The sequence below is a fragment of the Nonomuraea monospora genome (genome assembly GCF_039531895.1).
Classification (GTDB): Bacteria; Actinomycetota; Actinomycetes; order Streptosporangiales; family Streptosporangiaceae; genus Nonomuraea; species Nonomuraea monospora.
Genome location: NZ_BAAAQX010000064.1, coordinates 1 through 42581, shown reverse-complemented (window position 1 = coordinate 42581; position 42581 = coordinate 1). Strand labels below are relative to the sequence as shown.

Sequence of the window (42581 nt, the reverse complement as noted above, 5' to 3'; positions counted from 1 at the left end):
CGGTGCCGGAGTCGGGCTCGTACAGGCCGGACAGGATTTTCGCCAGAGTGGTCTTGCCGGAGCCGTTCTCGCCGACGAAGGCGATCACCTCGCCCTGTTTGATCTCGATCGACACCTCGCGCAGGGCCGGATCGGAGGCGCCGGGGTAGGTGAAGGTGAGATCGTCGGCGGTGATGCGCTCGAAGGCGCCGGGCAGCTCGGCGTGGCGGGGAGCGGGGATGCGGCTCTCCGCGTCGGCGCAGAAGTCGAGGAAGTCCGTGAAGTACAGGCCCTCCTCGTAGAGGCGGTTGGTGGCGAACATGAGCTGGCCGAGTGACGACTGCGCCGAGCGGATGGCCAGCACGGCGGTGCCCGCCACCGCCAGGGCGATGGCGCCCACGGCCAGCAGGACGCCGAGCGCCGCGTAGACCAGGGCGGCGCCGAGGCCGCCGAGGGCCTCGCCCGCCAGGCGGGCCAGGGTCTGGCGGCGGGCCAGGCGCAGCATCACGTCCTGCTCGGCCCGCGCCACCGCGTCGTACATGCGCAGCAGGAAGCCGCGCATCGTGAACGCGCGCACCTCGGCGGCCGGCTCGCGCTCCGCCAGGAGCTGGGCGATGATCCACTTGCGGCGGTTGGCCGGGATGAGGGAGTACATGGTCGCGTACTGCATGCGGGCGCTGCGGACCGCGGCCCACGCGTCCGGCACCACCGCCAGCAGGAGGAGCGGCAGCAGGACCGGATGCAGCACCACCAGCACGCCCGCCACGGCGGCGATGCCGACGGCGGCCGTGACCACGTCGATGGTGCAGGTGACCACCGAGTCGGCCATGGCCACCCCGCGCAGCCTCGCGCGTTGCAGCGCGTCGTGGAACTCCGGGTCGTCGTAGGCCACCAGGCTCACCCGGCTGGTCAGGCCGTACAGACGCTCCTCCGTCAGCCGGGTGACCTGCGGGTCGAGGCGCGCCTGCGCCCAGCCCGCGCCGGCCTGCATGGTGGTGCGCAGGACGGCGGCCCCGGCGACGACGGCCAGGCTCGGCAGGGCGGCCATCACCCGGTCGGGGGTGGGGCCCTCGCTGAACAGCGCGGTCAGGACGCCGGTGGTGGCCAGCAGGCCGAACGCGGTGAAAGCGCCGCCGAGCAGGTTGAGCGCGATCGTGGCCAGGGTGTCGCGGGGGCTGGCCCGCCAGGCCATCCGCAGGGCCTGGCCGACGAGCGACGGCAGCTTCCTGGCGATGGTCAGGAAGCCGACCTCCGCCATCTTGTCGGTGTGGGCGTACCACTCGGAGAAGGAGATCTCGCCGAGCTCCAGCGGCTCATCGGCCATGCTGTGAGTGTGCCCACGCGGGCCGGCACTTCTCCACCGAATAACTCTGGGCGCGAAGCGTAGTTAGTGGCACACTCACGGTGATGCAGCGATTCGCGGGCCCCAGCAACCTCCCGGCCGAGTCCAACACGTTCGTGGGCCGGGAGGCCGACGTCGACGAGCTCGTCCACCTGATGCGCGTCTCGCGCGTCGTGACGCTGTGCGGGGCGGGCGGCATCGGCAAGACCCGGCTGGCGCTGCGGCTGGCCTCCAGGCTGGCCATGGTGAACACCGGGGGCGTGTGCGTGTGCGAGCTGGCCGACCTGGAGAAGGGGCAGCTCAGGGGGCAGGTCGCCGCCGCGCTGCGGATCTCGGGCGACCTGGTGGAGACGGTCGGCGACCGGCGCGTGCTGCTGCTGCTCGACAACTGCGAGCCCGTCATCGGCGAGTGCGCCGAGCTCTGCCGCGACCTGCTGCGCTCCTGCCCCGGCGTGACGGTGCTGGCCACCAGCCGGGAGCCGCTGCGGGTGCCGGGCGAGACGGTGTGGCGGGTGCCGCCGCTGTCGGTGAGCGACCCGGGCAACGGTGCGGAGAGCGAGGCGGTGCGGCTGTTCGTGGCCAGGGCCACCGCGGCGCGGCCCGGCTTCGAGCTGACCGGCGAGACGCGCCCGCTGGTCGCGGAGCTGTGCCAGGCGCTCGACGGGCTGCCGCTGGCGATCGAGCTGGCCGCCGCGATGGTGCGGGTGCTGTCGGTGGGGCAGCTCGTGGAGCGGCTGGACGACCGGTTCAGGCTGCTGGCGGGCGGCGCCCGTACGGCTCCCGCCCGGCATCGCACGCTCCGGGCGGCGGTCGACTGGAGCTACCGGCTGCTCAGCCCGCAGGAGCGGCTGCTGCTGCGCCGTACGGCCGCCTTCCGCTCCGCCTGGACGCTCGACCTGGCCGAATGGGTCTGCTCGGGCCCCGGGCTCGCGGAGGAGGAGGTGCTGCCCCGGCTCTGCGACCTGGTCGACAAGTCGCTGGTCGTGCTCGACGGCGAGGTGGCCGGGCACGCGCGGTACCGGCTGCTGGAGACCGTCCGCGAGTACGCGCTGGAGCAGCTCGCCGAGTCGGGCGAGGAGGCCGAGCTGCGCCGCCGCCACCTGACGGCGCTGGCCAGGCTGGCGACCAGGTTCAAGGAGTCGCTGGCGCCAGGGGTGCGCACGTCGTGGCCGGTGGTCCAGCGCTACGTCAACCTCTTCGACGGGCTCAAGGCCGAGGTGAACTCCGCCTGCGACTGGTCGATCGCCATCGGCATGCCCGAGACCGCGCTCACCCTGCTGACCGACATCCGCTTCCTGCTGATCGGCAGCGGGCGCAAGCTCGACTCGACCGAGCGGCTCGACCGGCTGCTCGCCCTCGACGCGCCCCAGGTGCCGCGCGGGCTGCGCGGGCGGGCCACGATCGTCCGCGGCGAGCTGGCGCTGGCCGCCGGCGACTTCGAGCCGGCCCTGCGGCACGTCAGGGCAGGGCTGGAGCTGTGCGCCGCCGCCAAGGACGTCTACGGCGAGGCTCTCGGCACGATCGCGCTGGCCCAGCTCACCGGCGAGCAGGCGGCGATCGACCGGGCGCTCGACACGGCCAGGCAGTCCGGCGACCTGGTCATGGAGTCGCTGGCCCAGGCCACCAGGGCGCGCTACGGCCTGCACCAGGGCCGCCTGAAGGAGGCGCGGCGCGCCTACCAGGAGGTTCTGGCGATCAGCGAGGAGCTCGACAACCACTACGGCCAGACGTTCGGCCACATCGGCCTGGCCCAGGTGGCCAGGAAGACCGGCGACCCCGCCGCCGCCAAGCGGCACTACGAGTCGGGGCTGCGCCTGCTGCGGCACGTGGACGCCAGGCAGCAGATCGTGAGCTGCCTGGCCGGCCTCGGCAGGGTGGCGCTCGACGAGGGCGACCTGACGCAGGCCAGGGCCAGGCTCACCGAGGCGCTGGTGCTCAGCCGCGACGCCGGCCTGCGGGCCGGGATCGCGCGGCGGCTGGAGGCGTGGGCCGCGCTGGTCACCGCCGAGGGCGACCACCGGCGCGCGGTCCTGATGGTGGCGGCGGCGGTGACGCTGGGCGGCCGGCAACCTGACGCCCGCACCGAGGACGTGCTGCGCCCGGCCCGCGAGAGCCTCGGCGAGGCCGTCGTCGGCGTGTTGTGGGCCGAGGGCACGGGGCTCACCGCCGACCAGGCGGTGGCCTGCGCGCTGGAGGGCGACCTGCCGGAGCCGCCGGCCGTGCCGCTCGTGCCGGTCCGCCAGGACAGCAAGCTCACGCCCAGGGAGCAGGAGATCGCCGAGCTGGTCGCCAGGGGGCTGAGCAACCGCGGCATCGCCGACGAGCTGGTCATCAGCCCGGCGACCGTCGCCCGGCACGTGGCCAACATCCTGTCGAAGCTGGGCTTCGCCACGCGTACACAGATCGCCGCTTGGGTGGTCGGCAGCCGCTGAGCCGTCTACACATCGCGCGTACATCGTCGAATGGCCATGTCAGCGCATGTGCGGGAACCCTCTGCACGCCTACCGTTCGTTACGTGATCGACCGCACCGCGCGTACCTCGCCCCTCGCGACGGGGGGCCGCGGCCGATCGATCGGGGACGTCACGCGTCCGTACGGAGCCGGACCTTCTCGGAGGGGTGGGGGTCCGGCTCCGGGGCGCGTGACAGCGGGCTCGAGTCGCGCAGGGCTCGGGCCCGCCCAACCCTCCTGCGGGAATGCACAGCCGCCTACATACATCGGTGGATGCTCGGGCCGCCGCGGCGGTCGTACGTTGACGGGCATGAGACCCACCGCCTCGACCACCGGCACCGTGATTCATGAAGTGTTCCGCCGGGCCTACGAGCGCGGCGACCGTCCCGCCCTCATCGATCTGCGCGGTGGCCTGGTCTACGGCTACCGCAGGCTGGTGACCGAGGTGACCAGGGCGGCCTCCGGGCTGGTGCGCAGGGGCGCCCGGCGTGACCAGGTGGTGGGGGTGCACGTGTCCACGGCGGGCGCGCAGACGCTGGCGGTCCACACGGTGGTGGCCGCCGGCGGGGTGGCGGCGCCGATCGATCCCGCGCTGGGCGCGCACGAGATGGCGGCGTGGCTGCGCGAGTGCGACGCCCGCGTCCTGATCACCACGCCCGATTTGGCGGAGACGGCGATCGTGGCGGCCGAGGAGTCGCGGGTGCGGCAGGTCGTGTCGCTGGGCCCGGCGCTGGACGCGCTCGACTTCCGCTGCCTGCTCACGCTGGAGCCCACCGCGCTGCCCGCGCTCGACGCCAAGCGGCAGCTCGCCGTGCTGCTGGCCGACGGCGCCCGCCTGTCGCACGCCGGACTGCTGGCCAGGATGGCGGAGCTCGACCTGCGGGTCCGGCTGGCGGAGACCGACGTGGTGCTGACGACGTGGCTGCCCGACGGCGGCTGCGGCCTGCTGGCCCTGGTGGGGCTCGGCGTGTCGAAGGGCGCGCTGGTGGTGGCCGCCGACGGCGGCGACCTGGACGGCACCGGCCACGACTTCGGCGTGACGGTCGTGACGGGCCCTGACGGCAGGCTGGAGCGGGTCGGCTGACAGCCGAGTATGCGGAGCTGTTACCGCCCATCCCTTGACGGAGCGCGGCCCGAAGTGGGTTGATAGCCGTTGTTGACAACGTTGTCAAATCACCGCGACTTCGGGGGACTTCGAAGGGATGGTGTGGGATGCGACGGTGGTTAGCGGCCGTATCGATCACGATGGCAAGCGTGCTCGGTCTGGCGGCCTGCGGAGGCGGCGGTGGCGGGACTGCCACCGGCAGCCAGGCGCCCGCGGCGAGCAGCGGCGGGAAGCAGCAGGTTGAGGTCTTCTCCTGGTGGACGGGTCCGGGTGAGGCCGACGGCCTGAAGGCGATGAGAAAGATCTTCGAAGAGCAGAACCCGAACTACACCTTCTTCGACGCGGCGGTGGCCGGCGGCTCAGGCGACAAGGCCAAGGCGCTGCTGCAGTCGAAACTCCAGGCGAACACCCCGCCCGACACCTTCCAGGGCCACGCGGGCGCCGAGCTGCAGGGCTACATCAAGGCCGGCAACCTGGAGGACCTGACCGCCCTCTACGACGAGCTGAAGCTCAAGGACGTCTTCCCGGCCCAGCTCGTCGAGCAGATCAGCGTCGAAGGCAAGATCTACTCCGTGCCGGTGAACATCCACCGCTCCAACGTGCTGTGGTTCAACCCCGCCGTGCTCAAGGAGGCCGGGGTCGCCGCCGCGCCGAAGACGATCGAGGAGTTCCTCGCGGCGCTGGAGAAGGTCAAGGCCAAGGGCAAGATCCCGCTGTCCATCGGGTCGGAGTGGACGGTCACCCACCTCATGGAGAGCGTGCTGCTCGGCACGCTCGGCGCCGACGCCTACAACGCCCTGTTCAAGCCGGGCGCCGACTGGAACAGCGCGCAGGTGGGCGCGGCGCTGACCAACTTCGCCAAGATCATGGAGTACGCGGGCGACCCGCAGGACGACTGGCAGCCCGCGGCCAAGCAGGTGGCCGACGGCCAGGCGGCGTTCAACGTCATGGGCGACTGGGCGTACGGCTACTTCCACAACCCGCCGGAGGGCGGCCTGGGCAAGAAGTCGAAGACGGACTTCGACTGGGCGCCCGCGCCCGGCACCGAGGGCACCTACCTGTGGCTGTCCGACAGCTTCACCCTGCCCAAGGGCGCCAAGAACCGTGACGGCGCGCTGGCCTGGCTGAAGGTCGCGGCCAGCAAGGAGGGCCAGGACGCCTTCAACCCGATGAAGGGCTCCATCCCCGCCCGCAAGGACGCCGACCAGTCGCTCTACACCGACTACCTGGCCGACGCGCTGAAGGACTGGTCGGGCGACAAGCTCGCCGGGTCCATCCAGCACGGCGTGGCGGTGAACCAGCCGTGGCTGGCCGCGATCAACGAGGCGGTCGGGCTCTACATCGGCAGCAAGGACGTCAAGGCGCTGCAGCAGGGGCTGGCCGACGCGGCCACGGCCAACGCCCAGTAATCCATCAGACGGGGGGCGGCCGCGGCCGTCCCCCGGGAGGGAAAGCTTGTGAGGCGGGCACGTACGTGGCTGCCCGGACTGCTCCTCGTCACGCCGTCGATCATCCTGATCGGCGTCTTCGTGTACGGCATGCTCGGCTGGAACTTCCGGGTCGCCATGACCGACCAGCACGACGCGGTGTCCGAGGGACGGTTCGTGGGGCTGCAGAACTTCATCGACATCTGGGACCTGCCGCGATGGCACCTCTCGGTGAGCCACGCGATCATGTTCACGCTCGTGTTCGTGCTGGGCGCCGCGGCGCTGGGCTGGCTCCTGGCGTTCCTGATGGAGAAGGGGATCAGGGGCGAGGGCACGTTCCGGGCGATCTACCTGTTCCCGATGGCCATCTCGTTCGTGGCGACCGGCATCGTGTGGCGGTGGCTGATGAACTCGGGCACGGGGGAGCGGGCGGTCGGGCTGAACCGGCTCTTCGACTGGATCGGGCTGCCACAGTGGCAGTGGTTCCGTGACCAGGACTGGGGCATGGCGGCGATGGCGCTCCCGGCCATCTGGCAGATGTCCGGATATGTCATGGCACTCTTCCTGGCGGGCTTCCGCGGGGTGCCCGAGGAACTGCGGGAGGCCGCCCGGGTCGACGGCTGCACCGAATGGGGCGTCTACCGGCACGTGGTGCTGCCGCTGCTGCGGCCGGTCACGCTGTCCGCGCTGATCATCCTGGGGCACATCTCGCTCAAGGTGTTCGACCTGATCGTGGCGGTGTCCGGCAAGCAGATCATCACCGACGTGCCGGCGGTGTTCATGTGGGTGGCGGTGTTCGACTCCAACGACCCGGCCAAGGGGGCCACGATCGCGTCGTACATCGTGCTCAGCGTGGCGATCTTCGTGGTTCCGTACCTGATCTGGTCGGTGCGTAAGGAGAGGCGCTCATGACGGCGGTCGCCGGGCGCAGGGCGACGGTCTCCGGATGGGCCAGGCTCGGGCTGCTCGTGCTGTTCGTGGTGGTCTTCCTGATCCCCATCTACGTCCTGCTCGTCACCAGCTTCAAACCGCTCACCGAGGCCGACCCGAGCCAGGCCTGGAACCTCCCGCGGACGTGGACCACCGAGGCGTGGCAGGTGGCGTGGGAGAAGCTCGCCCCCGGCCTGTGGAACAGCGTGCTGCTCGCCGTCCCCGGGTCGCTGCTGTCGTGCGCGCTGGGCTCCATGAACGGGTACGTGCTGTCCAAGTGGCGCTTCCCCGGGGCCGACGTGCTGTTCACGCTGTTCCTGTTCGGGATGTTCATCCCGTACCAGGGGGTGATGATCCCGCTGGTCCAGCTCCTCGTGTCGGTCGACCGGTTCGCCGGGCTGCAGGGGGTGTTCTACGGCGGCATCCCCGGGCTGGTGCTCGCGCACGTGGTGTACGGCATCCCGATCTGCACGCTGATCTTCCGCAACTACTACGTGACGATCCCCGACGAGCTGATCGAGGCGTCACGGGTGGACGGGGCCGGGATGTTGCGGGCGTACTGGTCGGTGGTGCTGCCCGTGTCGGGGCCCGCCATCGCCGTGGTGATCATCTGGCAGTTCACCTCGCTCTGGAACGACTTCCTGTTCGCCGTCTTCCTCACCGGGCCGACGAGCTGGCCCACGACCGTGATGCTGAACAACATCGCGGGCGCGCAGGCCACCCCGTACAGCCAGCAGATGGCGGCGGCCATCCTGGCGTCCGTCCCGACGATGGTGATCTACGTCCTGCTGGGGCGGTTCTTCATGCGCGGGCTGATGGCGGGGGCGCTCAAGGGGTAACGCTCAGGGGGCGCGCTCGCTCAAGGGGCCGCGCCGGCGAGGGCGCGCTCAAGGGGTCGCCACGTGTGCCAGGGGCTCGCCGCGCACGTAGCGGGCCACGTCGGCGGCCACGATCGTGGCCGCCTTCATCGCCGTCTCCTTGCTCGCGCCCGCCAGGTGCGGGGTCATCACCAGGTTCGGCGTCGTGAGCAGCCGGGAGCCCGGCGGGATGGGCTCCTCGGGGAAGACGTCCATCGCGGCGCCGAACAACTGGCCCGAGTCGAGCGCGTCGCACACGGCGTCGTAGTCGAGCAGCGCGCCCCTGGCACAGTTGACCAGCACGGAACCCCTCGGCATGGCGGCGATCTCGGCCGCGCCGATCAGCCCGGCGGTCTCCGCCGTGGCGCGGGCGTGCAGGGAGACGAACAGCGAACGTTCGAGCAGCTCGGGCAGCTCGACCTTGTTGGGCACGTCCACGTACGGGTCGTGCACCAGCACCTCAGCCCCGAACCCTGCCACCATGCGAGCCACCCGCCGCCCGATCGCGCCGTAACCGATCAGACCGACCGTGTTGCCCTCCAGCTCGGGGCCCACGCTGTCGTAGGTGTAGTAGTCGCCGCGCCACACGCCCGCCGCCAGATCGGCGTGCGTCTGCGGGATCCTGCGGGTGGCCGCCAGCAGCATCGCGAGCGTGTGCTCGGCGGTCGCCACCGCGTTACGGCCCGGCGCGAACGTCACCGCCACCCCGGCCCGCGCGGCGGCCTCCAGGTTGGCGTTGACGGGGCCGCCCCTGCTCACGCAGAACAGCCGCAGATCCGGCGAGGCGTCCAGGACGCGCTTGGTCAGCGGCGCCATCTGCGTCACGCACACCTCCACCCCGCGCAACGCCTCGATCAGCTCCTCCTCCACGTCAGAGGCCTCATCCACCTCGCCCACCCGGCCGAACGGCACCACCGGCCACGGCAACGTCAGCTCGCGGATGTCCACCTCTCCCGGGACCGCGTGCCGGATCGCGTCGATGAGCAGGCGGTTCTGGACGAAATGGTCACCGGCGGCAAGGACTCGGATGGTCAACGAACGGCTCCAATCGGGGAGTTGTACTGCAGCAGCGCCACCTGGCCGTCGCGCACGCGCAGCTCGGTCAGCGCACAGTTGTCCAGGCGCGGGAACAGCCGCCGGTACTCGCCCAGCGGCACCCCGATCAGGCGGCACAGGGCCAGCCTGATCGCGGTCGTGTGCGCCACCACCAGCACCCGGCCGCCGGGGCTGTGCGCGGCCGCGATGTCCCGCAGCGCGGCGACGAAACGCTCGGCCGCCTCGTGCGGGTTCTCGCCGCCTGGCAGGGGGTTGGCGGCGGGGTCTTCTTCGAACGCGGCTCGGGCCTCGGGGAAGAGGGCCTTCATCTCGGCCGAGGTGAGACCGTCGCCCTGGCCGAAGTCCAGCTCCCGCAACCGCTCATCAACCCGCACCACCAACCCCGACCCAGCCGCACCTGCCTCGGCACCGGTGGCATCGGCCGCGTCGGGCGCGCCCGCCATCGCACCGGCGGCACCAGCGGCGCCGGCGGGGCGAGTGGCGTTGGTGGCGTCGGTCGTGCTCGCCTCCGCGCCACGCGAGCCGGGCTCGGCGGTGGCGCTCGGGCCGGGGTGGGGGGTGATGTTGGTGGCGGCGGTTTCGGCGGTGGTGCGGGCGCGGGTGAGTGGGGAGGACCAGACCGCCTCCAGGCCGGCCTGGGCCGCCCAGGCGGCGAGCTGGGCCGCCTGGGCGTGGCCGCGAGGGGTCAGCTCGACGTCGGTGAGCCCCGCGTAGCGGTTCTCGGCGTGCCAGACGGTCTCGCCGTGGCGGACGAGCACGAGGTCGGTCATCGGTCGGTGGTCCTCTCGCGGGCGTGTGCGGCGGCCGTCGCGTCGAGCCAGCCGCGCCGTTCCAGCTCGGCCACGAACCGCAGGTACGGCTCGCGCAGGCGGCCCCCCGACGGCTCGACGACGGCCCTGGTCCTGATCATGCTGGCCGGGTCGCCGCCCGCCAGGACGGCCATGCCCAGCGCGGGTTCGGCGTTCTCGCGCAGCGTCACCGGGCGTTCCAGGACGTCGGCCCTGAGTTGCGTCCAGTAGGCGCTCTTCGTTGCGCCGCCGGTGAGCACGATCTCGCCGTCCACGGGGGCGCCGAGGAGGTCGAGGTAGTCGAAGCAGAGGCGTTCGACGAAGGCCGCGCCGAGCAGGATGGCGGCGTACCGTTCGACGTCGTCGGCGGGTCGGCCGAGGGTGAAGGTCTCGGCGTCGGGGGCGGCGAAGGGAAAGCGTTCGCCGCGCGACACGAGCGGGTAGGTGACGGCGGGCGACAGGCCGCGGGTCGCCGCCTCGGCGCTCAGCCCGTCGGGGCTGCGGGTGGCAGCCGCGTCGAGGTGGCGGGCGGCTGCCCCGGCGGTGAGCGCGTTGAGGCCGCGGGTGGCCGCTTCGGCGCTGAGGGCGTTGAGGTCGCGGCCCGGGAGGTCGCGGGTGAGTGCGCCCGCGCCCGTGCTGGAGGCGCCGCCCGGCAGCCAGGAGCCGTCCGGGGCGCGGTGCGAGTACACCACGCCCAACGGGTCGTGGATCAGCTCCTTCGTCACGCCCTTGAGCACCAGCGTGGTGCCCAGCACCGAGTTCCAGCTTCCGGGCCGGAGGGCGCCGGCCCCGAGCTGGGCCGCGCAGCCGTCCGTGGTGCCGGCGATCACCGGGGTGCCGGCCGGGAGGCCGGTCTCCTCGGCCGCCGCCGCGCACACGGCGCCGAGGCGGGTGCCCGGCCGTACGACGTCGGGCAGGATCTCGCGGGGCACGCGCAGGGTGTCGAAGACGTCCAGCGGCCAGCGTTCCTCGATGAGGTCCACGCCGGTCTTGAGCGCGTTGCTCAGGTCGGTGGCCACGGCGTGCCCGGTGAGGCGACGGTTGACGAAGTCGTTCTGGTGGGTGAGCCGCACGCCGGCGGGGGCGTCGCGGAGCAGCCAGAGCAGCTTGGGCAGGGCCCAGTTGGGCTGCATGCGCCGGTAGCCGAGCCGGTCCCAGACCTGGCCGCCCGCCTCGTTGGCGAGGGTGGCGTCGGCGCGGCGGTCGTCGTACATGAGGGCGGGCGTGACGGGGCGGCCTGAGGCGTCCGTGAGCAGGATCGTTCCAGACGTCGCGGCCACCGCGACGCCCTCGACGGGCGCGCGGACGGCGCTCATTGCCTCGCGGGTGGCGGCGGCGAGCCCGCGCCACCACTGCTCGGGGTCCTGCTCGTGCCGGGGCCCGTCGCGGTGGCTGGTCAGCGGGCGGCTGCCGGTGCCGAGCACCCGGCCGTCGCCCGCGACGGCCATCGCGCGCACGCTCTGGGTGCCGAGGTCGATGCCGATCCACACGCTCATGAACGGCTCCGCAGTTCGCCCAGCAGCGGCCAGCTCCGCGCGGTGTCGCCGCGCAGCGCGAGGAAGTCGGCGAAGAGCCGGTCGTAGAGGTCGCGGCGGCCGGGGTCTGGTTCGACGGCGTCGCGCAGCCGTACGTGCTCGCCCGCGGCGGCGGCCACGGACGGCGCGGCACCGGTGGCTGCCAGGCCCACCAGGTACGCGCCCCGCGCCCCCACCTCGGCGTCGGCCGAGCGCCGCACCGGCAGCCCGGTGACGTCGGCGATCAGCCCGAGCCAGGTGGCGTTGGCCGAGCCGCCTCCGCAGACGCGCAGCTCGGTCGGGGTGGCGCCGGTGGCGGCGAGGCAGTCGCGGATGACCATGGTGAGCCCTTCGAGCGCGGCCCTGGCCACGTCGGAGCGGTCGTGCTCGAACGACATGCCCAGCAGCGCCCCTCTGGCCAGCGGGTCGGAGAACGGGGCCCGCTCGCCGGCGGGCGACAGGTACGGCAGGAACGTCAGCCCGCCCGCCCCCGGCCGGCTCTGCATCGCCAGCTCGCCCAGCTCGGCGGGCTGCGACAGCCCGAGCAGCCGGCACGTCCACTGCACGACCTCGGTCCCGGCGAACGTCGGGAACGCCCGCAGGTAGCCGCCGGGCAGCGCGATCGTGATGCCGATCGGCTCGCCCTCCAGGTCGGGGGAGCCGACGACGACCTCGGTGCAGAGCGTCGTGCCGAGGATGCCGCACGCCTGCCCCGGCGTCACGGCTCCGGCGCCCAGCGCGGTCGAGGCGATGTCGTACGGGGCCATCACGACGGGCGTGCCGGCGGGCAGCCCGAGCGCGGCGGCGGCGCCGGCGGTCAGCCCGGCGACGGGGCAGGGGCGGATCTGGGGGAGCAGCCGCTCGGCCCAGCCCAGCCCGAACAGGGCGAGCAGCTCGGGTGAGTACGCCCGCTCGCGCAGGTCCATGAACGGCGCGGACGCGTCGGACTCGTCGGCCACCAGCTCGCCGGTCATCCGGGAGAAGATCCACCCGCCGCAGGTCAGCATGGTGCTCGACCGGGTCAGCCGCCCGGGGTCTTGCTCGCGCAGCCAGGTGAGCACGGCGTGCGGCAGCCCGGACGCGGCGGAGGAGCCGTTGGTCCTGAACGCCTCGGCGGCCAGCCCGTCGCGGGTCCACCGGTCCACGATCGAGGCGGCCCTGGCGTCGTTCCAGAGGATGGCGGGGCCGGTGGGCTCGCCGTCGGCGTCCACCAGCCAGCAGCCGTCGCCCTGGGCGGTGATCGCCACGAAGTCGGCCCCGCCGACCTGGCCGGCGACCTCGCGCACGGTGGCCGCGACGGCGTCCCAGACGGCGTGCATGTCCTGCTCGGCGTGGCCGGGCGCGGGCCTGGACACGACGGTCTCGCGCCGCGACACGGCCGCTTCGGCGCCGGAGGAGTCGTACCCGACGGCCTTGATGACCGTGGTGCCCGCGTCCACGCAGATGATCGCCATCAGGCCCTGCCGTGGGAGGTCCTGGACCGGCGCGATACGGAGTCGACGATGACGGCGAGCAGCAGCACCGCCCCGGTGACCACGAACCGGATCGAGGAGTCGAGGTTGAGCAGGGTCAGCCCGCTGGAGATGGACTGGATGACGATGATGCCGAGCAGCGCGCCGAACGCGGTGCCGCGCCCGCCGAACAGGCTCGTGCCGCCGATGACGGCCGCCGCGATGGCGTTGAGGTTGACGTCGCCCGAGCCGCTGCTCTGGTTGGCCGCCGCGAGCCTGGCCGCGGCCAGGATGCCGCCGACCGCGGCGAACGTCGAGCAGAGCACGAACACAGAGGTGTAGATCGCCCTGACGTTGATGCCCGCCCGGCGCGCGGCCTCCACGTTGCCGCCCACGGCGTAGACGGCGCGGCCCCACTTCGTCCGCGACAGCAGGTAGTGCATGATCAGCACCAGCGCCACGAAGAAGACGAACATCCAGCCCACGCCGCGCGTCTGCCCGAGGTACCAGACCACGAACGCGAGCACCGCCAGCAGCGCCACGCTCCTGACGGCCAGCGTGGAGACGCTCCTGGCCGACAGCCCGGCCCTGCGCCGCTCCTGGGCGTGCAGGTAGCCGCTGGCGAACAGCCAGACGGCCGCGATCACCGCGAACGTGTACGACAGCCAGGCCGGTACGAAGTCGAGCTGGGCGAAGTTCACCAGCCCCGAGTCGAACGGCAGGTTGATCGAGCCCTTGGTACCCAGCACGTAGAGCTGGAGCCCGAGGAAGGCCAGCAGCCCGGCCAGCGTGATCACGAAGCTCGGCACGCCGAACCGGTTGAAGAGCTGCCCGTACAGCCAGCCGATGACCGCGCCCATGAGCACCGCCGCTGCGATGGCGAGCCAGACCGGCAGCCCCTGGCCGACGAACAGCACCGCCAGCACCGCCCCCGACAGGCCGCTGACGGAGCCGACGGACAGGTCGATCTGGCCGACCAGCAGCACGCACACGATGCCGAGCGCGATCACGCCGACGGCGGCGGACTCCAGGGTGAGGTTCACCAGGTTCGCGCTGGACAGGAAGATCGGGTTCAGGATCTGGAACACCGACCAGATGACGATGAGCCCCACCACGACCGGGATGACGCCCAGGTCGCCGCCGCGGGCCCGCTCGACCACGTCGGCCAGCGCGCCGCGCAGCCCTTCCCGGTTGCGGAGCCGCTCGTCCTGGCGGTCCGTGGCCATGGTCGTCACGACTGCTGTCCCCTCTGAGCTCGCCGGGACACCACGTTGTCGGTGGCGCCCGTGATGGCGGCGATGATGTCCTCGGCGGAGACGCTGTCCACCTCGAACACCCCGTTGTTGCGGCCGAGCCGCAGCACCGCGACGGTGTCGGCGACGGCCTTCACGTCCGCCATGTTGTGGCTGATCATGATGACGCCCAGGCCGTTCTCGCGCAGCCGCTCGACCAGGTTGAGCACCTCGGCCGTCTGGGCCACGCCGAGTGCGGCGGTGGGCTCGTCCAGGATGATGACCTTCGGGTCGCCGAGCAGCGACCTGGCGATGGCCACCGTCTGCCGCTGGCCGCCCGACAGCGCCGCGACCGGCACCCGCACGCTCGGGATCTTGGCGGAGAGCTGGCGGAGCAGCTCCCACGAGCGGGTCTCCATGGCCACGTCGTTCAGGCGCAGCGGGCGGATCTCCTGGCCGAGGAAGAGGTTCTGGATCACGTTGAGGTTCTCGCAGAGCGCCAGGTCCTGGAAGACGGTGGCGATGCCGAGCCGGTGGGCGGCGGCCGGGGTGGGGATGTCCACCTCGCGGCCCTCGAACGTGATCGTGCCGCCGTCCGGCGGATGCACCCCGGAGAGGATCTTGACCAGCGTCGACTTGCCCGCGCCGTTGTCGCCCACGACGGCGACGACCTGGCCGGCCGCGACGTCGAGCTCGATGTCGGTGAGCGCGGCCACGGCGCCGAAGGTCTTGCTGATCCCGCGCAGGGACAGAACGCTCATCACTGGATCCCGAGGTCCGCGCAGCCCTTGGCGTACTCGCCTGTGCAGACGTCGGCGGCCTTCATGATCCCGCTGTCGAACAGCACTTCCTTGATGTTCTCCTTGGTCACGACCGTGGGCACGAACAGCTCGGACGGCGTCTCGTAGAGGGTCGTCTTGCCCGCCGGCTTCTTGCCCTGGATGAACTCCCAGGCGGCGTTCGCCGACGCCTCCGCCACGATCTTGATGGGCTTGGAGATGGTGTTGTACTGGTCGCCCGCGATGATGCGCTGGGCGGCGGCCACCTCGGCGTCGTTGCCGGTGACCGGCGGCACCTTCACGCCCGCGGCCTTGAACGCGGCGATCGAGCCGCCGCCGGTGCCGTCGTTGGCGGCGACCACGCCGACGATCTGGTCCTTGAACTGGGTGATCTGGCCGCTGACCCACGTCTGCGCCTTCTCCGGCTGCCAGTCGGGGGTGTCGTACTCGGCCAGCAGCTTGAAGCCGCTCGGGTCGACCGCGCTGTGGATGCCCTTCTTGATGAGCTGCGCGGCGGCGTCCGTGGGCGAGCCGTTGACCTGGAGGATGCCGCCCTCGGCCTTCTCGGCCTTGAGGTGGTCGACCAGCGACTGCGCGATCATGGAGCCGATCTTCTCGTTGTCGAACGAGATGTAGTAGTCGGCCGGCGTGGCCGGGATCGGCCGGTCGTAGGCGATGATCGGGACCTGCTGCGACTGCGCGGACTTGACGATGGTGGCCGCCGCGGCGGAGTCGACCGGGTCGATCACGATGGCCTTGACGCCCTGCGCGAGCGCGGAGTTGGCCTGTTGCTGCTGCTTGGCGGCGTCGGAGTCGGCGTTCTGGTAGATGACCTCACAGGTCGGGCAGAGCTGCTTCATCTTGGCCTCGAACAGCGGCTTGTCCTGCAGCTCGTACCTGGTCGAGGCCAGGTCGGGCATGAGGAAGGCAACCTTGCCGCCCTCGCCGCCGGTGCCCCCGGTCGCGCCTGCGCCGGCGTCCGAGCCTGAGCCGCAGGCCGCCAGCATCGAGCCTGCGAGCACTGCCACTGCGGCGAACGCGGAGGTCCGCATCTGAGCTCTGTTCACGGGTTGTTTCCTCACTTACGCCGGGTTGAACGCACCTGCCCCCGACACAGGGAACGCCTTCACTGCGGCGCACACCCTGTGGTGCGGCTCACGTTAGCGCGCGGTCAGAAACTTTGTCCAGCAAAAGTGTTCAGAGCTGGTGAGCGGCTGCCAGGAGACCCTCCGCCGTCGGCGTGTCCGTGACGAGCTGGTTGAAGTAGCCGCCCTTGGCCCCGGCCACGATCGAGAGCACCTTCTCCGCGCCGACCGCGACGGCGATCGTGTGCGGGATGCGGCGCAGTTCCTCAGGCTTGGCGGCCACCAGGCGCTCGCTGCCCGGGTACGTGACGGGCGCGCCGTCGCGGTCGTAGGTCCGCATGCACACGTCACCCACCGCCTGGCGCAGGCCCTCGGCGTCGCGGGGCATCAGCGAGGGCACCATCTGCCTGGTCAGCGGGGGTGAGCCGACGCCGACGACGGCGCACTTGGCGTGCGCCCACAGGTCCATCACGCGGCGCACGGACGGCTCGTGCTGCAACGAGTAGAACAGCTCGGGGCCCGGCAGCGCGGGCGCGTAGAGGTAGGCGGGCACGCCGCCGACGCGCTCGGCCAGGATGCGGGTGGTCTCGTTGGTCTGGAACCAGGGCTGCGGCTCCTCCTGGCCGCCCACCGCCGGGGCGATCGTGACGCCCGGGTAGTGGCCGAGGCCCTCGCGGGCGCACTCGTACACCGTGGTGCCCGAGGAGACCAGCACCACGTCACCCGACTCCAGGCCGACGGCGGCCAGCGCGCGGGTCACCCCGGGGGCCAGCCACGGGCCCAGCGCGGGGCCGCTGACCTTGGGCACCAGGTGCACCCGATCGAGGCCGAGCGCCTGCGCCACCTCGGCGGCCAGCGGGCCGTCGCCGAGCGCGGCGGGGCGGTGCACCTTGATCTCGACGATGCCCTGCTTGCGGGCCTCGGTGAGCAGCCGGCTCACGGTCGCCCTGCTGACGCCCAGACGTTTGGCGATGTCGCCCTGGGTGGCGTCCTCCAGGTAGTACTGCTGGGCCGCCGCGTACATCAGCTCGTGGGGGAATCTGGCCTGAGCCTCGGGGACGGCGTCGGCGGCATTCATGCGCGCGCTCCATGGGGATCCGTGAACAGATTTGCAGAACTGATGCGCAACCACTATAGCTTTGTGCTTACCGGAGCACAGGCTAGCCGTTGACCAACGCATCACCGAGAGGGGTGCGCGCGTACAGCACGCTGCGGCCCGTGCGGGTGCCCGCGATCAGGCCCGTCCTGCGCAGCGCGGCGATGTGCCCGCCCGCGGTGCCCACGCTCTGCCCGAGCAGGGCGGCGAGCTGGGTGGTGCTGGCGGGCTCGGACAACTCGGCCAGGATGCGGGCCCGGCTGCGCCCGATCAGCGAGGCCAGGTCCCGCGGCGGCGGGGCGGGCGCGGCCGCGATGCCCCTGGCCGGATAGACCATCGCGTACGGCCAGTCGTCCTCCAGATAGGTGCCGATCGTCTCCATGAACGCCGAGGGCACGAAGAGCAGCCCCTTGCCGCCGAGCCGGTGGTCCCCCGACGAGGTCATCTCGATCTCGATCCGGCCGCCGGCCCGCCAGTGCACCTTCGGGCTGAGGTCCTCCAGCGCCGCCTGCCAGCCGTACGCGGCCAGCCGCCCGGCCCGGTAAGCCACGTCCCGCTGCAGGACCGCACGCAAGCGCGGCCAGTCGTGCGCGAGGATCTCCGTCCACAGCGCCTCGTACGCGTCCGCGAACCGCGTCACCACCCCCGGCGCCAGCAGCAGCTCCCTGACCCAGCGCGTCACCGGGGGTCGCTTGGCCAGCACCCGCTCGATCTCCGCCCGCGCCTGCGCCGGCGGGGTCGCCCGCATGGCCGCCAGCTCCGCCTCGAACGGCACGTCCACCGCGGTCGGCGGGGGCGCGATGAAGTCCACGTTCGCGTCGCCCCTGTTGCCGCTGACCGCGCCGGCGGCCCGCAGCACGGGGTGCCGCCGCATCAGCTCCCTGTGGGTCTCGCGCCATCGGGCCACCCACGGGCCGTGGGCGCCCGCCCGGTAGCGGCCCGCCAGCACCCACTGCGCGTGCATGGTCTCGATCAAGGGGGAGATCGCGAACCTGCTCGCCATCAGATCCTGCGGCACGACTTCGATCGTCACCAGCACCTTTCGGTTATATCCGAAGAAGTCGCTCCGGCGGGAGGGGTGGCCCGAGCATCGGGGACGTGAAGGGTGCGACGTTCGGCGAGGTGTTCGCCGTCAAGGAGTTCCGCGTTCTGTTCGCCGGCTTCGTGCTGCTGATCGTCGGCGACTCGATCAAGATGCTGGCGCTGTCGGTGCTGGTCTTCGAGCGGACCGGGTCGCCAGGGCTGTCCGCCGCGGCGTACATGGCCGGGTGGCTGCCGTTCATCGTGGGCGGGCTGTTCCTGCTCTCCCTGGCCGACCGGGTGCCCGCGCGGGCGCTCATGGTGGCGGGCGAGTTGATCAGGGCGCTCACCTGCGCGCTGCTCGCCTGGGCCGGGATGCCCGTGTGGGCGATGCTGGCGCTCGTCATCGGCACGGGGCTGCTCTCGCCGGTGTTCTTCGCGGCGCGCGCCGCCATGCTGCCCGAGGTGCTGCCGGGGGACGCGTTCGTGCTGGGACGGTCGGTGCTCAACGTCGCCTCGGCCGGCGGGCAGATACTCGGGCTGGCGGTCGGCGGCGCGTTCCTGGCCTTCGCCGGGCCGTCCGGGGCCCTCGGGGTGACGGCCGGGCTGTCCGTGCTGGGAGCCGTGGTGCTGCGGGCCGGGCTGCCCTTCACCCAGGCCCGGGGTGCGGGGCAGCGGGGCGCGGTGCGGCAGACCCTGCGGGTCAACCGGCGGCTGCTGGCCGATGGGCGGGTGCGCGGGCTGCTGCTGGCCGGGTGGCTGCCGCCCGTCTGCCTGGCGGGGGCCGAGGCGATGGTGGTGCCCTACCTCGGCGGGCAGGGGCAGGCGGGAGTCGTGCTCGCGGCGGCGGCCGGGGGAATGGCGGTGGGGGAGTTCGCGGTCGGGCGGTTCGTGACGCCCGGCGGGCGGGAACGGCTGTCGTTGCCGCTGGCCGTGTTGCTGGGGGTGCCGTGGCTGGGGTTCGCCCTCGCTCCCGGGGTGGGGTGGGCGGCGGTGCTCGCGGCGCTGGCCACGGCGGGGCTGGCTTACCAGCTCGGGTTGCAGCGGCGGTTCGTGGACGTGGTGCCGGAGGAGGTGCGGGGGCAGGCGTTCGGGTTGCAGTCGGCCGGGCTCATGACGGGGCAGGCGGCGGGGGCGGCGCTGGTCGGGGGGCTGGGGGAAGTGGTCGGGCCGGGGGAGGCGATCGCCGTGTCGGGGGCGATGGGGGTTGTGGTGGCGGTCGCGCTGGCTCGCGTGCTGCGGCCCGCGCGCGTGATCTCTACCTCTGGTCTTCCGGGGCGAGTTCGCCCGAGCCGCGCGGAATGAGCCGTACGGGCAGTTCGATGTGCTCGGACGGGCCGCCGTCACCGCGCAGGCGGCGGAACAGCAGCTCGGCCGAGACCCGCCCCATCCACGACGGATCCTGCGCCACCACGCTCACCCCCGGCCGCAGCAGGTCGGCGAGCTCGAAGTCGTCGAACCCGACCAGCGCCACCCGCCGCCCCTCCAGCGCCCGCAGGGTGGTGACGGTGTGCCGCCCGTTCCCGGTGAACAGCGCCGTCGGCGGATCGTCCAGCGCGAACATCCGCGCCAGCTCCTCACGCGCGGCGTCGAGCCCAGGCGGCCGCATCGACACCAGCCGCCCGTCGAAGAGCCCGCCCAGCTCCTCCCGGTAGCCGCGCAGCCGCTGGGCGGCCGTGAAGATGGCCGGGTCGTCGCCGAGCATGGCGATCCGGCGGTGGCCGTGCGTCATGAGGTGCCGGACCGCCTGCCTGGCCCCGCCCACGTTGTCGGTGAGCACGGTGTCCGCGTCGATGCCCGCGCCGGGCGGCCGGTCGGCGAACACCGCCGGGGTGCCCGCCTCCAGCTCGGGCCGCAGGTACGTGTGGTCGTCGCCCGCCGGAACCAGGATGAGCCCGTCCACGCGCCGCGCGCAGAACGTCTCGACCAGCTCCCGCTCCCTGCCCGGCTCCTCCCCGGACGAGCCGCTGAGCAGCAGGCAGCCGTGGTCGATGACGACGTCCTCGACGGCCCGGCTCAGGCCCGAGTAGAACGGGTCGGCGACGTCCTCGATCACCAGCCCGATCGTGGCGGTCCTGCCTCTGCGCAGCACCCGGGCGCTCTCGTTGCGGCTGTATCCCAGCCGGTCGATGGCCGCGCGCACCCGCTCGGCGGTGGCGGGGTGCACGCCGGGCTCGCCGTTCACGACGCGCGAGACGGTCTTGAGCGCCACGCCCGCCGCCGAGGCGACGTCCTTCATCGTCGGTCTCACGCCTGGATCATTTCTCATGCGGGAGGGGCAGACAACGTTGTCAAGGGCCTGTGCGAGAGTGGTCCCCTATGTCGTTGAGATCCGCATTGCTCGTGGCAGGGTTCGCCCTGGCCGCGCTCAACCTGCGCCCGGCCATCGCGGGTGTCTCCCCCCTCCTCGACGAGATCATGAACGACGTCGGCCTCACCCCGGCGGGCGGCGGCGCGATCACCACGGTCATGGTGGTCTGCCTCGGCGTGTTCGGGCCGGTCACGCCGCTGCTCGCGCGCCGCATCGGGCTCGACCGCACGCTGCTGCTGGGCCTGCTGGTGATCGCCGCGGGCGTCGTGCTGCGCGGCCTGGACGGCGCGCCCGTCCTCTACCTCGGCTCGGCCCTGGCCGCCACCGCCATCGCCGTCATGAACGTCTCCATGCCGGGCGTCGTCAAGCAGCACTTCCCGACCAGGGTCAACCTCATGACCGGCGTCTACGTCTCCTGCGTGGTGGCCGGCGCGGCGGGCGCGTCCGCACTGGTGATCCCGATCGAGCAGGCCACCGGCTACGGCTGGCGCGGCGTCTCGGCGCTGCTCGCCGTGCCTGCCCTGCTGGCGGCGCTGCTCTGGCTTCCGCAGGCGCTGCGCAAGCAGGTGCGCGCCCAGAACGGGCCCCGCCCCTTCGGCGCGGTGCTGCGCAGCCGCGTCACCTGGTACATCACCGCGCTCATGGGCCTGCAGTCGCTGACCTTCTACGTCATGCTGGCCTGGCTGCCCACGATCTTCCTGGAGGCGGGCCTCGCCGCCGACCAGGCCGGCTACCTGCTCAGCCTGACGAACGCGGTCCAGGTCGCCACCTCGCTGGCCGTCCCCGTCCTGGCCGGCCGGCGCGCCTCCCAGGTCCCGTACGTGGTGGGGGCCGGCGTGCTGACCGTGCTCGGCTACCTGGGCATGCTGCTGGCCCCGACCACCGTGCCGTGGGTGTGGATGATCGTGCTCGGCATCGGCCAGGGCGCCTCGTTCGCGCTCGCGCTGCTCATCATCGCGCTGCGCCCGTCCGGGCCCGCCGAGGTGACGGCGCTGTCAGCCGTGGCGCAGTCCGTCGGGTACGTGATCGCGGCGCTGGGGCCGCTGCTGTTCGGCTTCCTGCGGCAGGCCTCGGGCGGGTGGACGGTGCCGCTGGTCGCCGGGCTGGGGGTGTGCGCGGTGCAGATCGTGGCCGGATGGTTCGCCGGGCGCCCTGCTACGTTGGGAAAGGCCCAGATTTAGATCTCCGGGGGTTCGACGCGTGCTGATCGAGACGCTCCGGCGGCTGGCCGGGGAGCGCGATGGGGTGCTGGGGGTGGAGCCCGGCCTCGTCATCGAGCCCGACGAGAGCTGGATGCCGGTGAGCGAGCTGGTGCGGGAGCCGTACACGCTGCTCACGCATCTCGTGGACGAGACGGCCGCCCGCTGGGGCGCGCCGTTCCACGTCGGCGCGGCGCTGTTCTGGAAGACGTACGGCTACTGGCACACGCTGCCCATGGCGCTCGGGTGGGCGCTGGATGGGCGGGTGCCGGTCATGCGGGCGGCGGAGACGTACTTCAAGGTGTCGGGTGCAGGGGTGACGATCGCGGCGACGCGCGTGAGCTGGGGGTCCGGCGCCGGGGTGATCGGCGCGGCGCTGGAGGAGTCGCAGCGGCCGATGGTCGAGGTGCTCAGCCGGATGGCCAAGGTGGGGGAGCGCACGCTGTGGGGCTCCACCGCCGAGGCCGTCGCCCACCCGCTGACCTCCATCGTGCGGGGCGACTACCTGAGGTTGCTGAAGGAGATCGGGCCGCCGCTCGACGGGCTCGTGGAGCCCGCCGGCGACGGCTACTTCCGCAGGACGTGCTGCTTGTGGATCGCGCTGCCCGACGTGGAGCCCTGCGGGAGCTGCTGTGTGCTGAGGCCGCGCGACCGGAGCAGACTCAGGTCGCGCGGCCAGGGCTGACGGCGTGCTCAGGCCAGGTGCTCAGGCCACGCGTTCGGGCCGCGTGCTCGGGTCAGGTGCTCAGGCGACGTGCTCGGCCACGCGCTCGGGGCTGGGCGCCGCTGTGGTGGCGGCGGGCTCGGGCGCGAGCGGCTCGGGGCCGGCGGCCGGGTCGTCCATCGGACGCAGCTCGTCGGCGTAGCTCACCGAGACGCGGCGCATGACGCCCGTGCCGTCGATCGAGTACTGGCCCAGCCGCCACAGCGGCGGCGAGTACGCGTGGATCGACACGCTCTCGTCCACCGCCCCGGTGAGCCGGTGGATGTGGTCGGGCCCGAACGAGAACGACTGGCCCGCAGGAACCACCGTCTCCAGGTGCTCGCCGCCGATGCGCGGGTTGCACTCCTTCAGCGCGCCCTGCACGACGTGCACGGCACCCGAGGAGGTGTCGTGGTCGTGCCAGCCCGTGTCGTCCTCGGGGCGCCAGCACAGCAGCCACACGTCCACGTACGCGTCGCGGTAGAGCGAGGCGTAGTGACGGCCGCCGTCGGCCGGGAAGTCCACCTGCTCGCGCCACTCCTGCGGGCTGGCGGCCAGCTCGTTCACCAGATCGCGCAGCTCGCGCCGGTCGAGGACACGCTCCGGGAGCCCTGCACAGGTGCCCCCGTCCTGGATCTGCTCTGTGTTCACGTACGAGACTCCTTTCCGCTGATGAGGCGACGGGGGTTGACGACCTTGATGGCGTGGTCCGCGGCCGCGCCGAGGCCGGGTTCCGGTGCTTTGGCGTAGGGGGCGTCGGAGCCGTTGACCACGACGTCGATGCCCAGCTCGCGGACGATCGCGTCGATCGCGCGCGGGCCGTACGAAGAGGTCTCCACGAAGAAGTTCGGGTCGACCAGGCCGCGCCCGCCGCCGCCCCTGGCGATCAGGCGTTCCGAGTGCAGCGGGGCGAGCCCCGCGAGCAGCGCGAAGCAGACGCGCAGGCGCGGGTGCCTGGGGCGGACGACGGCGTGGAAGTAGTGCCAGGACGCGTGCATCTGCTGCACGTACGGCACCAGCGCCGGCCACCACGGCGGCGTGGCGGCGCCGTGGGCGGTGCGCGGGAACGGCGGCGTGCCGATCGCGGGACCGGCCGGGCCCGGGTGCACAAACAGCGGCAGGTTCCGCTCGGTCAGCACGTCCAGCAGCTCGTCGTCCGGCGCGGCGGTGGCCGGGATCTGCAGGCCGACGAGGCCGCGGTCGAGGTCCTCGGCGAGCCGGTCGGGGTCGGGCTCGCTGTGGCAGGTCGCCGCCCACGCCGCGTACGGTGCGCCCAGCGCGAGCGCGCCCTCGTGGTAGGCGTCGATCAGCGGCCAGGACTCCTCGGGCGGCAGGAACTCGATGCCGAGCGGGCTCGACAGCGAGACCAGGGCCAGCTCCAGGCCGGTGGTGTCGCGCTTGTCGTGGTCGGCGGGGTTCACTTCGTACGGCGGCTCGCCGTCAAGGACCAGCGTCCACCCGTCGAGGTACGGAGGGGTGCTGCGAGCGCGCAGGGCATCGACGAACGTGCTCGTCCACAGGTGCTGGTGCACGTCGATGCTCACGGGCGGTCGCCTCCTTCCGCTATTTCCTACTCACAATACATGTAAACGCTCTGCGCTGTGACATCTTCGCCTTGAACCGTTTCAGTGATACGGTTCAGTGAACCGCTTCACATCCGCCTTGTCAACGGTGGTACAGCTCACACGAGGCCGCCACGAACTGCGGCGAGCGCTGCTCGACGCGCCCCCACCTGGGGACACGGGTCGGCAAATCTGACAATTCACTGACAGGGAATCTGCTTCTGTCGGCCTCACGCAATAGGCTGGCGTAATGCCTCGCAAGAGAGCGACGATCCGTGAGGTGGCCCAGGCCACAGGCCTGTCACCGGCGGCCGTCTCCTACGCGCTACGCGGCCTGCAGGTGTCGGAGGAGACCATGGAGCGGGTGCGCGCCGCCGCGGCCGAGCTCGGCTACGAGGCCGATCCCATCGCCAGAGCCCTGGCCAGCGGGCGCACCGGGATGATCGGCCTGCTGTGCGGCTCGCTGGAGGACCTCTGGCAGCAGTCCCTGGCGGTCGGCATCAGCAGAGGGCTGCGGGAGAAAGACCGCTACGCCCTCATCCTCGACGCATTCGGCGACCCGGCCAGAGAGCGGGCCCTGGCCCAGCAGCTCCGCGACCAGCGCGTCGACGGCATGATCGTGCAGCCGATCGACCCGGCCGCCGCGTTCTGGCCCGAGCTGTGCGAGTCGTTGCCGGTCGTCGCGATCGGCGACTCCATCTCCGGCACGGCCGGCGAGGTCGTCTTCGACAACCGCAGCGGGGTGACGCTCGCCCTGGAGCACCTGCGCGCCCTCGGCCACCGCCGCGTCGCCGTGCTCACCTCCACCCAGGCCAGCACCCCCGACCGGCCCGCCGACGTGCACGTCACGGCCGAGGCCGACCGGCTGGGGCTGGACATCGAGGTCGCCACCGCGCCCCACGGGCTGGCCGGCGCCACCGCCGCCGCCCACGAGCTGCTCAGCGGCGACAAACCGAGCGCCGTGTTCTGCTTCGCCGACTCGATCGCCTACGGCGTGTACGCGGCGGCCCAGGAGCTGGGGCTGTCGATCCCCGGCGACGTGTCCGTCATGGGCTACGACGACCATCCGATGTCGGGGCTGCTGTCACCAGGGCTCACCACCGTCGACTGGGACATCGCGGGCATCATCCGGGCCGCGGTGCGGCTCATCTCGGCGGCGGCCGACGGCGGCGCCAGGCGGCGGCGCGTCATGCAGAAGCCCACGCTCAGGGAGCGCGGGTCCGTCGCCCGGGTGCCCTGAAACGTTCCCGCCCGCAGACGGCCCGGAGAGGCTCGCGCCCCCAGACAGTCCGGAGACGCTCCCGCCCGCAGACGGCCCGGAGACGCTTGCGCCCGCTGACAGTCCGGAGACGCTCCCGCCCGCTGACAGTACGTGGCGGGAGTGCTCCAGATCCTCCGTGAGCGGGCGGTCAGGGGCGGGGGAGCCCAGGGCGCGGGCGGCGGCGGTGCGCTCGCACGCCAGCACGAGCTCCAGCGGCTCCACGCAACGCAGCGTGTGGCGGGCGGCCTGGGTGGCGAACCCCGCGTGGTCCTCCACGCCGCGCGAGATCACCGCCGTGCCCGTCGTCGCCGGGTTCGCCAGGTGGCGCAGGTCGGCCAGGGCGTCCTGGGCCACGTACTCGAGGATCAGCGCACCGGACGCGCCGGCGCGGTCGGCCAGGAACGGCAGGCGGCCCGTGTAGGACGGGTCCATCAGCGTCGCCAGGCGGGCCGTGCTGAGCTGGGCCGTCTGCACCAGCGCGGCCCGCAGCGCGTCCAGCGCCAGGGCCACGGGGGCCGAGTGGAAGTTGCCGTTGTGCCAGGCCAGGGAGGCGGCGAAGAGCGGGTTCTCGGTGGCGGCGTTGAGGTCGGTCTCGATCGTGGTGACGGCCCGGTCGAGCGCGTCCAGGGCGGCGCCGTGCACCTGGGCGAAGGCGCGGAAGCCGTACGGGTCCTGGATGCGGGGGGTGGGGTCGTGGGCCAGCAGGCCGCGCAGCCTGGCGGCCACGGCGGCCTGGCCCGGGTGCGGGCGGGCCTCCTGCACCACGGCGGCCAGTGGCTCGGGGGAGGCGTCCACGGCGGTGAACGACATCATCGCGACGTCCACGGTCGCGTCGAGAAGGATGCGCAGGCGGTGGCAGGCGATGGCGGCGTCGGCCAGGGTGGCGGCGCCCGAGCTGATGAACGGCAGGGCGTCGGCTGAGGTGAGGTTGTGGCGGGGACCACCGTCCATCTTGTCGTGGTTCCAGGGGATTTCGCCGAGGAGACAGAGGGCGGTGGTGGCGAGGGCCGTGAGGTCGCCGGTGCCGATCGCGCCGTACGTGTGCAGCGGCGGCGTCCAGCCCTCGTCGATCGCCTGCGCCAGCGCGAGGCAGACGGCCGGGTCCACGCCGGAGCCGCCCGCGAGGAGCTGGTTGAGCCTGACCACCAGCATGGCCCTGGCCCGCGCCGGCGGGAGGGGCGGGCCCGCGGCGATGGCGTGGCTGCGCAGCAGGTCGAGGCCCGCGCCCGTCACCACGATGTCGCGGTTGGCGCCCACGCCCGTGCTCCTGCCGTACACCGGGCCGGTCAGTTCCTGGGCGGTGGCCCACGCGGCCCGGGCGCGATCGAGCGAGGCGATCGTGACCCGGGCCCCGCCGTACGCGACCTCGTGAACCTGTGCGCAGGTCAGGCCGGCGCCGTCGAGCTCCATGGGGAGTGGTCAGTCGTTGTCGGGGATGAACAGGCCGAGCGCCCAGCTCACCACGCTGATGATGACGGCGCCCCAGAAGGCCGCCGGGTAGAAGTTGTCCACGTGGAAGGGGATGTCGAACTGGCCCGCGATCCAGCTCGTCAGGTACAGCATGGCCGCGTTGATCACGAGGAGGAACAGGCCCAGGGTCAGCACGATCACCGCGCACCCCAGGGCCTTCACGATGGGCTTGACGATGGCGTTGACCAGCCCGAAGATCAACGCCACGAGGAGCAGGACACCCCAGTACGTGGCCGAGTTGGTGGGGGCGTCGACGTCGATGCCGTCGATGAACTGGATGGCCACCCACAAGGCCACCGCGGCGGCGATGGTTCTGATGATGAATCTCACGCTGAATGATCCTCCCACTTGAGATCGGTGCTCGATAGAGGGCGTAGTCACTACGATGCCCGGCCGTCACTGTGCGTAGTCCCGGTTATCGTCGGCCCAACGAGGGAACAGGCGTGCAGGGGAGGGAGCGAAATGGACGCTAACGGGCTCGAGTCGCTGCCGGCCAACGAGTTGCACGAGAGGGCCGTGCGGTATGCCGTGCGGCATGGGGACCTGGGGTTCCTGTGGGAACTGTTGAAGGTCATCCCGGCGGCTGAGGCGGCCAGCGGTCATGCCAACGAGACTGCCAACGATCTCAGTAAGGTGTCCGCTTTGCTCAGTGATGCCATCGCGGCGGGTGAGGGCAAGCTGGGTGAGGCGTTGCGGCCGGTGTACATCGATTATTTGCGGAAACATCCCGACGCCTAGCGTGGTGGGGCGCGTGTCACCCGCCTCAGGCGGCACCGGCCCGCTCGGCACGGCCCGCTCGGCACGGCCCGCTCGGCACGGCCCGCTCGGCACGGCCCGCTCGGCACGGCCCGCTCGGCACGGCCCGCTCGGCACGGCCCGCTCGGCACGGCCCGCTCGGCACGGCCCGCTCAGCACGCTCAGCACGCTCAGCGCACGGCACGCTCGCACGGCACAGCTCGGCTCGCTCAGCAGGCGTGGCGCCTCAGCGGGCGAGGCAAGATCGGCGGAGCGCTGTGCAGGCGACGGGCCACTCCTGCCCCGGAGAGGCGGCGGAGGGCCGCGCCGTGCTGAGCGCGCCGAGCGGCTGCGCCTGCTGGGCGGCTGCGCTCGCTGCGCCAGCCGGGCCTGCTGGGCGCGCCGAGGCTGCGCCTGCGACGCCTGCTGGCTCGCCGAGAGGCTGCGCCTGCTGAAGTGCTGAGTGCGCTGAGGTGCCGGGCGTGCCGACGTGTCGGGCGTGCTGAGGTGCCGGGCGTGCCGACGTGCCGGGCGCGCGGAGGGCCGGGGGGCTCGTGTCCCGCAGGCTGTCAGCCCGCGAGTCGCGCCCCCTTCCCGCTGTAGTCCAGGAACCCGGGCGTGACGACCTCCTGCCCGTCCCTGCCGACGATCATGGTCTCGTACGCCCCCGCCCGAGCCAGCTCCCCCGCGAACCGCCGCCCCCTGACGGCCCCCATGGCGTAGATCGCGGTGGCGTACCCATCGGCCATCCCGAGGTCGGGCCCGATGACGGTGACGGAGCCGAGCGCGTCCACGACCTGCCCGGTGTGCGGGTCGACGACGGACGAGCCGCCCGAGGTGGCGACGCCCAGGTCGTGCGCGAAGACGACCTTGCGGACGGCGCCGGTGCGCGGGTCGCGGATGCCGACGCGCCAGCGCCTGCCCGGCGCGGAGGAGCCGCGCACTCTGATGTCGTTGCCCGCGGTGATGCGGTGGTCGCCGGCGCCGGCGTTGGCGAGGGCGCGCGAGAGGCGTTCCAGTGCCCAGCCCTTGAGGTAGCCGGACGGGTCGATGACGCCGCCGATGCGGGGTTCGAACCAGCCGCCGGTGGCTTCGCTGAGCGTTTCGCAGCGGTGCAGGACCTCGATGAGTTCGGGGACCTGTTCGATCGTCCCGCCGCGGTTGAGCCGGGCGATCTGGCTGTCGTCGCGGGCCGGGTCGAAGGTGTCGTCCACCCACCGCAGCCAGGCGAACGCGTCGTCGAGCAGCGGGGTCAGCTCGCGGGCGGGGAGCGCCGTGCGGATGTCCACGCTCACCGGTTGCCCCATGACCATCTCGACACGGGCGCTTCCTGGGAACGTCGTCGTGGACTGGGCGATCTGAGAAGTCGTCACCTTGCCTCCTTGTCCTGGAATCCACGCTGTCAGGTGAGGCGTATGGTGGGCCTAAACCTTTTGCCCGGATTTGAAATGAATCTGTGACTTGGGGATGGCGAGGCGTGACAGGGCGCCTCCCACGTACCGCTTGAACCGCCGCGGACCTGCCACGACCACCTGGCGGTCGGCGATGTCGGGGATCTCGCGGCTCAGGCCGGAGGCGCTCACCCGCTCCTTGGCCCGCGGGTCGTGCTCGTCGCCGACGACGAGGATGAGGCCGTAGCGGGTCTGCAGGTCGAGCAGCTCGTCGGTGGCGCGGTCGGTGCGGTAGACGGCCACGGTGTCCGTCGCGCCGGCCAGGCGTTCGCGCAGCGAGCCGGCGTCGAGGCCGGTGGCGATCAGTAAGGAGGGACGGGTCTCGTCGGGGAGCCGGTGGCTCAGCACCGCCATGACGGCCGCCATCGCGTACAGCAGGAGTGAGCCCACCCGGCTGAGGCTGGTCACGTGGGCGGTGGAGCTGAACTGGTGTGCCACCAGCAGGGCGCCGGCGAGGTAGCCGCCGAGCCGCAGGCGCTGCCTGGCCTCCTCGGTGCGCAGGTAGTCGGCGGCCTTGGCGCTGAGCAGCCCCAGCGTCACCAGCAGCGCGGACGCCGCGAAGGCGGTAGGGGACCACGGGTAACCGAAACCAGGCCCGATCGCGCCGAACTCGGCCACCGCGACCCCGCTCCAGAAGAGGATCGGGCCCTGATGAACATTCACCTCGCTAGCCATGACTTCACGATGCTGAACGAACATTAAAGCTTCCTGAGTAGGGTCTGAAACATGGCTAACGTACGTGTCGAGCGGACTGAAGAGGGCGGATTCCGGGCCACCAACGCCCGTGGCGCCGAGGTGCTCATCGGTGGCGGTGACCAGGACGGGGTGTTCACTCCGGTCGAGTTGCTGCTGGCCGCGGTGGGCGGATGCAACATCGTGACCGTCGAGCCGCTCACCGCCAAGCGCGGTCATCGGCTGGTGCGGCTGGAGATGAGCGTCCAGGCGGAGAAGGCCGAGCCGAACAAGCTCGGTCCTGTGACGATCACGTACGACGTGGAGCTGCCGTCCGAGCAGGCCGATGAGGTGTTCAGGGCGGTGGCGGGGCGCGTGCACGAGAAGTACTGCACGGTGAGCCGGTCGCTGCAGGAGGGCACTGAGGTGCGGTTGGAGCTTCCGTAGGCGGATAAGACAGATATTCGACCCCGTTATGACGCGACCGTTGCATTCCTCTCGGTAGCGTTGTAGCAGGTCAGGAGCTCAGCAACTGACCGAACGACCTTCACCGATGCGGACGCGGAGGGGGACCGCGGTTCGCTAGTGCGGGACCGCCGGCGCTTTTGGGGGAAAGCGCCGGCCTGGACCGCCAGTGATCGGGCCGGGCAGCTTTGGGGGAACTGCCCGGCCCGATCCATGCGTATCCTCCGGTTATGTGAAGAAAGTTCTCATCGACTGTGACCCCGGCATCGACGACGCGCTCGCCCTGGCGCTGGCGGCAGGCTCCGCCGACTCCCTCGACCTCGTAGGCGTGACCACGGTGGGCGGCAACGTCGACCTGGAGCTGACCACCGCGAACGCGGTGGCGCTGCGGGAGTTCCTCCAGATGGGCGACGTGCCGGTGACGCCGGGCAGCGCGGGCGCGCTGCTGCACCGCACGGTCAGGGCCACCGCCGTGCACGGCGACACCGGGCTGGGCGACGTGGTCTTGCCGACGCCGGAGCGGGGGCCGTCCGAGGGGCACGCGGTCGACTTCATCATCGAGACGCTGAAGGCCGCCCCCGGCGAGATCACGCTGGTGGCCGTGGGGCCGCTGTCGAACCTCGCCCTCGCCGTACGCCGCGAGCCGCGCGTCGTCGAGTGGGCCCGCGACCTGGTCATCATGGGCGGCTCCTACACGCGCGGCAACCACAACCCGGCGGCCGAGTTCAACATGCTGGCCGACCCCGAGGCGGCGGCGATCGTGTTCGAGGCCGGGTGGACGGTGACCATGCTCGGGCTCGACGTGACGCTCAAGGCCATGGTCGACGGGGGCGTGCTGGACCGGATGCGGCCGCTCGGGCGGCTGGCCGACCTGCTGGTGCCGGCCGCGCAGTTCTACGGGGTGGTGACGGCCGAGGGCGGCCCGGCCATCCATGACGCGTGCGCGGTGGCGTACGTGCTCGACCCCACGCTGTTCACCTGCGTGCCCGCCGTCGTGAACGTGGAGACCGCCGGGCAGTACACCCGCGGCATGACGGTGACGGACTTCAGGGTGTCGGGACGGGAGGCGAACGCCCTGGTGGCGACGGCCGTGGACGTGCCCGCGTTCTGGGATCTGGTGATCGGGGCGTACCAGAAGCTGGCCACCCGCCTGGGATGACCCGGCACGACCACTGTGCGGCGGCTGATAGAGTTTCTCTTGTTGCGCCGCTAGCTCAGTTGGTTAGAGCAGCTGACTCTTAATCAGCGGGTCCGGGGTTCGAGTCCCTGGCGGCGCACCACCACCGACAAGGGCACCGTCTCGACGACGGTGCCCTTCGTCTTTCCCGCTCAGGCGGGCCGCTCGTCCACCCCGACGGCGCCGACCCCGCTGGTGAAGATGCCTCCGCAGTAGCCCTGCGACTCCCCGTAGCCGCCGGGTGGGAGCGTCACCCACTCGCCCACCACGTCCGGCGCCCTGCCGCAGACGACCACGGCCCGGAAGACCCAGCTCTGGCCCGTGGGGTTGCTGCAGGCGGCGATGCCGAGGTCGTTGTCGTTGGCGTGCACGTAGGTGTCGCATCTCAGCACCGTGGCCGCCGCCGACGCGGACGACGGCAGCCCGGCCGACATCAGCGCGATGAGCCCGCCCGCAGCCGCTGCGATGAGTGTTCCCCTGGACATTGCCCCTCCTGAAACGATCGCTGCCCGTTACTTTGCGCAGCCGATCGTAGTCGAAGAGTAGTCGCTACGACTCCTGGAGCCGCCGGATCATCGCCTGCTTGGCAGTGGCGAACTCCTCGTCCGTCAGCACCCCGGAACGGTGTAACTGGCCCAGCTCGGCCAGCCGGCGCAGGACCGCGTCGTGCACGTCGTCGGCGACCGGCGGCGGCGCGGCGGGCAGTTCGGGCTGCTCGCGCGGCAGCCGGGCCAGCACGGCCGCGGCCACCAGCGCCGTCGCGCCGCCGAACCGCTGGATGCCCCAGGACACGCAGCGCAGATCCTTCTGCGGCGGCCTGGCGCTCGGCGCCTCGCCCTTGATCCGGAAGCGCAACGTGCCGTAGCCCATGCCGGACTGCGGCTTCCACTCCACGCCGGAGACGTCGGACAGCGGGAACTCCTGCGGGCCCGCCTTCTCCTTCTCCGTGCTCGCCCAGCCGGTCCACTCCAGCCGTACGCGCTCGCCGTCGAAGAGCGCCGCGCCGTCGCCCGCCGAGGCGGAGATGGGCACGTCGGGGACGGGCAGCAGGTAGTCGTCGCAGGGGCCGCCGGGCGTCTGGTAGACGGTCAGGGTGTCGCGGATCTCGTCGGCGAAGTACTCGGCCGCGCCCACCCGGGCCTTCGGCACGGCCAGCCGGTACGGGTCGGCGGGCGGCCCGAGCGCCCCGGCGGCCACGTCGAACAGCGCGTCGGCGCCCTTGCGCAACCGCAGGCGGAGGTGGCCGCCCTTGCGCGCGGGCTCGAAGGCCACGCCGGCGATCGCCTCCAGCGGGACGCGCACCTCACCCAAGGTCCTGCGCAGCTCGTCGATGTCCTTGTCGCTCCCGGGGACGATCCGCAGCAATTCCCCATTGAACGTCCATGACCCGTCTGGGACAGCGATCTCGGCCATATTCTCAGCCTAGGACACGCTCGCGGCACCACCCAGGCGAAGGAGCGGAATGCAGATCTTCACGAGCTGGCCGTCGTGGGCGCACGCGGAGGGCCCGCTGAGCCGGGCGCTTCCCGCGTCCACCGTGACCTCCCTGCGCGACGCGGTCGCCTTCGCGCGGCGCATGCACGGGGTGCAGCAGCGGCCGACCGGGCGGCCGTACGTCGAGCACCTGCTGGAGGCGCTGGAGGTGGCGGTGTGCGGCGCGGGGCTGAGCGACAGGGAGGTGCTGGTCGCGACCGTGCTGCACGACGTGCTGGAGGACACGCCGTGCACCGAGGGGGAGGTGGCGCGGCGCTTCGGGCCCGAGGTGTCGGCGCTGGTGCGGTGGGTGACCAAGCCGCGCGGCGGCTCGAAGGCCGACTACCTGGCCACCCTGGTGAAGGCGCCGCCGCGGGCCGTGCTGGTGAAGCTGTCGGACCGGGTGAGCAACGTGCAGGAGCTGCAACGCATGTCGTGGCGGTTCCAGCGGCGGTACTACCTGGAGACGGTGGCGTACATCATGCCGCTGGCCGGGGCGCATCCGTGGTTCGCCGAGTGGTTCAGTGAGTGGCGGTGCCGGTGGCGGCGCGTCGAGCGGTGGCCGGCGTCCTGACCTGGCCGCCGATCCTAGCCGCCGATCCTGGCCGTCCGGTTGCGCACGCCCTCGAAGTGCGCCTGTACGGCGGCCACCGCGGCGGCCCTGTCGCCCTTGAGCACCGCCGTGTAGATGTCGCGGTGCCGCCTGGCCACGTCGGCGGGCGGCTCGTCCGGTGCGCCGAGCGCGTCGCGGAGCTGGTAGTAGACGTCCCAGAAGGCGCCCAGGAGCTGGCCGACCAGGGGGTTGCCGAGCGGCCGGTAGAGCACGTCGTGGAAGAGGCGGTCGGTCTCGGGGGAGACCAGCCCGGCCTGCGCCTCGCTCTCCATCCGCGCCATGACGTCGGCGACCGGTGTCAGGTCGACCTCGGGGCCCAGCTCGATCAGCCGCTGGACGAGGCCGCTCTCCAGGATCTCGCGGATCTGCACCAGGTGGGCGAGGTGGTTGGCGCCGTTCTGGAGGGTGAGGCGGCTGTGGAAGGTCAGCTCGTCGACCAGCCCGGCCAGGGACATGCGGCCCACGAACATGCCGAAGCCGTGGCGGATGTCCACGATGCCCACCGCTTGCAGGGCCTTCAGCGCCTCCCGTACCGAGTTGCGGCTGACCTGGAGCTCCTCCATGAGCTCCGACTCGGTGGGGAGGGGGTCGCCCGCCACCAGCCCGCGTCTGACGATGAGGTCCTTGACGCCCTCCTGGGCTTCCACGGCGCGGCTGGGGCGCGCCGGACGCGGGACTGTGGTCATGAAGAATCCTTTCATCACAGGTAACAATCCGGAAATCTTCCGTTGACCTCAAGCCGTGGTGGCAATTAGCGTCCACCTTACGCACATCGTAGGACATGGGATGTCCCATGTCCTATCCCCTCTTCAGGAGGCAACCGTGAGCTCTGAGTTCAGTCGCCGCGACTTCCTGCGTTACAGCGGGGCGACGGGTGCGGCGGCGTTCATCGCGGCCACGCTCTCCGCTTGCTCCGGAGGCCCGGCCTCGACCGGCTCGGTCGGCGCCGGGACCAACAAGGACCTGATCACCGCCGTCATCGGGTACGGCAACGACCAGAGCTGGGACCCGACGCAGACCGCCTCGGCCTTCGCCATGGCCGGCATCAACCACGTCTACGAGGGTCTGCTCGACACCGACCCGATCACCCGCGAGCCCTACCCCGCGCTGGCCACCGCGCTGCCCGCCGACACCAACGCCACCACCTGGAAGTTCACGCTCAGGGACGGCGCCAAGTGGCACGACGGGCAACCCGTCACGGCCGACGACGTGGTCTTCACCTTCGAGCGGATCCTCGGCCCCGACAACGTCCTGACCGGCAACTTCTTCAAGTCCTGGCTGCGGGAAGTGAAGAAGGTGGACGACAGGAGCGTGGAACTGGTCTTCAAGTTCCCCTTCCCGGACGCGGCGCCGCGCCTGACGATCGCCAAGATCATGCCGAAGCACGTCTTCAGCCAGGCGGGCGCCTGGGACGCCGCCAAGGGCGGCAAGGCGGTCGGCTCGGGGCCGTACAAGCAGACCGCGCACAACCCCAAGTCCAACACCTCGTTCGAGGCGTTCGACGGCTACAACGGGCCGCGCCCCGCCACGGTCGCCAAGATGAACTGGCTGACCATCGTGGACGCCGCCGCCCGCGTGGCCAAGATCTCCGGCGGCTCCGCCGAGGCGCAGATCGCCGACAACATCCCGTACGCCAACGTCGACCAGCTCAAGCAGCAGGGGCTCACGGTCGAGGGCGGCAAGGGCATGAACCACATGTTCCTGATGTTCAACACGGCCGCCAAGCCGTTCGACGACATCCGGGTACGCCAGGCCCTGCACTACGCCATCGACAAGCAGAAGATGATCGACGTGGCGCTCAAGGGCCACGGCACGGCCTCCAGCTCCTTCCTCAACGAGGGCCACCCCGACCACAAGCGGGCCTCGGTCGTCTACGACTACGACCCGGAGAAGGCCAAGGCGCTGCTCAAGGAGGCCGGCGTCAGCAACTTGGCGATCAACCTGATGGCCGTCAACGTGAGCTGGATCGCCGACTGCCTGCCCACCATCGCCTCCTCCTGGGAGGCCGTCGGCGTCAAGACGACGCTGGAGCCGCAGGACACGGCCGCGCTGTTCACCAAGATGGACCAGTTCCAGGACTACCAGGTGGTCGCCGCGGCCTCGAACCCCAACCAGTTCGGCATGGACGCCGACCTGATCCTGCACTACAACTACGTGCCGGGCGGCCTGTGGATGAAGTACAGCCACTGGGACGGCACCGACGACGCCGAGAAGCTCTTCACCATGATGGACGAGGCCAGCAAGGAGACCGACAAGGCCAAGCGCACGCAGCTGATCCACGAGTATCTGGACTTCGTGGCCGAGCAGGCCATCCTCTACCCGGTCGTGCACAACGAGCTGATGACCGCCTGGGATGCGAAGAAGCTGTCCGGCGTCCGCGCCCAGCCGTACCCCGGCATCAACCTGCTGCAGGCCAAGAGGACATGACGCTCGTCCTCCGGATGCTGCTGCGGCGGCTCCTCATCCTGATCCCGCTCGTGCTCGGCGTGGTCGCGTTCGTGTTCGTCGTCATGCGCTTCTCCGGCGTCAAGCCGGAGTACGCCTACTTCCAGGGCGCGAACCCGACCCCCGAGCAGATCCATCAGTTCCAGGTCGAGAACGGCCTGCTGGACCCGCTGCCCCTGCGCTACGTGCGGTTCGTCGCCGACCTGGCGCAGGGCGACATGGGCACCAGCGTGCTGACCAAGAAGCCGGTCATCGAGTCGGTGACCACCGCGCTGCCGCTGACGCTGCAGCTCACCTTCCTCGGCCTGGGCGTGGCCGTCGTGCTGTCGCTGGTCTTCGGCGTGACGGCGGCGCTGTTCCGCGACCGGTGGCCCGACCAGGTGATCCGCATGGTTTCGCTGGTCGGGGTGGCGGCGCCCGCGTTCTGGCTGGCCCTGCTGATGATCCAGTGGCTGGCCGTCGGCGAGGGGCTCTTCCCGACGGGCGGCTACATCAACCCGGCCGACTCGCTGACCGGCTGGCTGCAGTCGATGGCGCTGCCCGCCCTGTCGCTGTCGCTGCCGATCGCCGCCCAGCTCACCCGCATCATCCGCACGTCGATGGTGGAGGAGCTGGACCGCGACTACGTACGCACCGCGATCGGCAGCGGCCTGCCCATGATCGTGGTCGTCGGCCGGAACGTGCTGCGCAACGCCCTGATCAACCCGCTGACCGTGCTCGGCCTGCGCATCGGCTACCTGATCGGCGGCACCGTGGTGATCGAGACGATCTACGGGCTGCCCGGCATGGGCCAGCTCATGATCAACGCCGTGCGCGACGGCGACCCGGCCGTCGTGCAGGGCGTGGTGCTGACCATCGCGGTCGGCTTCATGGTCGTCAACCTGGTCGTCGACATCCTGTACCTGCTGGTCAACCCCCGCCTCAGGAGTGCCACATGAGACGTGGTCTGACGACGCGGCTTTCCCGGCCCGGCCTCGGCTTCCGCCGGTTGAAGCCGATGTCGTGGGTGTCGGTGGGCATCCTCGCGATCGTCGTGCTGGCCGCGGTGCTGGCGCCGTGGATCGCGCCGCACTCGCCGTACTTCCAGGTCGTCGCGGACCCGGCGACAGCGGGCACGGCCGCCGGCGGCGGGCCGTCCGCGGAGCATTGGATGGGGCTCGACAGCGCCAACCGCGACATCCTGTCCAGGCTCCTGTACGGGGCCCGCTGGTCGCTGCTCATCGGCCTCGGCGCGACCGGGCTGGCCCTGGTGGCCGGGGCGATACTCGGCGCCGTCGCCGCCACCGCGCGCAAGGGCGTGGACGAGACGCTGATGCGGGTGCTCGACGTCATCATGGCCTTCCCCGGCATCGCGCTGGCCGCGGTGCTCGTGGCCGTGTTCGGCGGCAGCATCCCCGTGCTGGTCATGGCCATGGCGTTCCTCTACATGCCGTCCGTGGCCCGCGTCGTGCGGGCCAACGTGATCGCGCAGTACGGCGAGGACTACGTGGCGGCCGAACGTGTCATCGGCGCCCGCACACCGCACATCATCGCCAGGCACGTCGCGATCAACTGCGCCGCGCCGGTGCTGGTGTTCTGCACGGTGATGGTGGCCGACGCGATCGTGTTCGAGGCGTCGCTGTCGTTCATCGGCGCCGGGGTGCGCCCGCCGAACCCGTCCTGGGGCAGCGTCATCGCCGACGGCAAGAACCTGGTGCTGCTCGGCGGCTGGTGGGCCACCGTCTTCCCCGGCCTGCTCATCCTGCTCACCGTGCTGGCGCTGAACATCCTGTCGGAGGGCATCTCCGACGCCTGGGCCGCCCCGGCGGCGCGCAAGGCGCAGGTGCGCGCGGACGACGACGCGTTCGAGCAGGCCGAGCCGGGCTCCGGCGAGATCGTCGAGCTGCCCGGGCTGGAGGAGGCCGCGCGCAGGCTGGCCGAGCGGGCCCGCCCGCTGCCGCAGGGCCCGCCCATCCTCGCGGTCGAACGGCTGCGCATCGGGTTCGCCGAAGGCGTCGACATCGTGGACGGCATCGGGTTCGAGGTGCGTCCTGGCGAGGTGCTCGGCCTGGTCGGCGAGTCCGGCTGCGGCAAGTCGCTGACCGCGCTGACCATCATGGGCCTGCAGCCCCGCGACGCCCGCGTCAGCGGCCACGTCCGCTTCGACCAGCGGGAGCTGCTCGCCGAGTCCAAGGGCGCCCGCCGCCGGCTGCTCGGCCACGAGATGGCGATGATCTACCAGGACGCCCTCTCCTCGCTGAACCCGGCCATGACCATCAAGGCCCAGCTCAAGCAGCTCACCCGGCGCGGCGGCCGGCGCAGCCCCACCGAGCTGCTCGAACTCGTCGGCCTCGACGCCCGCCGCACCCTGTCGGCCTACCCGCACGAGCTGTCGGGCGGCCAGCGGCAGCGCGTGCTGATCGCGATGGCGCTCTCGCGCGACCCCAAGCTGATCGTCGCCGACGAGCCCACCACCGCGCTGGACGTCACCGTGCAGGCGCAGGTCATCGAGCTGCTGCTGAAGCTGCGCGAGGAGCTGGGGTTCGCGCTGATCCTCGTCTCCCACGACCTGGCGCTGGTGGCCGACGTGACCGACCGCGTGGTCGTCATGTACGGCGGCCAGATCGTCGAGACCGGCGTCACCGCAGCCCTCGTCGGCAGGCCCGCCCACCACTACGCGCGCGGCCTGCTCGGCTCGGTGCTGTCGCTTGAATCGGGCGCCGAGCGGCTCACCCAGATCCGCGGCGTCGTGCCGGCGCCCGCCGACTTCCCCTCCGGCTGCCGCTTCGCCGACCGGTGCCCGATGGCCACGGACGTGTGCCGTACCGAGAAGCCGGTGCTCGAAGGGAGCGCCACGCACCAGGTGGCCTGCCACCACCCGGCGCAGACGCTGGTGAGGAGCGAGCAGCATGCTTGAGCTGAACGACGTGCACGTCGTGCACAAGGCCCGCTCCGGCGGCCTGTTCGGGCGCGACCGCGTGTACGCGCTGACCGCCGCGAACCTCACCGTCAGCCCCGGCGAGACGGTCGGCGTCGTGGGCGAGTCGGGCTGCGGCAAGTCCACGCTGGCCAAGGTGCTGGTGGGGTTGCAACGGCCGACCGCGGGCACCGTGACCTTCCGTGGCCGCGACCTGTGGGGGATGAAGGAGGCCGAGCGGCGCGAGCTGGTCGGGTCGAGCGTCGGCATGATCTTCCAGGACCCGTCCACGGCGCTCAACCGGCGGCTGCCCATCAGGCAGGTGCTGCGCGACCCGCTCAACGTGCACGGCCACGGCACCCCCGCCCAGCGCGACGCCCGCGTCCGCGAGCTGCTCGACCTCGTCGGGCTGCCCGCCGGGGCGGCCGACGCGCTGCCGGGCCAGCTCTCCGGCGGCCAGCGCCAGCGCGTGGCCGTGGCCAGGGCGCTGGCACTCGAACCCGACCTGGTCGTGGCCGACGAGCCGACCAGCGCGCTCGACGTGTCGGTGCGGGCGCAGATACTCAACCTGCTGTTGGATCTGAAGGAGCGGCTGGGGCTGGCGCTGGTGTTCGTCTCGCACGACATCCAGACGGTCCGCCGGATGAGCGACCGCGTGGTCACCATGTACCTGGGCAGGATCGTGGAGCAGACGCCGGCGCGGTCGGTGCCGCTCGGCGCGCGGCACCCGTACACCAGGGCGCTGTTCTCCGCCACGCCGGGGCTGATCTCGCCGATCAACCCGATCCCGCTGGTGGGTGTCGTCCCGTCGGCCACCAGACCGCCCAGCGGCTGCCCGTTCCGCACCCGCTGCTGGCGCGCGGACGACGCCTGCGCCGCCGGGATGCCCGAGGCGACGGCCGAGGGCGACCACCTGTTCCACTGCCACCACCCGGTGGCGGCGGGTGCTACCGACCTCGAACTGATTCAGGAGCGCAGATGAGTCTGACCGGTGTGATCCCTCCGGTGTGCACCCCCATGACCCCCGCGTACGAGGTGGACACGGCGTCGCTCGTGCGGCTGGTCGACCACCTGATCGCCGGCGGCGTGGACGCGCTGTTCGTGCTGGGATCGTCGTCGGAGGTGGCGTACCTGACGGACGCGCAGCGGCGGACGGTGCTCCAGACCGTGGCCGGGCACGTGGGCGGCCAGGTGCCGGTGCTGGCCGGGGTGATCGACATGACCACGCCGCGGGTGCTCGAACACGCGCGCGTCGCCGTGGCGGCCGGGGCGTCGGGGCTCGTCGCGACCGCGCCGTTCTACACGCGGACGCATCCCGAGGAGATCCGCACCCACTTCAGGACCATCGCCGCGCGGGCCGGGCTGCCCCTGTACGCCTACGACCTGCCGGTCTCCGTGCACACCAAGCTCAGCGCCGACCTGGTGCTGGAGCTGTCCCGCGAAGGAGTGCTGGCCGGGCTGAAGGACTCCAGCGGCGACGACGGCGGCCTGCGCGCCGTCGTCATGGGCCGCGAGGCGCCGTTCAGCGTGCTCACCGGGTCGGAGGTGACCGTCGACTCCGCGCTGTGGATGGGCGCCGACGGCGTGGTGCCCGGGCTGGGCAACGTGGACCCGCGGGGGTACGCCGAGCTGTTCCGCTGCGCCTCCCGCGGCGACTGGGAGGCGGCCAGGGCCGAGCAGGAGCGCCTGGTCAGGCTGTTCGAGATCGTCCACGTCGGCGGGAGCCGGATGGGCGGCAGCTCGTCGGGGCTCGGGGCGTTCAAGGCCGCGCTGCACCTGCGCGGCGTCATCGACTGCCCGGTCACCGCCCTTCCGCAGATCCCGCTGAACGAGGACGAGGTCGGCCGGATCGGCAAGCTGCTCGCCGCCGCCGGCCTCCTCTGATCAGAGCTCTTTACGGTACGGTCAGGGCTCTTTACGGTCAGGGCTCTTTACGGTCGGGCAGGGCTCGCCATCTGGGCGATGTCCTGCGCGCCGTCCTCGATCAGCTTCGAGGCCAGGTCCGACAGCGCCCGCCCGGCGGCCAGCTCGTCGCCGATCCCCGGAACGGGCCGGTCATCCGGGTTGCGGCGGGCGTGCGCCACGCTCTCGTGCCGCTTGCCGTCGGGGGTGAACAGCACGGCCGTGGCCGTGGTCAGGGCGTCCTCGTCGTCCTCGCTGATCCAGATCTGGATGTTCCACTGCTTGTACTCCATGACGACCACCTCCCTAGCGTCCAGCCTCTCTCCAGGAGAGGCGGACGTAAAGGTGAGCGCCCCTACGGGCGGCGGTTGCCGGGCGGGACGACCTGGAGCGCCGTCTCCAGCGCGGTGGCCTCCTCCGGAGTGAGGCGTTCGAGGAAGTGCACCAGCGTGGCCGCCTGGTTGCCGCTGGCGGCCAGCGCGTGCCGCATCAGCTCGGCCGTGTAGGCCTCCTTGGTGGCGATCGGCTCGTACACGTAGGCCCGGCCGACCGGCTCCCGCCTGAGCAGGCCCTTGGTGTGCAGCTTGTCCATCACGGTCATCACCGTGGTGTAGGCGATCTCGCGCTCCGTACGGAGGTCTTCGAGCACGTCACGGACGGAAGCCGGTCTGCGGTAGGACCACAACCTGTCCATGATCGTGGATTCGAGCTCTCCGAGAGGGCGCTTCATGCCCCACATCGTAAGGGTTGAGCCTCCGCTGGTCGCCGAACACCTGACCAGGCAGGAGCGGGACCGGCTCAGCGAGTGCGCCCGCCCCCACCTGACCGAGGACCGGCTGCTCATCCAGCTCGGCGCCCTGCTGGAGGACGCCACCGACGGGGAGCGGCGCGCGTTCCCCGGCCTGATGCCGCTGCCCGCCCGCGTGCTGTGGGCCGTCACCAGTACGACCGGGAGGTGCGCCGCCTGACGCCTGCTACTGGGAGTCGCTCTCGGGGGAGATCACGGACATCCAGGCCGCCGCCTCGTCGGCGCGCAGGATCCGCTCCAGGCGGATGGTGCCGGTCATCATCGGGTAGCGCCTGCCGGGGCTCCAGGACCGCTCGTACGGCGGCGGGTCGAGCACGACCACCCGCACCCCGTCCACCTGGGGGATGTCCGCGGGGACGCCCTCGTTCCAGATCCACTTGCCGTAGGCGTCCACCAGGTTGAACTGGCCGCTGACCGGGCCGTCCTCCGGCTCCGCGTCGCCGTCCGTGGCGTTCAGCACCCACTCAGGGTCCGGCTGCACGCCCTCGATCAGGCCGTGGTCGGCCGGGCCGCTCACCACGTCCGCCAGCAGGGTGTGGAGCTGGAAGTTGTCGCCGATCCCGCCGATGACGACCTCGTACCCGCGGCCGGTCTCCCTGTGCAGGACGATCAGGTGCTCGTCCTCCAGCACGGCGAGCAGGCCGGCCAGCCACTCCAGGTCGGGGCGGTCCTCGATCACCGCCGTCAGGGCCCGCACCAGGCGCTCGCGGCCAGGCAGCGCGGCCCGTACCTGCGCGGAGAGCTGCAGGATGGACAGGACCGGCATGTGCGCCATGTACAGGTTCGCCCACGCGTCGGCCAGCGCGAACGCCTCCTCCTGCGGCAGGCCGGTCAGGCGGCCCGCCGCGCTCGGCATCCACGCCGGGTCCTCGTCGTCCGGCTCCGGCGGGTCCTCGCCGGTGGCCTTCCGCCAGGCCTCGGCGAACCTGGCCGACTGCTCCAGCAGCCCCGTCAACTGCTCCACGAGCGGCTCGGCCAGCGGGACGGGGTCGGCGCCGCGCTCCGCCAGCGCGCCGGCCACGATGCCGAGGCGGGCGCCGATGCCGGGCGGGACCAGGTCGAAGACCGTGCCGAACCGGGCCGCCACGGCCGACAGGGTCGCCTTGTCGGTGTGCTCGGTGGCGGCGTAGAGCTGGGAGGCGTGCTCGAAGAGCCGGTCGGGGTCGCGGTCGTTGGCCGCTTGCAGGAGCGCGTCGAGATGATGATCGAGCATTCCGGCAGGTTACGACATATCCGGACTTGGCGTGCGCCGCTCACGCCCGCCGCCGTCCGGCGTCTGCGCCCGACGCCGCCGCCTGCGCCCGCCGTCCGCCGCCGCCCGCCGTC

41 protein-coding genes, 1 tRNA gene and 1 pseudogene are annotated in these 42581 nt (G+C 71.9%); 20 read left to right on the top strand and 23 right to left on the bottom strand.

From position 1 onward, the window contains the following. Positions 1-1303, bottom strand: a 1303-nt coding sequence (locus ABD331_RS58030) for an ATP-binding cassette domain-containing protein (protein ID WP_344495716.1), incomplete at its 3' end; no start/stop codon positions are given. A gap of 83 nt (positions 1304-1386) precedes the next feature. Here ABD331_RS58030 and ABD331_RS58025 point away from each other — a divergent pair. The 5 genes from ABD331_RS58025 (at position 1387) to ABD331_RS58005 (ending at position 8073) form a co-directional block, all read left to right on the top strand. Further along, on the top strand, positions 1387-3753 hold the full coding sequence (locus ABD331_RS58025) for a LuxR C-terminal-related transcriptional regulator (protein WP_344495714.1): 2367 nt from the start codon (positions 1387-1389) through the stop codon (positions 3751-3753). 329 nt (positions 3754-4082) lie between these two features. After that, positions 4083-4856, top strand: coding sequence for an AMP-binding protein (locus ABD331_RS58020; protein ID WP_344495712.1), 774 nt, complete (start codon positions 4083-4085; stop codon positions 4854-4856). Between the two features lie 161 nt (positions 4857-5017). Continuing rightward, positions 5018-6286: an ABC transporter substrate-binding protein gene (locus ABD331_RS58015; RefSeq protein ID WP_344495710.1), complete on the top strand. Its 1269-nt coding sequence runs from the start codon at positions 5018-5020 to the stop codon at positions 6284-6286. Positions 6287-6334: 48 nt separating this feature from the next. After that, positions 6335-7216 (top strand): carbohydrate ABC transporter permease, encoded by an 882-nt coding sequence (locus ABD331_RS58010; protein ID WP_344495708.1) that lies wholly within the window; start codon positions 6335-6337, stop codon positions 7214-7216. Then, the gene (locus ABD331_RS58005; RefSeq protein WP_344495706.1) at positions 7213-8073 is read left to right on the top strand and encodes a carbohydrate ABC transporter permease; all 861 of its coding nucleotides are present in this window, start codon (positions 7213-7215) and stop codon (positions 8071-8073) included. The genes ABD331_RS58010 and ABD331_RS58005 overlap by 4 nt, the downstream gene beginning before the upstream one ends. A 48-nt stretch (positions 8074-8121) precedes the next feature. Here ABD331_RS58005 and ABD331_RS58000 read toward each other — a convergent pair whose 3' ends face one another. The 9 genes from ABD331_RS58000 to ABD331_RS57960 form a co-directional block, all read right to left on the bottom strand. After that, a complete protein-coding gene (locus tag ABD331_RS58000; protein ID WP_344495704.1) occupies positions 8122-9126 on the bottom strand; it encodes a 2-hydroxyacid dehydrogenase in 1005 nt (334 codons plus the stop codon). Continuing rightward, positions 9123-9917, bottom strand: coding sequence for a histidine phosphatase family protein (locus tag ABD331_RS57995; RefSeq protein WP_344495702.1), 795 nt, complete (start codon positions 9915-9917; stop codon positions 9123-9125). Before ABD331_RS57995 ends, ABD331_RS58000 begins: the two co-directional genes overlap by 4 nt. Continuing rightward, positions 9914-11431 (bottom strand): FGGY-family carbohydrate kinase, encoded by a 1518-nt coding sequence (locus ABD331_RS57990; RefSeq protein WP_344495700.1) that lies wholly within the window; start codon positions 11429-11431, stop codon positions 9914-9916. Before ABD331_RS57990 ends, ABD331_RS57995 begins: the two co-directional genes overlap by 4 nt. Further along, a complete protein-coding gene (locus ABD331_RS57985) occupies positions 11428-12903 on the bottom strand; it encodes an FGGY family carbohydrate kinase (RefSeq protein ID WP_344495698.1) in 1476 nt (491 codons plus the stop codon). Before ABD331_RS57985 ends, ABD331_RS57990 begins: the two co-directional genes overlap by 4 nt. Beyond that, positions 12903-14126 (bottom strand): sugar ABC transporter permease, encoded by a 1224-nt coding sequence (locus ABD331_RS57980; protein ID WP_344495720.1) that lies wholly within the window; start codon positions 14124-14126, stop codon positions 12903-12905. Before ABD331_RS57980 ends, ABD331_RS57985 begins: the two co-directional genes overlap by 1 nt. A 5-nt stretch (positions 14127-14131) precedes the next feature. Then, on the bottom strand, positions 14132-14893 hold the full coding sequence (locus ABD331_RS57975) for an ATP-binding cassette domain-containing protein (protein ID WP_148442279.1): 762 nt from the start codon (positions 14891-14893) through the stop codon (positions 14132-14134). Then, a complete protein-coding gene (locus tag ABD331_RS57970) occupies positions 14893-15978 on the bottom strand; it encodes an ABC transporter substrate-binding protein (RefSeq protein WP_344495695.1) in 1086 nt (361 codons plus the stop codon). The genes ABD331_RS57975 and ABD331_RS57970 overlap by 1 nt, the downstream gene beginning before the upstream one ends. Positions 15979-16108: 130 nt before the next feature. After that, positions 16109-17074, bottom strand: coding sequence for a sugar-binding transcriptional regulator (locus ABD331_RS57965; protein ID WP_344495693.1), 966 nt, complete (start codon positions 17072-17074; stop codon positions 16109-16111). 82 nt (positions 17075-17156) lie between these two features. Then, positions 17157-18125, bottom strand: a complete 969-nt coding sequence (locus tag ABD331_RS57960) for a DUF5937 family protein (protein WP_344495691.1) — start codon at positions 18123-18125, stop codon at positions 17157-17159. 65 nt (positions 18126-18190) lie between these two features. Here ABD331_RS57960 and ABD331_RS57955 point away from each other — a divergent pair, with 65 nt between their 5' ends. Beyond that, the gene (locus ABD331_RS57955; protein ID WP_344495689.1) at positions 18191-19417 is read left to right on the top strand and encodes an MFS transporter; all 1227 of its coding nucleotides are present in this window, start codon (positions 18191-18193) and stop codon (positions 19415-19417) included. On the opposite strand, the gene ABD331_RS57950 is transcribed toward ABD331_RS57955, so the two are convergent. After that, positions 19371-20363, bottom strand: coding sequence for a LacI family DNA-binding transcriptional regulator (locus ABD331_RS57950; RefSeq protein WP_425566288.1), 993 nt, complete (start codon positions 20361-20363; stop codon positions 19371-19373). The two genes, ABD331_RS57955 and ABD331_RS57950, sit on opposite strands and share 47 nt — an antisense overlap. Before the next feature lie 74 nt (positions 20364-20437). Between ABD331_RS57950 and ABD331_RS57945 the strand changes: the two genes are divergently transcribed. Together ABD331_RS57945 and ABD331_RS57940 are read left to right on the top strand one after the other, a co-directional pair. Then, positions 20438-21604 carry a CynX/NimT family MFS transporter gene (locus ABD331_RS57945; protein ID WP_425566287.1) on the top strand — a complete coding sequence of 389 codons (1167 nt, stop codon included), beginning with the start codon at positions 20438-20440 and terminating at the stop codon, positions 21602-21604. Positions 21605-21623: 19 nt separating this feature from the next. After that, positions 21624-22307, top strand: a complete 684-nt coding sequence (locus ABD331_RS57940; protein WP_344495685.1) for a (2Fe-2S)-binding protein — start codon at positions 21624-21626, stop codon at positions 22305-22307. Between the two features lie 60 nt (positions 22308-22367). Here the strand turns inward: ABD331_RS57940 and ABD331_RS57935 are convergent, their stop codons facing one another. Next, entirely contained in the window at positions 22368-22976 is a 609-nt protein-coding gene (locus ABD331_RS57935) for a cysteine dioxygenase (protein ID WP_344495683.1), read from the bottom strand. Next, positions 22973-23869, bottom strand: coding sequence for an amidohydrolase family protein (locus tag ABD331_RS57930; protein ID WP_344495681.1), 897 nt, complete (start codon positions 23867-23869; stop codon positions 22973-22975). Before ABD331_RS57930 ends, ABD331_RS57935 begins: the two co-directional genes overlap by 4 nt. Before the next feature lie 268 nt (positions 23870-24137). On the opposite strand from ABD331_RS57930, the gene ABD331_RS57925 reads away from it, so the two are divergent. Continuing rightward, complete coding sequence (locus tag ABD331_RS57925) at positions 24138-25127, top strand: LacI family DNA-binding transcriptional regulator (RefSeq protein ID WP_344495679.1); 990 nt, start codon at positions 24138-24140, stop codon at positions 25125-25127. A gap of 192 nt (positions 25128-25319) precedes the next feature. On the opposite strand, the pseudogene ABD331_RS57920 reads toward ABD331_RS57925, so the two are convergent. Further along, positions 25320-26558, bottom strand: a pseudogene (locus ABD331_RS57920) (aromatic amino acid ammonia-lyase); the annotation flags it as partial. 9 nt (positions 26559-26567) lie between these two features. Further along, positions 26568-26948 carry a phage holin family protein gene (locus tag ABD331_RS57915; RefSeq protein ID WP_344495677.1) on the bottom strand — a complete coding sequence of 127 codons (381 nt, stop codon included), beginning with the start codon at positions 26946-26948 and terminating at the stop codon, positions 26568-26570. Between the two features lie 132 nt (positions 26949-27080). Here ABD331_RS57915 and ABD331_RS57910 point away from each other — a divergent pair, with 132 nt between their 5' ends. Further along, positions 27081-27356: a hypothetical protein gene (locus tag ABD331_RS57910; RefSeq protein WP_148442270.1), complete on the top strand. Its 276-nt coding sequence runs from the start codon at positions 27081-27083 to the stop codon at positions 27354-27356. Between the two features lie 566 nt (positions 27357-27922). Here the strand turns inward: ABD331_RS57910 and ABD331_RS57905 are convergent. Both ABD331_RS57905 and ABD331_RS57900 read right to left on the bottom strand, forming a co-directional pair. Next, complete coding sequence (locus ABD331_RS57905; RefSeq protein WP_344495675.1) at positions 27923-28726, bottom strand: FAD:protein FMN transferase; 804 nt, start codon at positions 28724-28726, stop codon at positions 27923-27925. A 51-nt stretch (positions 28727-28777) separates the two neighbouring features. Beyond that, positions 28778-29479, bottom strand: a complete 702-nt coding sequence (locus ABD331_RS57900) for a hypothetical protein (protein ID WP_344495673.1) — start codon at positions 29477-29479, stop codon at positions 28778-28780. A gap of 51 nt (positions 29480-29530) precedes the next feature. Here ABD331_RS57900 and ABD331_RS57895 point away from each other — a divergent pair, with 51 nt between their 5' ends. The 3 genes from ABD331_RS57895 (at position 29531) to ABD331_RS57885 (ending at position 31221) form a co-directional block, all read left to right on the top strand. Further along, on the top strand, positions 29531-29923 hold the full coding sequence (locus tag ABD331_RS57895) for an OsmC family protein (protein WP_344495671.1): 393 nt from the start codon (positions 29531-29533) through the stop codon (positions 29921-29923). 250 nt (positions 29924-30173) lie between these two features. Further along, a complete protein-coding gene (locus ABD331_RS57890; RefSeq protein WP_344495669.1) occupies positions 30174-31100 on the top strand; it encodes a nucleoside hydrolase in 927 nt (308 codons plus the stop codon). Between the two features lie 44 nt (positions 31101-31144). Continuing rightward, positions 31145-31221, top strand: a tRNA-Lys gene (locus tag ABD331_RS57885). Between the two features lie 49 nt (positions 31222-31270). Here ABD331_RS57885 and ABD331_RS57880 read toward each other — a convergent pair. Together ABD331_RS57880 and ABD331_RS57875 are read right to left on the bottom strand one after the other, a co-directional pair. Then, on the bottom strand, positions 31271-31603 hold the full coding sequence (locus ABD331_RS57880; RefSeq protein WP_344495667.1) for a hypothetical protein: 333 nt from the start codon (positions 31601-31603) through the stop codon (positions 31271-31273). Positions 31604-31667: 64 nt separating this feature from the next. Further along, entirely contained in the window at positions 31668-32531 is an 864-nt protein-coding gene (locus tag ABD331_RS57875; protein WP_344495665.1) for a DUF4429 domain-containing protein, read from the bottom strand. Between the two features lie 49 nt (positions 32532-32580). Between ABD331_RS57875 and ABD331_RS57870 the strand changes: the two genes are divergently transcribed. Then, positions 32581-33165, top strand: coding sequence for an HD domain-containing protein (locus ABD331_RS57870; RefSeq protein ID WP_344495663.1), 585 nt, complete (start codon positions 32581-32583; stop codon positions 33163-33165). 14 nt (positions 33166-33179) lie between these two features. Here the strand turns inward: ABD331_RS57870 and ABD331_RS57865 are convergent, their stop codons facing one another. Further along, positions 33180-33890, bottom strand: coding sequence for a FadR/GntR family transcriptional regulator (locus ABD331_RS57865; protein WP_344495661.1), 711 nt, complete (start codon positions 33888-33890; stop codon positions 33180-33182). Positions 33891-34026: 136 nt separating this feature from the next. On the opposite strand from ABD331_RS57865, the gene ABD331_RS57860 reads away from it, so the two are divergent. Genes ABD331_RS57860 through ABD331_RS57840 form a run of 5 tightly spaced genes read left to right on the top strand, consistent with a single transcriptional unit; the run spans position 34027 to position 40429 of the window. Next, a complete protein-coding gene (locus tag ABD331_RS57860) occupies positions 34027-35631 on the top strand; it encodes an ABC transporter substrate-binding protein (protein WP_344495659.1) in 1605 nt (534 codons plus the stop codon). Continuing rightward, on the top strand, positions 35628-36587 hold the full coding sequence (locus tag ABD331_RS57855) for an ABC transporter permease (protein ID WP_344495657.1): 960 nt from the start codon (positions 35628-35630) through the stop codon (positions 36585-36587). Before ABD331_RS57860 ends, ABD331_RS57855 begins: the two co-directional genes overlap by 4 nt. Beyond that, on the top strand, positions 36584-38545 hold the full coding sequence (locus tag ABD331_RS57850; protein WP_344495655.1) for a dipeptide/oligopeptide/nickel ABC transporter permease/ATP-binding protein: 1962 nt from the start codon (positions 36584-36586) through the stop codon (positions 38543-38545). The genes ABD331_RS57855 and ABD331_RS57850 overlap by 4 nt, the downstream gene beginning before the upstream one ends. Then, positions 38538-39527, top strand: a complete 990-nt coding sequence (locus tag ABD331_RS57845; protein WP_344495653.1) for an ABC transporter ATP-binding protein — start codon at positions 38538-38540, stop codon at positions 39525-39527. The genes ABD331_RS57850 and ABD331_RS57845 overlap by 8 nt, the downstream gene beginning before the upstream one ends. Next, positions 39524-40429: a dihydrodipicolinate synthase family protein gene (locus ABD331_RS57840; RefSeq protein ID WP_344495651.1), complete on the top strand. Its 906-nt coding sequence runs from the start codon at positions 39524-39526 to the stop codon at positions 40427-40429. The genes ABD331_RS57845 and ABD331_RS57840 overlap by 4 nt, the downstream gene beginning before the upstream one ends. A gap of 47 nt (positions 40430-40476) precedes the next feature. Here the strand turns inward: ABD331_RS57840 and ABD331_RS57835 are convergent, their stop codons facing one another. Together ABD331_RS57835 and ABD331_RS57830 are read right to left on the bottom strand one after the other, a co-directional pair. Beyond that, entirely contained in the window at positions 40477-40740 is a 264-nt protein-coding gene (locus ABD331_RS57835; RefSeq protein ID WP_344495649.1) for a DUF1876 domain-containing protein, read from the bottom strand. A 62-nt stretch (positions 40741-40802) separates the two neighbouring features. After that, the gene (locus ABD331_RS57830; protein WP_148442255.1) at positions 40803-41177 is read right to left on the bottom strand and encodes a BlaI/MecI/CopY family transcriptional regulator; all 375 of its coding nucleotides are present in this window, start codon (positions 41175-41177) and stop codon (positions 40803-40805) included. Between ABD331_RS57830 and ABD331_RS57825 the strand changes: the two genes are divergently transcribed. Then, the gene (locus ABD331_RS57825) at positions 41176-41415 is read left to right on the top strand and encodes a hypothetical protein (protein WP_344495646.1); all 240 of its coding nucleotides are present in this window, start codon (positions 41176-41178) and stop codon (positions 41413-41415) included. The two genes, ABD331_RS57830 and ABD331_RS57825, sit on opposite strands and share 2 nt — an antisense overlap. Before the next feature lie 6 nt (positions 41416-41421). On the opposite strand, the gene ABD331_RS57820 is transcribed toward ABD331_RS57825, so the two are convergent. Further along, a complete protein-coding gene (locus ABD331_RS57820) occupies positions 41422-42468 on the bottom strand; it encodes a hypothetical protein (RefSeq protein WP_344495644.1) in 1047 nt (348 codons plus the stop codon). Positions 42469-42581 lie beyond the last annotated feature (113 nt).

Excerpts from the sequence above, each read along its gene's own strand:
- ABD331_RS57840 (WP_344495651.1), top strand. The coding sequence starts at position 39,524 with ATGAGTCTGACCGGTGTGATCCCTCCGGTGTGCACCCCCATGACCCCC.
- ABD331_RS58015 (WP_344495710.1), top strand. The coding sequence starts at position 5,018 with ATGGCAAGCGTGCTCGGTCTGGCGGCCTGCGGAGGCGGCGGTGGCGGG.
- ABD331_RS57880 (WP_344495667.1), bottom strand. The coding sequence starts at position 31,603 with ATGTCCAGGGGAACACTCATCGCAGCGGCTGCGGGCGGGCTCATCGCG.
- ABD331_RS58005 (WP_344495706.1), top strand. The coding sequence starts at position 7,213 with ATGACGGCGGTCGCCGGGCGCAGGGCGACGGTCTCCGGATGGGCCAGG.
- ABD331_RS57835 (WP_344495649.1), bottom strand. The coding sequence starts at position 40,740 with ATGGAGTACAAGCAGTGGAACATCCAGATCTGGATCAGCGAGGACGAC.
- ABD331_RS57980 (WP_344495720.1), bottom strand. The coding sequence starts at position 14,126 with ATGGCCACGGACCGCCAGGACGAGCGGCTCCGCAACCGGGAAGGGCTG.
- ABD331_RS57820 (WP_344495644.1), bottom strand. The coding sequence starts at position 42,468 with ATGCTCGATCATCATCTCGACGCGCTCCTGCAAGCGGCCAACGACCGC.
- ABD331_RS58025 (WP_344495714.1), top strand. The coding sequence starts at position 1,387 with ATGCAGCGATTCGCGGGCCCCAGCAACCTCCCGGCCGAGTCCAACACG.
- ABD331_RS57825 (WP_344495646.1), top strand. The coding sequence starts at position 41,176 with ATGCCCCACATCGTAAGGGTTGAGCCTCCGCTGGTCGCCGAACACCTG.
- ABD331_RS57895 (WP_344495671.1), top strand. The coding sequence starts at position 29,531 with ATGGCTAACGTACGTGTCGAGCGGACTGAAGAGGGCGGATTCCGGGCC.
- ABD331_RS57975 (WP_148442279.1), bottom strand. The coding sequence starts at position 14,893 with ATGAGCGTTCTGTCCCTGCGCGGGATCAGCAAGACCTTCGGCGCCGTG.
- ABD331_RS57965 (WP_344495693.1), bottom strand. The coding sequence starts at position 17,074 with ATGAATGCCGCCGACGCCGTCCCCGAGGCTCAGGCCAGATTCCCCCAC.
- ABD331_RS57845 (WP_344495653.1), top strand. The coding sequence starts at position 38,538 with ATGCTTGAGCTGAACGACGTGCACGTCGTGCACAAGGCCCGCTCCGGC.
- ABD331_RS57910 (WP_148442270.1), top strand. The coding sequence starts at position 27,081 with ATGGACGCTAACGGGCTCGAGTCGCTGCCGGCCAACGAGTTGCACGAG.
- ABD331_RS57990 (WP_344495700.1), bottom strand. The coding sequence starts at position 11,431 with ATGAGCGTGTGGATCGGCATCGACCTCGGCACCCAGAGCGTGCGCGCG.
- ABD331_RS57850 (WP_344495655.1), top strand. The coding sequence starts at position 36,584 with ATGAGACGTGGTCTGACGACGCGGCTTTCCCGGCCCGGCCTCGGCTTC.
- ABD331_RS58020 (WP_344495712.1), top strand. The coding sequence starts at position 4,083 with ATGAGACCCACCGCCTCGACCACCGGCACCGTGATTCATGAAGTGTTC.
- ABD331_RS57995 (WP_344495702.1), bottom strand. The coding sequence starts at position 9,917 with ATGACCGACCTCGTGCTCGTCCGCCACGGCGAGACCGTCTGGCACGCC.
- ABD331_RS57900 (WP_344495673.1), bottom strand. The coding sequence starts at position 29,479 with ATGGCTAGCGAGGTGAATGTTCATCAGGGCCCGATCCTCTTCTGGAGC.
- ABD331_RS57925 (WP_344495679.1), top strand. The coding sequence starts at position 24,138 with ATGCCTCGCAAGAGAGCGACGATCCGTGAGGTGGCCCAGGCCACAGGC.
- ABD331_RS57870 (WP_344495663.1), top strand. The coding sequence starts at position 32,581 with ATGCAGATCTTCACGAGCTGGCCGTCGTGGGCGCACGCGGAGGGCCCG.
- ABD331_RS57875 (WP_344495665.1), bottom strand. The coding sequence starts at position 32,531 with ATGGCCGAGATCGCTGTCCCAGACGGGTCATGGACGTTCAATGGGGAA.
- ABD331_RS57855 (WP_344495657.1), top strand. The coding sequence starts at position 35,628 with ATGACGCTCGTCCTCCGGATGCTGCTGCGGCGGCTCCTCATCCTGATC.
- ABD331_RS57865 (WP_344495661.1), bottom strand. The coding sequence starts at position 33,890 with ATGACCACAGTCCCGCGTCCGGCGCGCCCCAGCCGCGCCGTGGAAGCC.
- ABD331_RS57985 (WP_344495698.1), bottom strand. The coding sequence starts at position 12,903 with ATGGCGATCATCTGCGTGGACGCGGGCACCACGGTCATCAAGGCCGTC.
- ABD331_RS57830 (WP_148442255.1), bottom strand. The coding sequence starts at position 41,177 with ATGAAGCGCCCTCTCGGAGAGCTCGAATCCACGATCATGGACAGGTTG.